This window comes from Flavobacterium piscisymbiosum, from assembly GCF_020905295.1.
Classification (GTDB): Bacteria; Bacteroidota; Bacteroidia; order Flavobacteriales; family Flavobacteriaceae; genus Flavobacterium; species Flavobacterium piscisymbiosum.
Genome location: NZ_JAJJMM010000001.1, coordinates 519,042 through 576,712, shown reverse-complemented (window position 1 = coordinate 576,712; position 57,671 = coordinate 519,042). Strand labels below are relative to the sequence as shown.

The window sequence follows — 57,671 nt, the reverse complement described above, 5'->3', positions numbered from 1 at the left end:
AGTAATCGGATATCAGCCATGATCCGGTGAATACGTTCCCGGGCCTTGTACACACCGCCCGTCAAGCCATGGAAGCTGGGGGTGCCTGAAGTCGGTGACCGCAAGGAGCTGCCTAGGGTAAAACTGGTAACTAGGGCTAAGTCGTAACAAGGTAGCCGTACCGGAAGGTGCGGCTGGAACACCTCCTTTCTAGAGCCTTATGTGTTAGTTGATTTATCAACACGCTGAGGAAAAAAGAAGAAGCTTTATAGGATTATAATTTTAAGACTATTTTACTCTTGCTGTTAGTTCAAATAATAAATTTTAAGTAAAACAGAGTCTCGTAGCTCAGCTGGTTAGAGTACTACACTGATAATGTAGGGGTCGGCAGTTCGAGTCTGCCCGGGACTACTTTTTTAAGGTTTTCAATTAAAAATTGAGAATTAAAAATTAAAAAAGACTGTAAACTTAGAAAAAGGAAATTTTAGAGGTTGAGTAACCGTTTTAAGTACTGTTAACTGAGGACTGTTAACTGACAACTAAAAAATGGGGGATTAGCTCAGCTGGCTAGAGCGCCTGCCTTGCACGCAGGAGGTCAACGGTTCGACTCCGTTATTCTCCACAAAAGTAGTGATCGGTAAAATGGTGGTTGTTGTTCGGTGCAAACTGAATACTAAAAACTGTAAACTGAGCACTGGCTTAAAGTTCATTGACATATTGAGATAAGAAAATAATAAAAAGTAGAAAGCGTTTTTATTAGCAATAATAAAGACAAAAAAAACGGTCATAATTGATTTTATGATTGGTACAATAAGCAAAATAAGGGCGTATGGGGGATGCCTTGGCTCTCAGAGGCGATGAAAGGCGTGATAAGCTGCGAAAAGCTACGGGGACGGGCACACACCGATTGATCCGTAGATACCTGAATGGGGCAACCCACTATGTTGAAGACATAGTACACCGATAGGTGGGCAAACCCGCTGAACTGAAACATCTAAGTAGGCGGAGGAGAAGAAAACAAAAGTGATTCCGTAAGTAGTGGCGAGCGAACGCGGATTAGCCCAAACCAATGTTGTTACGGCAAGATTGGGGTTGTAGGACCACGACATTTTATGTACAAGGAACCGGAAGTTACTGGAAAGTGACACCATAGAGGGTGATAGTCCCGTATGGGTAACGAGTATAATAGATAGTGGTATCCTGAGTAGGGCGGGGCACGTGAAACCCTGTCTGAATTTGGCGGGACCATCCGCTAAGGCTAAATACTCCTGAGAGACCGATAGTGAACCAGTACCGTGAGGGAAAGGTGAAAAGAACCGTGAATAACGGAGTGAAATAGATCCTGAAACCATACGCTTACAAGCGGTCGGAGCCCTTTCGTGGGGTGACGGCGTGCCTTTTGCATAATGAGCCTACGAGTTAACGTTGCTGGCAAGGTTAAGTGGTTAAGCCACGGATCCGTAGCGAAAGCGAGTCTGAATAGGGCGCTTTAGTCAGTAGTGTTAGACGCGAAACCGTGTGATCTACCCATGGGCAGGATGAAGCTGTGGTAACACACAGTGGAGGTCCGAACCGGTTGACGTTGAAAAGTCTTCGGATGACCTGTGGGTAGGGGTGAAAGGCCAATCAAACTCGGAAATAGCTCGTACTCCCCGAAATGCATTTAGGTGCAGCGTTATGCGTAAAGTTATATAGAGGTAGAGCTACTGATTGGATGCGGGGGCTTCACCGCCTACCAATTCCTGACAAACTCCGAATGCTATATAATGTTTCATAACAGTGAGGGCTTGGGTGCTAAGGTCCAAGTCCGAGAGGGAAAGAACCCAGACCATCAGCTAAGGTCCCCAAATATATACTAAGTTGAAAGAACGAGGTTTGTCTGCCCAGACAGCTAGGATGTTGGCTTGGAAGCAGCCATTCATTTAAAGAGTGCGTAACAGCTCACTAGTCGAGCGGACGAGCATGGATAATAATCGGGCATAAGTATATTACCGAAGCTATGGATTTAGAGTTTACTCTAAGTGGTAGGGGAGCATTCTAACAGGGTTGAAGGTGTATCGTAAGGTATGCTGGACTGGTTAGAAAAGAAAATGTAGGCATAAGTAACGATAATGCGGGCGAGAAACCCGCACACCGAAAAACTAAGGTTTCCACAGCTATGCTAATCAGCTGTGGGTTAGTCTGGTCCTAAGGCGAACCCGAAAGGGACAGTCGATGGCTAACGGGTTAATATTCCCGTACTACTAATTACTGTGATGGGGTGACGGAGTGATGAAAGCGCCGCGAACTGACGGAATAGTTCGTTGAAGTACCTACCTATAAGATCTGCAGGCAAATCCACAGATTTTGGGGAAATACGATAGTACTCGGAGTCTTCGGACAAAGAGATAGTGCGCCTAAGGGCTTCCAAGAAAAACCTCTAAACTTCAGGTAATTAGTACCAGTACCGTAAACCGACACAGGTAGTTGAGGAGAGAATCCTAAGGTGCTCGAGAGATTCATGGCTAAGGAATTAGGCAAAATAGACCTGTAACTTCGGGAGAAAGGTCGCCAGCAGCAATGCTGGCCGCAGTGAAGAGGTCCAGGCGACTGTTTATCAAAAACACAGGGCTCTGCAAAATCGTAAGATGAAGTATAGGGCCTGACACCTGCCCGGTGCTGGAAGGTTAAGAGGAGATGTTATCTTCGGAGAAGCATTGAATTGAAGCCCCAGTAAACGGCGGCCGTAACTATAACGGTCCTAAGGTAGCGAAATTCCTTGTCGGGTAAGTTCCGACCTGCACGAATGGTGTAACGATCTGGACACTGTCTCAGCCATGAGCTCGGTGAAATTGTAGTAACGGTGAAGATGCCGTTTACCCGCAGTGGGACGAAAAGACCCTGTGCACCTTTACTATAGCTTAGTATTGACCTTGGATAAATGATGTGTAGGATAGGTTGGAGACTGTGAAGTGGCGTCGCCAGGCGTTGTGGAGTCATTGTTGAAATACAACCCTTTGTTTATCTGAGGCCTAACCCCGTTTTGCGGGGGACATTGCTTGGTGGGTAGTTTGACTGGGGTGGTCGCCTCCAAAAGAGTAACGGAGGCTTCTAAAGGTTCCCTCAGTACGCTTGGTAACCGTGCGTAGAGTGCAATGGCATAAGGGAGCTTGACTGAGAGACATACAGGTCGATCAGGTACGAAAGTAGAGCATAGTGATCCGGTGGTTCCGCATGGAAGGGCCATCGCTCAAAGGATAAAAGGTACGCCGGGGATAACAGGCTGATCTCCCCCAAGAGCTCATATCGACGGGGGGGTTTGGCACCTCGATGTCGGCTCGTCACATCCTGGGGCTGGAGAAGGTCCCAAGGGTTGGGCTGTTCGCCCATTAAAGTGGCACGCGAGCTGGGTTCAGAACGTCGTGAGACAGTTCGGTCTCTATCTACTGTGGGCGTTAGAAATTTGAGTGGATCTGATTCTAGTACGAGAGGACCGAATTGGACAAACCTCTAGTGTATCTGTTGTCCCGCCAGGGGCACCGCAGAGTAGCTACGTTTGGAAGGGATAAGCGCTGAAAGCATATAAGCGCGAAACCCACCACAAGATGAGATTTCTTTTAAGGATCGTGGAAGATGACCACGTTGATAGGCTATAGATGTAAAGGCAGTAATGTCATAGTCGAGTAGTACTAATAATCCGTAAGCTTATGTACACCCTTTTCTCCCGACTCAGGTCGGGAGAAGAAACTTTCTAAAAATAATAAATAAAAATACTTTTCTTTATCTCAGTATGTTAAGATATTACTTCAATTAAAAATTTTGAATTAAAAATTAAAAATTGAAGAACAAATTGCCCAAAGCAATTATAACTTCTTAAGGTGGTTATTGCGGCGGGGCTCACCTCTTCCCATCCCGAACAGAGTAGTTAAGCCCGCCTGCGCAGATGGTACTGCAGTTATGTGGGAGAGTATGTCGTCGCCTTTCTTTTAAAGATCCTCATCATTTATTTGGTGAGGATTTTTTGTTTTATAAAATACTGGAGTCGTCACCTTTCTTTTAAAGATCCTTCGGATCAACACGAAAACCTGTGGAGCAGCAAAAATTAAGCATAAATATTGGTTAGTCTAAAAAGGAAGAATTCTACATTTCTAACGCCTCTGAATTGGGATCTAAATGCTTTTATTTTAGAATTGAAAGATTCTGCCGACGCATTAGTGCTTCTGTTGTCAAAATAATTCAATATCGTTTGATAGTGATTCATAATTGTTCGCGATATTGTACCAAAAGATTTAAATCCAGATTGGTTTACTTTTTCGTGCCATTTGGCTAGTTTGGCAAAGCCTATGATTTTATCTTTTGTATTCTCGAAGATACTTCGAAGTTCTTGAGTGAGACTATATCCCTTTTGAATATCAGGATACAATTCAAATAATAATGCAGCACGTTCTAATTGGTTTTTAGTCCATTTCGATTTGGTTTTATATAAGAAATATCGACTTCTGGCTAGTAACTGTTTAAGGGTGTCTCCGTTAGAGAGTATTTTAGGTTCAAAATTCACATTTGACTTTTTCGCTTTTTCCGTTGCTTCATTTTCCAGATCTATAGCTTTCCATCTGTATTTGATTCTGATTTCCTGCAAGGCTTCAGTAGCCAGCTTGTGAACATGGAACCGGTTAGTAACACGAGTTGCATTAGGGAAGGATTTGCGGGCAATTAATCCCATATTACCAGCCATGTCCAAAGTGATTTCCTTAACCAGGTTTCTTTCTCTGAGAGGTATTTTTCAAGAACTGAAATTACTGTATCAGCTTTAGTTCCTGCAACCATAGCCACTATAGTACCTTTTCTACCTTTACCAGATTTATTAGTCACAATAGTATAGAGTTCCCCATTGGAGAGAGACGTTTCGTCTATTGACAAACGTTTTCCAATGTTCTTAGGAAAAACAAGCCATTTTTTAGCATGTGATTTTTGATCCCAAGCTTTAAAATCACTTAGGAAATCCTTGTATTGAGATTGTAAATTTCTACCTGAAACGCCATAGAAAGAGGCGATGGCATTACAATCATTTGGCTTGGAATCTATTGATTTCTTTTAAAAAAGACGCAAACTCTTGGGTTACACGAGTTCCGTCTGCTACTAAATTCCAATCCCTGAAAACTACTTTTCCAGTATCTTCATTAAGCCATCTTCTGCGAGTAATGTGAAGGTACACCTGATGTCCACGAATAGGGAAATCCTGAACAGTTATCTCTTCAAAAAATCCTTTCGAACTTAATTTTGAGTCTCTGTATTCTTTCGGAATCGAATTGATTTCTTTTAAATACAAATGAAGTATCTCCTCTCCCTTTTCATAAGAGGTAAGCTCAAAATAATCTACTATTATTTCTGGTAACAATAATTTAAGGATATCGATAAAAGAATCTTGCATTTGGATATAATATAAAATTCAAATTTCGAAATTTTAATATTTCCCCACAACAATATGTCTTGATCCAAAACCTGTTTCGTTAGAAACAGGTTTTTTTGTTTTGGATTGGTTCGGGATTTGGTTTAACCGCAAGGAACGCTAAGGTTTTTGGATTTTTGTGGGTGGCTAAGTCCGCAAAGCTGTGCGGTTATGGGATCAGGTGCAAAATAACCCCAGATTCCTCTACAATTCTGTGCTAATGTGCCAGTTTGTCCATAGCAATATGTTCATCATTATTATAAATTCCTTGAAGTTGTTGGTTTAGATTGTAAGTTGTATGAGAATAGAGATCAAATATCATTTGCGTTCTCTTTCGACTTTGAGTCAATTTTTCACGAGATTTATAAAGTAGGTATCTGCTTCTTGTTTATAATTGTTTTACGGAATCTCCGTTTGGGTAAAAGTTGGGGGATGTATGTTTTGTTTTTCTGATTTTGCTTATAAGATCAATTGATTCATGGAATTGGTCATGTCAATTCTTGTTTCTGTGGTATAAATATTTTTTCTTTTATATGCTGTAAGGTTTTAATCGTAGGCGTAGGGTGATTATATATTTTTACTCTATTTGTTGAAATTATTGGCAACGATTATAAATTTCTATAAATAATCTGGGGAATATGTATGGCTAATATGTTCGAATTAAATGTTTGAAATCGAAATTTTTACTGTAGATTATTTCTAAGGGATAGTTTATTCAATAATTTATATAGAATATAGTTTAGAAGGCTAATTTTTGAATTTATATTTTAATTGTAAGGTCTGCGAAGAAGTTTTAAGACTCTTTGAATAGGACGTTCGTAAAGGTTATCTGCTTGCATGTTGGGATTTATAATTTTGAAATTGCTTTTTTTTTTTTTTAAGTAAGTCCTTTTCATCGCGTAAATAAGTATTGAGGATTCTGTAAATCCTCGAAGTTCGCAAAATCCGTAAATGTTTTGTTCTGATTTTTTATGTTAGTCAACTTTTTGTTGTATTGTCAATTTGTTGTTATATATGATAAAGATTTTACTGTTTATGTATTCTCTTGAATTATTTTTAGCATATGTCTTAGATGTTTTTTAATTCAAAGATTAATTACATATAATATCAAGGTTATTCAGGTTTCTTCTTGAGTTTTTAATCTTTAATCTTGATTTGAAAATCATTTTATTTATAGTGCTTAGGGTATTTATAAGATGATATATTTTTAGAGTTACAATAAAATGGACTTTGCTTCTTGCTAACTTTATGAAAAGTCATGTAAACTATCTTAAAACTTAGGATAGTGTCTTATTGTCTTCCTGGCAACCAAATCAAAAAACAGTCTTATTCAAAACAAGTCATTAAATATTCTATAAAACAGCGAAGTCTTTAAAAATGGGCTTTTATTAAATGGTGTTATTGCGAAAAACACATGCCTAATCAGAAAAATCTTAGAAACGATAAAAAAGGTGAATTTCTAAGTTTAGTGTTATCAGAGTGTTAAGGAAAAGTTTCTAAAAACATTGAAATTATATAAAGAAAAAGCTTGTAAATGTAAATAAAGGGTCTATTTTTGCACCCGCAACAGCGACAGACGTTCTTTTAAATACTGACAAGCAAACGAGATCAATGAGAAAATTTATTTTCAAAAAAAGATTGAAAAAAGCTTGTGAGATTTGAAAACGGATGTTACATTTGCACCCCGCAAAACACGGAAAGTTCATTGATAGATTGGTAGGTTTTAGAAGTAAAAAGAAAAGAAATTTTCTTTAGAAAAAACTTCAAAAAACATTTGCCAGTTAGAAATAAGTTTTCTACTTTTGCACCCGCTTTGAGAAACAAGCGCAACAAAATTGAAACACGTTCGTAGACATATTGAATTGACAGCCGCTTTAACAGAGATGTTAAGGCAAAAGAATAAAGAGTAAGATAATCGAGAGATTAGAGAATAACCGATAGAGACTGATTCGAATAACAATACGATCTTGATTTATTAAGATCAACAATATACGATGAAGAGTTTGATCCTGGCTCAGGATGAACGCTAGCGGCAGGCTTAACACATGCAAGTCGAGGGGTATAGGTTTTCGGATCTAGAGACCGGCGCACGGGTGCGTAACGCGTATGCAATCTACCTTTTACAGAGGGATAGCCCAGAGAAATTTGGATTAATACCTCATAGTATAGCAGTTTCGCATGAAACCACTATTAAAGTCACAACGGTAAAAGATGAGCATGCGTCCCATTAGCTAGTTGGTAAGGTAACGGCTTACCAAGGCTACGATGGGTAGGGGTCCTGAGAGGGAGATCCCCCACACTGGTACTGAGACACGGACCAGACTCCTACGGGAGGCAGCAGTGAGGAATATTGGACAATGGGCGCAAGCCTGATCCAGCCATGCCGCGTGCAGGATGACGGTCCTATGGATTGTAAACTGCTTTTATACGAGAAGAAACATCCCGACGTGTCGGGACTTGACGGTATCGTAAGAATAAGGATCGGCTAACTCCGTGCCAGCAGCCGCGGTAATACGGAGGATCCAAGCGTTATCCGGAATCATTGGGTTTAAAGGGTCCGTAGGCGGTTTAATAAGTCAGTGGTGAAAGCCCATCGCTCAACGGTGGAACGGCCATTGATACTGTTAGACTTGAATTATTAGGAAGTAACTAGAATATGTAGTGTAGCGGTGAAATGCTTAGAGATTACATGGAATACCAATTGCGAAGGCAGGTTACTACTAATTGATTGACGCTGATGGACGAAAGCGTGGGTAGCGAACAGGATTAGATACCCTGGTAGTCCACGCCGTAAACGATGGATACTAGCTGTTGGGAGCAATTTCAGTGGCTAAGCGAAAGTGATAAGTATCCCACCTGGGGAGTACGTTCGCAAGAATGAAACTCAAAGGAATTGACGGGGGCCCGCACAAGCGGTGGAGCATGTGGTTTAATTCGATGATACGCGAGGAACCTTACCAAGGCTTAAATGTAGATTGACCGGTTTGGAAACAGATCTTTCGCAAGACAATTTACAAGGTGCTGCATGGTTGTCGTCAGCTCGTGCCGTGAGGTGTCAGGTTAAGTCCTATAACGAGCGCAACCCCTGTTGTTAGTTGCCAGCGAGTCAAGTCGGGAACTCTAACAAGACTGCCAGTGCAAACTGTGAGGAAGGTGGGGATGACGTCAAATCATCACGGCCCTTACGCCTTGGGCTACACACGTGCTACAATGGCCGGTACAGAGAGCAGCCACTGGGCGACCAGGAGCGAATCTATAAAACCGGTCACAGTTCGGATCGGAGTCTGCAACTCGACTCCGTGAAGCTGGAATCGCTAGTAATCGGATATCAGCCATGATCCGGTGAATACGTTCCCGGGCCTTGTACACACCGCCCGTCAAGCCATGGAAGCTGGGGGTGCCTGAAGTCGGTGACCGCAAGGAGCTGCCTAGGGTAAAACTGGTAACTAGGGCTAAGTCGTAACAAGGTAGCCGTACCGGAAGGTGCGGCTGGAACACCTCCTTTCTAGAGCCTTATGTGTTAGTTGATTTATCAACACGCTGAGGAAAAAAGAAGAAGCTTTATAGGATTATAATTTTAAGACTATTTTACTCTTGCTGTTAGTTCAAATAATAAATTTTAAGTAAAACAGAGTCTCGTAGCTCAGCTGGTTAGAGTACTACACTGATAATGTAGGGGTCGGCAGTTCGAGTCTGCCCGGGACTACTTTTTTAAGGTTTTCAATTAAAAATTGAGAATTAAAAATTAAAAAAGACTGTAAACTTAGAAAAAGGAAATTTTAGAGGTTGAGTAACCGTTTTAAGTACTGTTAACTGAGGACTGTTAACTGACAACTAAAAAATGGGGGATTAGCTCAGCTGGCTAGAGCGCCTGCCTTGCACGCAGGAGGTCAACGGTTCGACTCCGTTATTCTCCACAAAAGTAGTGATCGGTAAAATGGTGGTTGTTGTTCGGTGCAAACTGAATACTAAAAACTGTAAACTGAGCACTGGCTTAAAGTTCATTGACATATTGAGATAAGAAAATAATAAAAAGTAGAAAGCGTTTTTATTAGCAATAATAAAGACAAAAAAAACGGTCATAATTGATTTTATGATTGGTACAATAAGCAAAATAAGGGCGTATGGGGGATGCCTTGGCTCTCAGAGGCGATGAAAGGCGTGATAAGCTGCGAAAAGCTACGGGGACGGGCACACACCGATTGATCCGTAGATACCTGAATGGGGCAACCCACTATGTTGAAGACATAGTACACCGATAGGTGGGCAAACCCGCTGAACTGAAACATCTAAGTAGGCGGAGGAGAAGAAAACAAAAGTGATTCCGTAAGTAGTGGCGAGCGAACGCGGATTAGCCCAAACCAATGTTGTTACGGCAAGATTGGGGTTGTAGGACCACGACATTTTATGTACAAGGAACCGGAAGTTACTGGAAAGTGACACCATAGAGGGTGATAGTCCCGTATGGGTAACGAGTATAATAGATAGTGGTATCCTGAGTAGGGCGGGGCACGTGAAACCCTGTCTGAATTTGGCGGGACCATCCGCTAAGGCTAAATACTCCTGAGAGACCGATAGTGAACCAGTACCGTGAGGGAAAGGTGAAAAGAACCGTGAATAACGGAGTGAAATAGATCCTGAAACCATACGCTTACAAGCGGTCGGAGCCCTTTCGTGGGGTGACGGCGTGCCTTTTGCATAATGAGCCTACGAGTTAACGTTGCTGGCAAGGTTAAGTGGTTAAGCCACGGATCCGTAGCGAAAGCGAGTCTGAATAGGGCGCTTTAGTCAGTAGTGTTAGACGCGAAACCGTGTGATCTACCCATGGGCAGGATGAAGCTGTGGTAACACACAGTGGAGGTCCGAACCGGTTGACGTTGAAAAGTCTTCGGATGACCTGTGGGTAGGGGTGAAAGGCCAATCAAACTCGGAAATAGCTCGTACTCCCCGAAATGCATTTAGGTGCAGCGTTATGCGTAAAGTTATATAGAGGTAGAGCTACTGATTGGATGCGGGGGCTTCACCGCCTACCAATTCCTGACAAACTCCGAATGCTATATAATGTTTCATAACAGTGAGGGCTTGGGTGCTAAGGTCCAAGTCCGAGAGGGAAAGAACCCAGACCATCAGCTAAGGTCCCCAAATATATACTAAGTTGAAAGAACGAGGTTTGTCTGCCCAGACAGCTAGGATGTTGGCTTGGAAGCAGCCATTCATTTAAAGAGTGCGTAACAGCTCACTAGTCGAGCGGACGAGCATGGATAATAATCGGGCATAAGTATATTACCGAAGCTATGGATTTAGAGTTTACTCTAAGTGGTAGGGGAGCATTCTAACAGGGTTGAAGGTGTATCGTAAGGTATGCTGGACTGGTTAGAAAAGAAAATGTAGGCATAAGTAACGATAATGCGGGCGAGAAACCCGCACACCGAAAAACTAAGGTTTCCACAGCTATGCTAATCAGCTGTGGGTTAGTCTGGTCCTAAGGCGAACCCGAAAGGGACAGTCGATGGCTAACGGGTTAATATTCCCGTACTACTAATTACTGTGATGGGGTGACGGAGTGATGAAAGCGCCGCGAACTGACGGAATAGTTCGTTGAAGTACCTACCTATAAGATCTGCAGGCAAATCCACAGATTTTGGGGAAATACGATAGTACTCGGAGTCTTCGGACAAAGAGATAGTGCGCCTAAGGGCTTCCAAGAAAAACCTCTAAACTTCAGGTAATTAGTACCAGTACCGTAAACCGACACAGGTAGTTGAGGAGAGAATCCTAAGGTGCTCGAGAGATTCATGGCTAAGGAATTAGGCAAAATAGACCTGTAACTTCGGGAGAAAGGTCGCCAGCAGCAATGCTGGCCGCAGTGAAGAGGTCCAGGCGACTGTTTATCAAAAACACAGGGCTCTGCAAAATCGTAAGATGAAGTATAGGGCCTGACACCTGCCCGGTGCTGGAAGGTTAAGAGGAGATGTTATCTTCGGAGAAGCATTGAATTGAAGCCCCAGTAAACGGCGGCCGTAACTATAACGGTCCTAAGGTAGCGAAATTCCTTGTCGGGTAAGTTCCGACCTGCACGAATGGTGTAACGATCTGGACACTGTCTCAGCCATGAGCTCGGTGAAATTGTAGTAACGGTGAAGATGCCGTTTACCCGCAGTGGGACGAAAAGACCCTGTGCACCTTTACTATAGCTTAGTATTGACCTTGGATAAATGATGTGTAGGATAGGTTGGAGACTGTGAAGTGGCGTCGCCAGGCGTTGTGGAGTCATTGTTGAAATACAACCCTTTGTTTATCTGAGGCCTAACCCCGTTTTGCGGGGGACATTGCTTGGTGGGTAGTTTGACTGGGGTGGTCGCCTCCAAAAGAGTAACGGAGGCTTCTAAAGGTTCCCTCAGTACGCTTGGTAACCGTGCGTAGAGTGCAATGGCATAAGGGAGCTTGACTGAGAGACATACAGGTCGATCAGGTACGAAAGTAGAGCATAGTGATCCGGTGGTTCCGCATGGAAGGGCCATCGCTCAAAGGATAAAAGGTACGCCGGGGATAACAGGCTGATCTCCCCCAAGAGCTCATATCGACGGGGGGGTTTGGCACCTCGATGTCGGCTCGTCACATCCTGGGGCTGGAGAAGGTCCCAAGGGTTGGGCTGTTCGCCCATTAAAGTGGCACGCGAGCTGGGTTCAGAACGTCGTGAGACAGTTCGGTCTCTATCTACTGTGGGCGTTAGAAATTTGAGTGGATCTGATTCTAGTACGAGAGGACCGAATTGGACAAACCTCTAGTGTATCTGTTGTCCCGCCAGGGGCACCGCAGAGTAGCTACGTTTGGAAGGGATAAGCGCTGAAAGCATATAAGCGCGAAACCCACCACAAGATGAGATTTCTTTTAAGGATCGTGGAAGATGACCACGTTGATAGGCTATAGATGTAAAGGCAGTAATGTCATAGTCGAGTAGTACTAATAATCCGTAAGCTTATGTACACCCTTTTCCTCCCGAGCAATCGGGAGGAAGAAACTTTCTAATACTTTTATGTTTCTTTATCTCAGTATGTTAAGATATTACTTCAATTAAAAATTAAAAATTGAAGAACAAATTGCCCAAAGCAATTATAACTTCTTAAGGTGGTTATTGCGGCGGGGCTCACCTCTTCCCATCCCGAACAGAGTAGTTAAGCCCGCCTGCGCAGATGGTACTGCAGTTATGTGGGAGAGTATGTCGTCGCCTTTCTTTTAAAGATCCTCATCATTTATTTGATGAGGATTTTTTGTTTTATAAAATACTGGAGTCGTCACCTTTCTTTTAAAGATCCATTATAGGCTATTTTTATATCAGGATACAATTCAAAGAGCATTTGCGCTCTTTCTTGTTGATTCTGTGTCCATTTTTCACGAGACTTGTATAGCAGATACCTACTTCTTGCCAATAGTTGTTTGACAGAATCTCCGTTAGATAAAAGCTTAGGGATATATACTTTGTTCTCTCTTTTTGCCAGCACTATCAATTGATTATCAGCATCCATAGCTTCCCATCGATATTTGATTCTCATCTCTTGTAAGGCTTCCAGTGCTAACTTTTGAACATGGAACCTATCGGTAACTTGTATGGCTTTGGAGAAGCATCTCTTTGATATCAGTTTCATAGAATTAGCCATATCAAGCGTTATTTCTTGTACAGAAGATCTTTTTTTATAATCTATTTTGCTAATGTGTTCTATGACCTGTTCTGCCTTTGTTCCAGCAATAATAGCCACCAAGGAGCCTTTTTTACCTTTGAATTTCTTGTTGGTCACAATGGTGTAAAGCTCTCCCTGAGACAAAGCTACTTCATCAATTGATAAATGTGTACCCATATTCTCAGGGTAAACAATCCACTGATGAGCATGTTCACGTGGAACCCAAGCAGTGAAGGAACTCAGATGCTTTTTATATTGTCTTTGAAGTTTTTTACCGTTAACGCCGAAGAAGCCTCCAATGGTGTGACAATCAGTAGCACTGTTATCTATTAATTTCTTTTAAAAAAGTCGCAAACTCTTGAGTCATGCGGGTTCCCTTGGCTACTAAATTCCAATCTCTTTTAATAATTTCTCCTGTGTTTTTATTTGTCCAACGACGTCTTTTAATATGCAGATACACATACTTACCTCTCAGGGGAAAGTCCTGAATAGTAATCTCATCTTGAAAACCCTTTGATATCAGTTCAAATAAACTAAATTCTTGTGGAGGATTAATTTTCTCTTCAAAATACAAGTGTAATATCTCTTCCGTATTAGTAGAAGAAACTACTTCAAAATGATCTACTAAAAAATCGGGAAGCATAAATTTTAAAAGTTCAATAGGGGTCATCTTTTATTCTTAAAGTGCAAATTTCTTATTTTATTTTGACATTCCCTCCCCAAGATTTGTTCTTGATCCTTTTTTTGTTTTAGATTGGTTCGGGATTTGGTTTAACCGCAAGGAACGCTAGTTTTTTTTAAGATCATTATAAATCGCTAAGTTCGCAAAGCTGTGCGCTTATATGTTGGGATTTGGAAATTGAAACCTTCTTAAAAGTTCTCATTAATATTTTAGAGATAGTTCAAGGTTTAAGCCTTGATGGTACGTTGTGTCCAATGGTTGAAGCCATTGGCTATGTTTGCAAAAAGTCATAAATTACCTAAGTAAAGTGAATACACGTAATATTTTGGAATTTGGAATTTTAGAATTTGGAATTTCTTTTAAAAATTATACTTCTAATTACCCGTAAACTGCGTTAGGGATGGGAGCGGTATTCTTTTGCGATTCACTAAATTTCTGGCGAAGCCAAGCTAAAATCTCTCTCGCAAAAGATTTAGCGGACAGCCCGATCCGTTGCGGCGGAAAAACGCCCAAATAATTCTATTTTGATATTAGACAGAAGGTTTTATTGTTTGTAAAGGTGCTTTATTTTGCTTTTAGCTTCCGAAACCTATATTATAGTTTTGTTTATTTATGCAAAAGAGACAATGTTTCAAATCTTACTTTTGTAATAATATTTTTTGGGTTGTATTTTCAAATTCATTATTCAATTATATTGGTAAATTTGTTTAGCAATTGTTTGAATTATGACGGAATTATTAAGTGTAATAAATAGCTTTCAGGAATTGGATTTGGAAACTGAAGAAATGGTGAGAAAGTATTTTATCGAAGAAAAGTTTCAAAAAAATGAATTTATAATTACTGAAGGTAAAATATGTTCTAAAATCTATTTCATAAGATCTGGTTTAGTACGGCGATTTTGTGTGGAAGATGGAATAGAAGTTACTAAATGGATTTATACCGATAATCAATTTATTACATCGTTGAGTAGTTTTTTTGAACAGAAACCTTCTTTTGAAAATTTTCAGGCTTCTGAAGTAACAATTTTGTATTCATTGTCATATGAGAATGAACAGACTTTATTAGAATATGATTTATTTTCTAAGTTTTATATTAAATTACTACGACTTTACCTTTCTAAATTAAATGAGTTTCATCATTTCTACACTGTAATGAATGCTCAGGATAAGTATTTGTATTTACTCAACACATTACCTCAAATTATTTTGAAAGCTAAGTTAAAGGATATTGCCTCTTTAATTGGTGTAAGTCCCGAAACTTTAAGCAGAATTAGAGCCCAAATTAATTGACTTTAGATCAATAAATAGCATTTGTTTCTTTTCAATATTTGTATGCTATAAAATACAAGAATTTGAAAAATATTGAGATTGGCCACAAAGCTATAATTGGAAAGAATGTGCACGTTGGAAATTTTGTAACTATTGAAAGTGATGTCGTAATTGGAGATAATACCTGGATTGGTAATAATGTGAATATTTTAAATGGCACTAGGATTGGAGAAAATTGTGAAATACATGCGGGAGCAGTCTTAGGTGGTAATCCACAAGATTTGAAATACAAAGGAGAATATACTTTTCTGGAGGTTGGCAATAATACGATTATTAGAGAATTTGTTACGATCAACAAAGGGACTGCGTCAAAGGGTAAAACTATAATTGGCGACAGTAATTTAATTATGGCAAATACTCATATTGGTCACGATTGTTGTATTGGTAATAATTGTATTATTGGTTTTAATGTTGGTATGGCAGGAGAAGTAATTGTGAGAGATTGGGCAAATATTAGTGGATTAACTGCAATTCATCAATTCTCTGTTATTGGCGAGTATTCTATGATTAGTGGTATGAGTCGTGTTGCTAAAGATGTTCCGCCTTATATTTTGGCATCACGAGAACCTTTGTCTTATTACGGTTTAAATACAATTGGATTAAGAAGAAGAGGTTTTGACACTGAAAAGATAAATGAGTTAAAAGATATTTATCGTATTATTTTTCAACAGAAACATAATACTTCTTTTGCTCTGGAATTAATTGAGCAAAAATTTAAACAAACTATAGAACGCGATATTATTATAACTTTTATTAAACAATCGACTAGAGGACTTGTTAAGGGAATTTGAATATTACGTCCTATTCTAATTTTTTTAATGTATTGATTATTATAAAGATATAAAAAGAATACAATATCAATTGCAGATTTGGCTTTGATTAATAACGTATTTCAGAAATATCCCATTTTACTATCGAGGTATTTTTGTTTGCAATTACACGTATTTTTACTTAATTTTTATTATTGTTCTTCTTTTTTTATTCGTTTATGAAATGTCAATTATTCTCTTTTGTCATTTTGGCTAACGCAAACAGCAAAACGACTACATCTCTGATAAGGCTTCTTTAGACTTTTGTATTATAATTTTAAAACAAAAAAAAATGCAAAAGACAATTTTTATTACAGGAGCTTCATCGGGTTTAGGAAAATCAACAGCAAAATTATTTCAAAGTAAGGGTTGGCGAGTAATTGCGACGATGCGTAATCCTGAAAAGGAAACGGAACTCAATAAATTAAAAGATGTATTTGTATTTCCTTTAGATGTAACCCAACCGGAGCAAATTATTTCGACTATAGAAAAAGTTACCAATTTATATTCCACCATAGATGTTGTAATGAATAATGCAGGATATGGTTTAATAGGTGTGTTGGAATCTTTAAACGATGAGCAAATTCAACGTCAGATAACAACAAATTTGCTTAGCGTTATCAGGGTTTCCAAAGCTTTTACTTCTCACTTTCGTGAAAGAAAAAGCGGTACGTTTATTAACATTACTTCGACTTTTGGATTAATTGGATTTCCAACTTGTTCAATTTACAGCGCTACAAAATTTGCTATTGATGGTTTTTCTGAAAGTATGGCCTATGAACTTGCTCAATTTGGAATACAGGTAAAAATTATTGCTCCCGGAGGAATGCAAACCGATTTTGCTGTACGATCTATGGAGGTAGGTCAGCATGAAGCTTATCAAAAATTAACTTCGGAAGTAAGTAAAGGATACAGTGCCGAAAAAATAAGCAATTATACTAAAGTTGAAGACATTGCTGAAATTGTTTATCAATCGGCAACAGATGGAAAAAATCAATTGAGATATGTTGCAGGTTGTGATGCAAACCAATTATATGATGAGCGATTAAATTTGGGTATTGAAACTCAAGTGCAAAATATTAAAACGATGTTTACTTTTTAAATTTTAGATAAAGAATGAAAAATCAAGCTATAGAACTGACTACCTTTAAATTAAATAATTGTACTACCCTACAATTTATTGCTGCAAATAAACAGATTGATGAATTTTTGAAAAAACAAAAAGGATTTGTTTCCAGAAGTATTTTTGAATTGAAAAAGGATATTGTATATGATCTTTTGGTGTGGGAAAGCGCAGAAGATGGTACAGCGGCAATGCATAAATTGATCACGGAATTAAGTGATTCTATCGTACATGATCTTATTGATCAAAGTACAGTAAGCTGGAATATTGCGCGAATAGAACATTTTGTAAATTTGTGTAATAAGGATTAAAAGTTAAAATTCGATAACGAAATAAGTAATGAAAAATCAGCCTAAAATATTCAGCACCATATCTGAGCTTCATCGCGCAATGGGTCAGCCAAAGCCAATGCATCCGCTTATTAGTATTTTAAATTATGGTGAAGCCATTTTTGATCCCAAGGATTTTGAACAAGGTATTATTTTGGATTTTTATAAGATCTCTTTTAAAACTCATTTTAAAGGGAAACTACGATATGGTCATGGTTTTTATGACTTTGAAGAAGGAGGAATGTCATTCGTTTCACCAGGTCAAGTATTGAAAATGCAAGATGAAGAAGCAGATTATAGCGGAATGTCGTTGAATATTCATCCGGATTTTATTCGTCCGTATTCCTTAAATAGTAATATAAAAAAGTATGGATTTTTTAATTATTCAGCTTCAGAAGCTTTGTATTTATCAGATAATGAAAAAGAAACTATTTTAGGTGTTTTTGCTTCGATTCAGAATGAGCTTAAGGAACGCATAGACAACTTTAGTCAGGATGTAATTATATCTCAAATCGAACTTTTACTCAATTATAGCAATCGCTTCTACAATCGACAATTTATTACACGCAAAGCGGTGAATCATGATGTATTGGCTAAATTAGAAACTGAAATAAATGATTATTTTGATCAGGAAAAAACTTTGATAAATGGCGTGCTGACCGTACAGTTTTTGGCTGATCAACTGAATCTTTCACCAAGATATCTGAGCGATTTGTTACGCAATCTTAGTGGTCAAAACACACAGCAGTTTATTCATGATAAATTGATAGAAAAAGCAAAAGAATATATTGCTAACGGGACTTATTCAGTGGCAGAAATTGGGTATAAATTAGGATTCGAACATCCGCAATCGTTCAATAAATTATTTAAAAAGAAGACCAGCTTAAGTCCTGTCGCATTTAAAGAATCATTCAATAAAAATTAAATTATGGCCTCGCTAAATTTCGAACAACTAAAAGAACGCTCTTTAAAAATAAGACAACGTTATCACGAACTAGAACTGAATCATCATGGAAGTGAATGGACTGTAGAAGAAGATGCATTGGCTTTTTTAACAGATGCCGGCCTGGTAGGACGCCATGTAATGTCGCAGCAGGGAAGATGGCCAAAAGAAAATACAGAGCAAGAACTTAAACACAAAATAGGAGAATCTATCTGGTGGCTTACCATTTTAGCCGAAAGGATGAATATAAATATCGAAGTAGCTACAGAAGAGTTTTTAAGTAAAACCGAAAATTTGTTTGAAAAATAATATTTACGATTTTGGTTTTTTTGCCATATGACAAATTCCTTAATAATAACTTTGATTAACTTACCACTATGAAAGAGTTTATAGAATACATATTGCAATTTGGGAGTTTAAATCAGCAGCAAATTGATTTAATTTCTAAAAAAGCAACTGAATTAGAACTTCGAAAAGATGAATATTTTTCGGAAGCTGGAAAAATTGCACAACAAGTTGGGTTTATTTTAGACGGGATTATACGCGTTTGTTATTATAATAATAAAGGAGAAGAAATTACCAAATACTTTATTGACGAGAATAATTTGGTAGTAGATCTAGAGAGTTTTGACAATGAAATTTGTTCCAATGCGTATGTGCAGGCAATAACCGATTGCAAACTTTTGGTTTTTTCGAAAAAAGACTGGAGAGAACTTTTGGATACTATAGTTGGCTGGGATGCGATAGTGCATAAAATTATTTCGAAAGCATTAAGACAAAAAGTAGAAAGAAGAAGTCCATTGGTTTCAGAAGATGCCACCACTCGCTATTTGATGTTTTTAAAAATTTATCCTAATGTTATCAATCGTATCCCGTTATCTTATGTTGCATCGTATTTGGGGATTACCCAATCTTCATTAAGCCGAATTAGAAAAAACATACGCTAAATCACTTTTTGTCAAATGTCAAATGATTTTGTTTTGAAACGGATGACCTTTACTTCAATAATTTAAAACAAGAAAAAAATGAATTCAGTATTAATTACAGGAGCAAATAGAAGCATTGGTTTAGAACTGGTAAAAGAGTTTTCTAACAAGGGATTATTCGTTTATTTAGGAACTCGTGATCTTGAAAAAGGGCAACTAGTAGTAAAAGAGTTAAACGAAAATGGTTTTCAAAACATCAAAGCGATTCAAATTGATGTTACAAATCCGGATACAATTTTGGCAGCCAAAAATATTGTAGAAAGTGAAAAAGGAAAATTAGATATTCTGATAAACAATGCAGGAATCAGCGGAGAATTTCCGCAAAGTGCTTTAGATACATCGATTAAAGACATTCAAAATGTATTTGATACTAATTTTTTTGGTGTTATCAGCGTTACGCAAGTATTTTTAGAATTGCTTAAAAAATCAAAAAGGCCAAGAATAAGTAATATTACATCGGGACTAGGATCTCTAACTTTACATAGTGATCCTACCTGGAAATATTATAATTTTAAAGCAGCAAGTTATGTTACTTCAAAAGCAGCTTTGAATGCCTATACTATTGCATTGGCATATGAGTTGAGAGAATTGCCTTTTAAAATAAATGCAATTGATCCGGGTTATACAGCTACAGATTTTAATCATCATAGTGGTCCGGGTTCAGTAGAAAGTGCTGCGGCTTTTATTATCAAACATACTTTTACAGATGAAAATGCGCCTACAGGACAATTTTTTAGTAATGATATAGAAGATGAATCAGAGGTTAGCCCTTGGTAAAAAAAATAGAATAACTTTTAAATTTTAAAAACCTCCAAAATCAATGACTTTGGAGGTTTCTGGTTTTTATTTCTTCCTTCTTAAGGAAATAATCGTTTGAAGAATGACAGAAGTCATGACAAAAAATAATCCAAGATAAAATGATTGGCTCACTATCTTGCCTTCATTAAAAAATACAAATGCTAAAATTATGGCATAAATAGGTTCTAAATTAAAAGTAAGATTGGTTGTAAAGGCCGGTATTTTTTTTAGTGCTTCTGCAAATAAAACATACAAACCAACGGTACAAAATAAGGATAACAAAATCAGATAAAAAAAGTCATTTCCGTCTGGAATTAAACTTGTAGAAGGAAAGAAAACCAAATATAAAGGCATCAAAACTCCCAGGAAGATTGTGCCACCAATCATTTGATAATAGTTTATAATTTTACTGTCATAAGTTTTTACCAATCTTTCATTATAAATAGTATAAAGCGCCGCAAACGCTGATGAAATGCAGCCCAGTAAAATTCCGGTATGATATGAACTATCAAAATGGAAAATTAAACTAATGCCAAACAAAGTTATAGCACTAAAAAAGAATTGGGAAAAAACAAGTTTGTTTTTATTGAGCAATGGCTCAAAAATGGCAGTAAAAAAGCTTGTTAAACAATAACAAACTACACCAATTGAAATGTTAGAATACTTGATACTTGCATAAAAAAAGACCCAATGAATGGCAATAAAAATGCCGATTTTAGCAATATTCATTTTTTCCCGAATATTGATTTGAACCACTGTCTTGGTTATCTTAATAAGAAAAAATAAAATAATTGCAGAAAGGAAGGTTCTGTACCAAACCAAAAGTCCTTCGTTAAGAGAAATGAGTTTACCAAAAATACCGGTAAAACCCGAAAGTAGTACAGCTAAGTGTAACTTTAGATATGAATTTTTCATGAAAAGTGTCTGCTCGAAACCGAACAAGATTTAATTAATTACTAGTTAAATATGAAGTATGCAAAAACAGTTGATGTAATATCAACGTACAACTTCATCTCATTTTAGAAAGAAATTAAGCTCTTGGCGGAGGAAGACAACCTTTTCTATTCATTGTTTTTGTTTTTTCAAATGTATAAAAATTTGACTCGTACTTTAAAATTAATTAGATTTTTTTCTGAGTTATAATTATTAACGCAATTATGTTGCATTAAAATTAAAAAGGTTAACTTTGGAAAAGGTTACTAAAAAGCAAAAACAACTCAATAAATAATAATATGGCAGAATTTTGGGAAGATAATTTTGTTGACAAACAAGAAATGTGGGGACTTGAACCATCCAAATCAGCATTATTGATAAAAGATTTTTTTGTCGAAAATTCAATTAAAGATATTCTGATTCCGGGAATTGGCTACGGAAGAAATGCGCAGGTTTTTAGAGAAAATGGAATAACGGTAACAGGAATTGAAATCTCAAAAACCGCTATTGAACTGGCTGTAAAACATTACGGCGCGGATCTGAAAATTTATCACGGATCTGTAACCAATATACCTTTTGATACCAAGCAATATGACGGAATATTTTGCTATGCTTTAATTCATTTATTAGATCATAATGAACGAAAAAAGCTAATTCAGGATTGTTACAATCAATTAGCTGATAATGGTTTTATGGTTTTTACGGTTATTACCAAAGAAGCTCATACTTACGGCAAAGGAAAGTTTATAAGTAAGGATCGATACGAAATATTCGATGGCGTTAAAATGTTTTTCTACGACAAAGAATCAGTTCATGAAGAGTTTGATAAATTTGGATTATTTGAGATTACAGAACTTCAGGAGAATTTTCCATTTTTTATGATTAAATGTAAAAAAAAACAAAATTGAAAGTCTAATATTTCTTTAAGTAAAAAACAAAAACTCCATTAGAAATGGAGTTTTTTGTTATCGAATTATTTTTAGATATGCGCTGTAAACGTCGTCTTTAAGAGAGGTTCGCATATAATATAAGTCTTCGTCTTTGGTGTTTAAATCAAATTTAATCAAACCGGCATCACAATAATAAAACAAAGTATCATCAACGGGAAATTCGATATTTGAAATAGGTAAGGTCGTTAATTTTGTTTCAAATGCTATTTCACCATTGTTGATGTCCAGCTGAAAAAGTTTTCCTTTACGGGTATATCCCCAAATATTATCACTTTCCTCAGTGATGTATTCGATATTATCATCTTTAAAATCCGTTTTCCAAATCTGAGTTCCTGTTTTTGAATCTACTGCATAAACAGAAGACACGGTTGTTCCTTGCGCTGCAAAATATATTTTTTTGTCTTTGCTCAATATTCTTTCCTTGATATTGTATTGATTTTCATCAAACTTAAATTCCCATAAAACATCCGGTTTATCAGGACTTAAGGCAAAAAGCACATTTTTGTCATTTGCTATAAATACATTTTCACCATCGGTTACGGGTTTGCTGTGCATATTTTCTTCAAAGCTTTTTTGGTAAAGAAGTTTTCCTGTATTAGCTTCAAAACTATAGAAATTGGGTCCGCTTTGGGTAAAAACTTTATTGTTGAAAAAAAGAACGGGAATATCATTATTGTCAGAATCCAGTTTGTAGTTCCATAATAAACTTCCATCTTTTATATCAAGAGCATAAATGTTATTATTGGGATTTTGAGCAGTTATAAACAGTTTTCCATCACCTACTATTGGAGCCTGGTCCTTTAATATAATTTGATCTGTAATATTACCTAACCTTGATTTCCAGAAAATAGCACCTGTTTGATTATCAACTGCGAAAATTTCGCCGTTTATAAAGGGAACATATACAACTCCGTTAGATAATGTTGCTTTATTTGCGCACATTTCAGTATGAGAATCTGTAGCTTTTGCGGTCCATCCAATTTGTTCAGATTCTAAATCATATGAAAAAAGAGAACCGTCATAATCATAAATTAGAAGTGATGCTTGATCTAATGCAACTTTTTTAAGCGGATTGATCACTTTATTCGTCACCATTTCGCCAGGAGGTAAAGCTTTATTGTTCGAATTTGTTTTACCGGATTTAGAGACGCTTGGTGCTTGTCCAAACATATTTATAAAAGTAAATACAAATAAAAGAGTTATTAGTTTTTTTTTCATTTTTAAAATTGGGGTTTGATCATTGATTTCTTTTTAGCATTATAAAATTACTGTCTAAAAGTAATTGGTCACATGCAAAATTATTTATAAACGTGAATTTGAATTTCTTTTTCAGATTAAATTTTTCAGATATTTTATTAGTACAGTATCTGACATTATTCAAGAAAATTAGAGAACGAATATAACGCTAATTTTTGTTTTCATTGTAGAAGGTTTGGTTTTTATGATTTCTCTGTTAAAAAGAGGTGCTGATGAATTGTTGTTTGCTATAAAAGTTGTGTTGGTTGTTTCTGTTTCATTTTCAGCAGGGTAATAAAATTGTAGTAATAAATATTTCCTATATTAGCTTTAAGAGAAAAAGTATTAGACCTTTATTAAACTAAGAAATTATGAAAAATAAAATTTATTACATCGGATTATTATTCATTAGTACTATAATAATGTCCTGTTCTTCGGATGATAGTTTGAGCTATAAAAATGATTTCGAAAGTAGCGAGAGTACATGGCTAAATTTTAAACAATCTTCAAACAATTCATATAAATATGTTGTTGTCGGAGGTTCTGTGTTTTCGACTTATGGCTGGCAAACCACAATTACAGTCTCAAATGGGAAAATAGTGTCTAGAAATTTTAAATATTTAGGTGATCCAACCAATATTCCAGCTGAAAAATTAGAATGGACAGAGAATGAAAGTGAAATAAATAGCCACCAAAATTCAGGTGCTGCATTTCCTTTAACATTAGACGAAATCTATGCTAAAGCAAAAGAGCAATGGTTAGTTAAGCGAAAAAATGCAACAAATTATTTTGAAGCAAAAAATGACGGCTTGATATCACATTGCGGTTATGTAGAAAAAGGTTGTATGGACGATTGCTTTGTTGGAATTACCATAAAAAGTATTGGAAGTTTATAATTCAACTGATTAAAGTTTTTATTAATAAAGCAAATGCGTTAGTGTAATAGAGGAGATGTAATGATAAAAATTAGATTTTTAATTTTGCTTTTGGTCGTTTATAGTTGCCAAACTAAAGAAACAAAAAGTACTTCGAAAAAACCGGAATTAGAAAAGTCGAATGTAGATGAAATAGAAATACATAAGAGAAGTTTTTTTGTTGGGGATTTAGATAGTGATAAAATCAACGATACCGCATTTGTAAATTATAAATGGAATGCAAAAACAAATGAAATTGAATGCGGAAAATACAATTGTGATATAGATATTGAGTTTAAAAGAAATATTCCAAAAATAAGTTTTGCTCAAAGTTTAGGGGTTTTTGTCGCGAAAACTCAAGATGTTAATAATGACAATGCAAATGAAATAATAATTTTTTCCCGAACAAATGAAGGCTGGTGGAATAAAATTTCAGTTTGGTCATTTAAAAATAAAACCTGGAATATGATTGCAGAAACTGATGGATTCATATCAGATGACAAAGATTTTGAAAATAGAATAATTAAAGAAAAAGGAAAATATTATCTCATTGGTCAGGATAAATGGAACGAAGATGAGAACGGAAATTTTAAAATAATAAAAGTGAAATTGAGTAATTGATTTAATAAAAACTGCAACTGGAGAATTAATATTTTTTCCAATTTTAAGAGTTCATTTATTGCGGCATTATATTTGTCTGGCGTAAAGAAGTTAACGAACCTTAAGCGAAAAATAATATTTTTAAATCAAATGGAAAATAAAATTACTATACCAAAACCCTGCAATCAAAACTGGAATTCAATGCTGCCAAATAAAGAGGGTAGATTTTGTAATTCTTGTAGTAAAACAGTAATTGATTTTACTAAAATGCAGAATACTGAAATTAAAAAATATTTGATTGAAAATTCCAAAGGAGAAAGTATTTGCGGACATTTTAAGTTTGATCAAGTTAAAGGTGAGAATAATGTCAAATATGATAATTTGAGAAATAGATTTAGTAGAATTAGGATTAAACCAATAAAAAAAATGGCCTTGTTTTCACTAAGTCTTCTTTTTTCTTTAACAAGTTGTATGGGAAAAGCAGCAGTAGAGGGAGAACCAGCAGTGATTGATAATGATACAATTAGTGATAGTGAAATCGTCAATAAAGAAATGGATACATTAAAACAGAATGATTCTATAAAAAGTGAAATTATTCAAAAGGAGAAGAAATAATAACAGCGTATTTCAGATCAACGCTTAAAGACTCAATAATTATTCTTTTACCGCAGAGAACACAAAGACTTTTATCTAAGAATGCTTTAGAAAACACAGAGGTCACAAAGCTAAATCAATACAAAGCTTTGGGAACTTTGCCTTTTATAAAAGCTAAGAGTAAAAAAACTTAGCGTTCTTTGCGGTGATTTTTTTTTTACTCCCCAAAAGTTTTGGGATTAATTCGGATTGAATAACATCTTTAGGAAATAAAAGCATAAAAAAACTCCTTAATTTCTTAAGGAGTTTCTTAGTGGGCGATGAGGGGTTCGAACCCCCGACCCCCTCGGTGTAAACGAGGTGCTCTGAACCAGCTGAGCTAATCGCCCTATTTTAATAGGTTGCTATCGTTTGTGATTGCGAGTGCAAATATAAGGCGCTTTTTCAGTTCTGCAAACAAAACCCGTTAAAAATTTAAAGTTTTTTTAAAGTTTTTTCTATCTCGTTGTAATTGAATTTATTATAAAAGAGGTTTTTTTAGTCTTTTTCTTTCAATTTAAAATTTTGTTAGTTTAATGGCAATTCGGCAACAACAAAAGTACTTCCGCCAACATAGATAAAATCGTTTTCAGTTGCATTTTTCTTCGCAGCAGCGAAAGCTTCGGCTACAGAATCGTATTTCTCTCCTAACAAATCATATTTTTTAGCCCCTACTTTCAAGATTTCAGTGTCTAAACCTCTCGACGAATCAGGTCTGCAGAAATAGTATTGTGCATTTTTAGGAAAAAGAGGCAAAATAGAATCCAGGTCTTTATCATTTACAACGCCAAGAACAATATGAAGCTTCTCAAAAGTTTCTTTCTGGATCTGATTCATCACAACCGCCAATCCATGTTTGTTATGTGCTGTGTCGCAAATAATTTTAGGATTTTCGCCCAATTGCTGCCATCTTCCTTGTAAGCCCGTATTTTTTACCACATTTAGTAAACCAGATTTTAAGCTTTCATTAGAAACCTTAAATTCATTTTGAGAATTCAAAATCGCAATAGTTTGCTGAAGTGTTTTTTTATTATGAAACTGATAATCCCCAATTAAATCCGAAGGAAAAACTTCCTGAATTAAATCAGAAGCAAAATATATCGGCGCTTTGTTTTCTTCGGCTTTAGCCAAAAATACAGGCTGAGTTTCATTCGTATATTCACCAATAACAACAGGAACATTCGGCTTAATAATTCCGGCTTTTTCGCCAGCAATTGCTGCCGGAGTATTTCCTAAAAATTGAGTATGATCTAAATCGATGTTTGTAATAACCGACACCAAAGGCGTTATAATATTAGTAGCGTCCAATCTTCCGCCAAGACCAACTTCAATAATAGCAACATCCGTTTTCTCAGAAGCAAAATAATCAAAAGCCAAACCAACCGACATTTCGAAAAAACTCATATCATTCGCTTCAAAAAAGTCTTTGTGTTTCGCTACAAATTCACAAACAAAATCTTCAGATATTTCTTCACCATTTATTTTAATTCTCTCCCTGAAATCCTTTAAGTGAGGCGAAGTATATAAACCAACTTTATATCCCGCTTCCTGCAAAACCGAAGCCAGCATATGCGAGGTCGATCCCTTGCCGTTTGTTCCCGCAACATGAATGCATTTTAACCTGTTTTGTGGGTTATCAAGATGTTTTGCCAATAGTTTAATATTGGTCAAATCTTCCTTATATGCCGAGGCGCCTTGAAGTTGATACATCGGGAGTTGATTAAACATCCAGTTCGTAGTTTCCTGATAGTTCATGTATTTTGGATAAAATAGTTGTCGATTGAAATAATTTTCGTTTTTTTTAGTTTTATATTACAGCGAAAATTATCTTTATTGCAAATTTCAAATATTTTTTAGAATTAATTATTAAAAACCAGAATTAATATATGTTTAGTTTTATTCAATTACAAACAGACACCATTGCAAACGCCGCATCAAACGTAGTTATCGAAAAAATTGCACCAAATACCGAAATCTCAGTTTTAGGATTTATCTTAAAAGGAGGTTTTTTCCTAATCCCAATTGCCCTATTATTATTCTACACCTTTTACGTTATTATAGAACGTTATCTATATATCAGTAAAGCCTCTAAAATCGATGCACGATTAATGCAGGATGTAGGAGACAAACTAAACGCCGGCAATATCGAATTGGCCAGAACAATTGTAGAAAGAAGCAATACCGCTGCAGGAAATATTCTAAAAGAAGGAGTTCTCGTAATAGGAAGACCAATTGCCGAAATCGAATCAAACATGGACCGTGCTGCCGATATCGAAATTGGCGAAATGGAACGACGTTTAGGTCATCTGGGACTTATCGCCGGTATCGCACCAACGTTAGGATTTATCGGAACAATTTCAGGAGTAATCAAAATCTTCTACAGCATCTCAGTAACAGAAAATATTAGTATCGGAAACATTTCCGGAGGTTTATACGAAAAAATGATCAGTTCCGGTTCAGGACTTATTGTAGGTATTATTGCCTATAGCGCTTACCATTTATTAAACGGAAAAATTGATGATTTTGCTTTAAAAATCCAAAAACAAATATTAGAATTTGTCAATATAATTCAAAGAGCATAAGGTATGTCTATTAAGAGAAAAAGAAGATTTCATGCCGAAGTGGCGACTTCATCATTAAGTGATATTATGTTTTTCCTGCTGTTGTTTTTCCTTATAATCTCAACACTTGCAAACCCTAATGTTATCAAAATGACGTTGCCAAAAGCGAAATCAAATGAAAAAACAAACAAACAGCTGATCAGTTTATCAGTTACCGAAGATAAAAAATTCTACATCGACAAAGAACCCGTAGATTTCGAAAATCTCGAAACCAGTCTAATGTCAAAAATAGGAGCAGACAAAGAACAAACCGTTGTCGTTCGAATTCCGTTCAATCTGCAAGTACAGGATTTAGTAGATGTATTGCAAATAGGAGTGAAGAACAATTTAAAGTTTGTGATTGCAACAAGTCCGAAGTAGATTTAAAAATGAGTAATTCAAAATTAGATAGGCTTCAATTCTTATTAGATAAAAAAAAGTTTGCGGATTCAGAATGGGATAACAGAGGATTAATTCCTTCAGATTCTGATTTATGTGAGTACATGGAATCTAGGTTTAATTCATGTTTAAGTTCTTTAATTATTTTGGTAAAAAGTGATTCTTCTCTTGAAATATTGAACAAAGAATTGAATAAAGGCTTAAAGAGTTTCGAGCGTTTTAAATTTGATACGGAAGAAAGAGAATTTATTTGTGATATCTTTTATGCGATTTCAAAAGAAATTGAGATTGATTTTAAAAATGAATTAAACATTTGGCTTTATGGAAATTTTCTTGCTTATGTTTTTAGAATTTCAAGTTTTTTTAAAGTAAAAGAGAAAATTTTGGAAATATTGTCTCAAAATTGTATTAAGTGTAATTCGAACTTAGAGACTTTTATTTTAGCAAGAGAAAATACGATTTTAGATTCTGATTTTTTAATAGTAAGGTGCAGATCTTGTAGAGAGCTTAATTTGATTGATAATGGACCAAATGTGAGGCAATTAAGATTTGGAGAATATGAATTAGTTGAACAATTGCCTAAAAGTAATTATGATTTGGAGGGAGCTAAGATTAGATTAAAACAATTACAGTTTTTTAGAAAATAATGGTATTAAAAAAGGCTTTCTGAAATATTTCAGAAAGCCTTTTTTATATTTATTAAAATTAGTGTAAATCCGTGCAATTCGTGTTTCTTAATCCAAACTAAAATTATAAATAATCTTACCAACTTGTTTCGCCGCAGCATCAGCATCAGCCTCCCATTTTGTATTCATGGCAGCAATCTTCGCCTGATCAAGTAAACATCTTGCCGTATTTGTAGTACCTTTTATTCCTGGAGTTGCACTAATCGTTTTTCCGTTTTGATCTACCGTGATTTCAACAACAACTCTTCCTTCTTCATTACAAGTATATTTTGGTGCAGGTTTCGACAAGGCCTTTCTGGTTCCTAAAGAGTATCCTGATCCGCCACCAGAACCACCCCCGCTTCCGGCTCCATAACCGCTTCCTGTACCAACTCCATTTCCGGTACCGTTTCCACCGCCAGTTCCGCCACCGGAACCTCCGGCGCCATAATATCCGTTAGAACCTAAACTTCCGTTAGCTTTTCCTTTATTTCCTGCTACTTTATCATCACCATCGCCACCTTTGTTCGATCCTTTTAAAATACTTGACAAAGCATCATTGGTAGAATTAGAAACTTTTGGTTTTTCAGGAACAGGTTTAGCTTCCGGTTTTACAACAGGAGTAGCTTTTTTAGGCTTTTCTTTTGTCGGAATTATTACGTCATTAGCATCGTCTTTTGTGTTTTCCTGTGTAATAATCGCTTCGTCTGGAGTAGCTTTTGCAGGAGCTTGTTTTACGTTGTTTTTTACGTTTAAAACTTCACTCTTATAATTAGCTCCGGATCCTAAATCACTATCCCCAAAATTAACCGTCACGCCGCCACCGCCACCGCCTGAAGCAAGTGCAGCATTGTTCTCCGGATTATAAGGAGGCCAAAAACGAATGAAAAATAAAAGCAACAACAAAACAGCATAAATAGCTGTAGATATTAGTAGCGATTTCTTTTTATCTGAAGAATCCGTAAAAGTCATTTTGATTCTGAGTTTTGTAATAGTATTTAATAAAAACGTTTAAAAGTAGTAAAAATTGTTTAGAATATGCGAGAGAATTTAACTGCAAAGTTCGCAAAGCTGTTTGTTTTAATCTCGCAAAGTCGCAGAGTCGCAAAGAAAAATTTAAAAAGAAAAACTTTGCGACTCTGCGACTTTGCGAGAAATAAATTAGCGTTCCTTGCGTAAAATCCTTGCGAACTTCGCGGTTAGATCTCAAAAAAAACGAGCCAAAGATTATTTGACTCGTTTAGAATGAAAGTATAAAAAATTATACTAATTGTTTCAATGCAATTTCAAAAGCAGTTGCACTAATATTTGTTTTAGATGGATTTAAAGCATGAGCTTTTACAATCGCATTTTTTATAATTTCAGAAGTATCATTAAAAATAGCCTCATCCGTCATTTGTACTTTTTTCTCCATAAAATAAGCAAAAACTCTTGCCATTCCGCAGTTCGAAATAAAATCAGGAATCAAACTTACTTTATGATCCACTTCTTCCATAATAGAACCAAAGAAAATTTCCTTGTCAGCAAAAGGAACATTCGCACCACAAGAAATAACCTCTAATCCGTTTGCGATCAGGCTGTCAATTTGAGTTTGTTGTACCAATCTTGATGCAGCGCAGGGTGTGAAAATTTCAGCACCAATCGTCCATATTTTAGAGTTGATTTCTTCAAACGGAATCATGTTATCAGCTACTAATTTATTACCGTCTTTATTAAGGAATAAAGTTCTAATTTCTTCAAAAGAAAAACCTTCTTCTTTGATTAGTCCACCATCACGGTCAATAATCCCAATCACTTTTGCGCCCATTTCAGCAAGGTAAAAAGCGGCAGCGGAACCTACGTTTCCAAAACCTTGTACAATTGCTTTTTTACCTTTTATGTCTCCGCCATATGTTGCGTAGAAATGACGAACCGCTTCGGCAACGCCATAACCAGTAATCATGTCGGCAACAGTATATTTACGAGTTACATCCGGAGAGAACTTAGGGTTTTCAATCACCTTAATTACACCCTGACGTAATTGACCAATTCTATTAATTTTATCTGCTTCGGTTGGTTTAAAATGTCCGTTAAAAACACCTTCCTGCGGATGCCAAACACCACATTCTTCCGTCATTGGGATTACTTCGTGAATTTCATCCACATTCAAATCTCCACCGGTTCCGTAATAACTTTTTAATAAAGGAGAAACAGCTTTGTACCAACGTTGCAAAACACCTTTTTTACGAGGATCATTCGGGTCAAAATTAATTCCGGATTTTGCGCCTCCAATTGCAGGACCAGAAACCGAAAACTTCACTTCCATTGTTTTGGCCAATGATAAAACTTCATTCATATCCAAGCCTTTTCTCATTCTTGTTCCTCCACCTGCAGCTCCTCCGCGAAGTGAATTAATAACAGTCCAACCTTCAGCTTCAGTTTCAGAATCTTTCCAGTTAAAAACAATTTCAGGCTCTTTATTTTCAAATTGCTGTAATAAATCTTTCATTTTGTTGAGATATGTTTAGTTTGCGTAAAAGTATAAAATAGAATAATGCGAATAATGTATTCTGTTGCAATTTTAACAAACAAAAAAAAGAAAGCCGAAAACAAATTGTTTTCGGCTTTCATATTCTATAAAATTTAGTAGAATTTTTATATTCCTAATAAATGTTTTTTCAGTGTTTCGTCTACCGGTTTATTAGAAAGCCAGATTCCGAACAATGCTTTTTTGAAATCGAATCCGGGAACTTTTCCCTTCAAAACTTCATTTTTATAAACATTGATAGTTTGATCAAGCGGATTGTAACCTAAAACAAAAACATCTTTTTCTTTAATAGCATCGCTGAGCAGTTTTTTAAAATCTTCTATTCTTGGTCGCAATTCTTCAAGATTACTTCCTGCCGATTTTTCGAAACCAGTATTCATTGCTTTCGTTAATTTGTTTGAAGAAACCATTGATGATGTAATTTCAATTCGAATAGCCATCTCAGTATCACTGTCAATAATAAATTGAGGATCCTGACTTAATTGAGATAAATACAATGCCTGAACATAAACTTCGAGCCACATTTTAGATCTTCCTCCGGCTCCGTTAAGTTGCAAAGTTTTGTTTTGAAATTCAATTTTTCTAGGAACCGTAACGCCATTTACTTCTAATTGAGTTTGGGCAGAGACCGTAGAAAATTGTATGCTTAAAAGGAGAGTGAGTAATAGTAAAATCTTTTTCATGTTCTGTCAATTTTATAATTTTTAGGCAAAAATAATGTTAATTTATCAATTAAACGTCGTTTATTCGAGAGTTTTTTTCTTACGGCATTCAAGTTTTTTTATTGTATTTAATTAATAATCAAATTAGTAAGACTTGTTTTACGTAGATTTACGTGTTTTATGACTTGTTTAATCTTTTTGCTCTGGTAAATTAACCAAACATCCTACTGGACCTCGTTTTTAACTGTAATTATATTCTTCAATTTTACAGAAAACGTTGCAAACTTAGCGTCTGTATTGCTAAATTTCATTATTATTACGAAAACGATATCGTAATTGTTGCAAATCTCTTAAATTTATATGCACGCATTGTTAATTCCACATTTAAAAATTATCTTTGAAAGCCTTTTTTAAGGAAATAAAAACAATTCAAAAAACAAAAATAACCATCAGCTAAGCAAAATTTTAAAAATTTGGTTTAGGGGAAATAATAAAACAATATAACTATGGATTTCAATCTGACCGAAGAACATTTAATGATTCAACAAGCTGCCAGAGATTTTGCTCAAAACGAATTGTTACCGGGCGTTATTGAACGTGACGAAAAGCAAATTTTTCCGACTGAGCAAGTAAAAAAAATGGGACAACTAGGATTCATGGGAATGATGGTTGATCCTAAATACGGAGGTAGCGGTCTGGATGCGATTTCATATGTTATTGCTATGGAGGAAATCTCAAAAGTTGATGCATCAGCTTCTGTAGTCATGTCTGTAAACAACTCATTAGTTTGTTGGGGTTTGCAGGAATTTGGAACCGAAGAACAAAAACAAAAATATTTACCGGGTTTAGCCTCTGGTGAAATTCACGGAGCATTTTGTTTAAGTGAGCCGGAAGCGGGTAGTGATGCAACTTCGCAAAAAACTACTGCGGTAGATATGGGAGATCACTATATTGTAAACGGAACAAAAAACTGGATTACAAACGGAAACACAGCATCAGTTTATTTGGTAATTGCTCAAACACATCCTGAATTAAAACACAAAGGAATTAATGCGTTGATCATGACCAAAGATATGCCAGGCTTTTCTATTGGTCCAAAAGAACAAAAGATGGGAATTCGCGGTTCTGATACACACTCTTTAATGTTTAGTGATGTAAAAGTTCCTAAAGAAAACAGAATTGGAGAAGACGGTTTCGGATTCAAATTTGCAATGAAAACCCTTGCTGGCGGACGTATCGGAATTGCGTCTCAGGCGTTAGGAATTGCTTCAGGAGCTTATGAGTTGGCTTTGAAATATTCGAGAGAACGTAAAGCTTTTGGAACTGAAATCTGCAATCACCAAGCCATTGCTTTTAAATTGGCAGATATGGCGGTGAATATAGAAGCAGCACGCCATTTATGTATGAAAGCAGCTTGGGACAAAGACCAACATAAAAACTACGATGTAAGTGGTGCAATGGCAAAATTATTTGCTTCGCAAGTGGCAATGGATACGGCTGTAGAAGCGGTTCAGATTCACGGAGGAAATGGTTACGTAAAAGAATACCATGTAGAGCGTTTTATGCGCGATGCAAAAATTACTCAGATCTATGAAGGAACTTCAGAGATTCAGAAAATTGTAATTTCAAGATCTGTAATTGCAGGATAAACCAAAATTCGTTTTTATATAAAAAAATACCCTTTCAGCTTTTTTAGCATCGAAAGGGTTTTTTTATGGAGATTTTTTTTAATTTTCAGAATATTATACTTTTAAACCAATAACTTAGCTATTCATTCAGTTTTTATTTTATGAAAAAAATATACTTTCTTCTTCCGTTTGTTCTGTTAGCCTGCAAGTCAAATCCCACTGCAGTAAGCGAACAAGTTTCAAAATCGATTTCAAAACCGCTTGAAATTACCTATAAAGTAAATGAAGACGAAGTGTCGGATTTTCTAAAATATCTTTCTTCGGATGAATTAGAAGGTCGTGAAACCGGAACAAAAGGAATCGAAAAAGCAGCAGTATTTTTGGAAGATTTTTTTAAGAAGAATAATGTAAAACCTTATTTTTCTTCTTATCGAGATACCCTGACTAATTTTAAATCACCAGCCTATAATATTGTTGGAGTTCTGGAAGGAACTGATCCTGTTCTTAAAAAAGAATTTGTGGTGTTAAGTGCGCATTATGATCATATTGGTCTGGAGAAAAAGCAGCAGGATGATGTAATTAATAATGGTGCTAACGATGACGCTTCAGGAGTTACAGCTGTTGCAGAAATAGCGAAATATTTTAGTGAAACAAAATCGAATAAACGCAGTATTCTTTTTGTGTTTTTTGCCGGCGAAGAAAAAGGCTTGTTAGGTTCTAAAAGTTTAGTACAGAAACTTCAAAAGCAAAACTTCAATTTATATGCGCAACTCAATATCGAAATGATTGGTGTGCCAATGAAACGCGATTATCTGGCTTACATTACCGGTTTTGATAAATCGAACATGGCAGAAAAGATAAACGAATATACCGGTAAAAAGACCATTGGGTTTTTACCAAAAGAAGCTCATTATGAATTGTTTTACAGATCAGATAATTATTCGTTTTACGAAGTATTTAAGAAACCGTGTCAATCGATAAGTACTTTTGATTTTGAAAACTTTGATTTCTATCATCATGTTTCGGATGAATTTAAAGTAATGGACATTCCGCATATCACTTCTTTTATTCAGGAGTTTTTGCCAGCCGTGACAAAAATTGCTACTACGCCAACAGAAGAAATTACAATGAATAAATAATCGGTCTTTTTGTCTGATTTGCTTATTTTTGCCTTATGAAAAATATTATTGTTACCGGAACCAGTAGAGGAATTGGTTACGAATTAGCGTTACAATTTGCTAATGCAGGAAATCAGGTTTTGGCCATTTCCAGAAAAATACCTCAGACACTTTTAGAACATCAAAACATCACTTGTCTTTCAGTCGATTTGGCTGATGAAGCTGCTTTGCAGGAAGTAGATGGTTTTCTTTCTTCGACCTGGAAAAAAGTAGATGCTGTAGTGCATAATGCAGGCGCTTTATTATTGAAGCCTTTTGCAGAAACCACTCAGGCTGATTTTGAAAGTATTTATAAGGTGAATGTTTTTGCGGTTGCAAATCTTACCAGAATTTGTTTGCCTTATCTTCAAAAAGGAAGTCATGTTGTTACAATTAGCTCAATTGGTGGTGTAAGAGGAAGTCTTAAATTCGCAGGATTGGCTGCTTACAGTTCAAGTAAAGGTGCAGTAATTACGTTAACCGAATTATTAGCTGAAGAATATAAAGAGCAAGGGATTTCATTTAATGTTCTGGCTTTGGGTTCAGTTCAGACAGAAATGCTAAATGAAGCTTTTCCAGGTTATCAGGCGCCAATTTCTGCTGAAGGAATGGCAACTTATATTTATGATTTTACATTAAATGGAAATAAATATTTTAATGGGAAAGTGTTAGAGGTCTCGTCTACGAATCCTTAGTTAGTTATGAATTATAAATTATGAATTATGAGTGAGAGTATTGTGAAAACTAAGAGTTTTGAATTAGCTATTAGAGGAGTTAATTTTTATAAATGGTTAGTTTCGGAAAAGAAGGAATTTATAATGAGTAAACAATTTTTGCGTTCTATTACTTCTGTTGGTGCCAATGTTCGTGAAGCGGTCAACGCACAAAGCAAGGCAGATTTTATTCATAAGTTATCAATTTCTCAAAAAGAATGTGATGAATCTATGTATTGGTTAGAAATTTTAAATGCAACAAACTATGTTTCTGCAATAGAGTTTGAATCGATGCACAATCAATGTGGTGAAGTACTAAAAATCATTAAAAGTATAATAATTACATCAAAGAAAAAACTCATTCAAAACTCATAACTCATACTTCAAAACTCATAATTATTGTGATCGAAACATTAGCCAGATATATCCCGGAACATGCTGTAAAGCCTGTCTTTGATTTGATTGTTGCCAATCAGGTGCATCTTAAAATCGTAAATGAACGCCAAACGCGTCATGGAGATTATAGGAGAGGACCAAGTGGTAAACATGAAATTACGGTAAATGCCAGTTTAAATAAATATCGTTTTTTGATTACGCTGATTCATGAGATTTCGCATTTGGTGGCATTTGAAAGGTTTGGAAGAAATATAAAGCCACATGGAAATGAATGGAAGCTTACCTTTCAGCGTATGATGATTCCGTTTATTCGTCCGGAGATTTTCCCGGGGCAATTATTGCCTTTATTAGCGAGGCATTTTAAGAACCCATCTGCGAGTAGTGATACCGATACTACTTTGTCTCTGGCTTTAAAGCAATACGATGCGCAAAACGATAAAAATTACGTTTTTGAGATTCCGTACGGAAGTGTGTTCAGAATTAAAAATGGTAAAATATTCAAGAAGTTAGCGGTTAGAACCAAACGTTTTGAATGTATTGAGATAAGTTCAGGAAGAACGTATTTGTTTAATCCAAATGCTGAGGTAGAGTTGATAAATTCGAATTAAATTAAATTCCAATCCCGAAGCCTCGGGATAAATTCCAATTCCGCACGAAAATTCAATAAAGAAATTCCAAATTCCAATACTGATACGCAGTTGGAATTTGGAATTTTTTTTATTGGAATTTCTTTTTTATGATTCGAATTTAAAAAAGGTGCTAACCTTTCAAATATGCTTCTCTCACTTTTTTAAACAGGTTCGAAGAGTAAACAAACTTCACAATATCTTTGTTGTCTGTTCTAAAGATTTCTTCTTTGGTTCCCTGCCAGGCTTTTACTCCTTTTTTCAGGAAAACAATATTTTCTCCAATTTCCATCACCGAGTTCATATCGTGCGTATTGATTACGGTTGTGATATTGTATTCTTCGGTAATTTCTTTAATCAAATTATCGATCAAAGTGGAGGTGTTTGGATCTAAACCTGAGTTAGGTTCATCACAAAACAAATATTTCGGATTGTTTACAATCGCACGGGCAATCGCCACACGTTTTTGCATACCTCCGGAAATTTCAGAAGGTAATTTTTTATGCGCGTCAACAAGATTTACTCTTTCTAGCACAAAATCAACACGCTCCTGAATTTTAGCTTTATTATCGTTGGTAAACATTTTTAGAGGGAAAGCAACATTTTCTTCAACAGTCATTGAGTCAAATAAAGCGCTTCCCTGAAAAACCATTCCAATTTCAGTTCTTAATTCTCGTTTTTCGTCCGGGTTTAATTCAGAATAAACTCTTCCGTCAAACTCAATTGTTCCGGAATCCGGAGTGTGAATTCCTAGTAGACTTTTTAATAAAACAGTTTTCCCGGATCCACTTTGGCCAATAATTAAGTTGGTTTTCCCAGTTTCAAAAACAGTTGAAATTCCTTTTAAAACTTTACTGTCGCCAAATGATTTTTCTAAATTTTTTACTTCTATCATTATCCTAATAATAATTGAGTTAATATATAATTAAAAAGAATGATACAAACAGATGTCCATACAAATGAAACCGTACTTGCTTTACCAACTTCTAGTGCGCCACCTTTCATGTAATATCCGTGAAAAGATGGAATTGTAGCCAATAACATTGCGAATATTAAAGTTTTAATAAAGGCATAAGTGATATGAAAAGGAATAAATTCCATTTGGGCACCCTGAATAAAATCTTCACTAGTCGAAAATCCGCCATAAGCACAAGCCAGCCATCCACCAAAAATACCCAGAAACATACTAATCCCGATTACAAAAGGGTACATTAATAAAGCTACTATTTTTGGGAAAACTAAGTAGTTTAATGAATTAACTCCCATAACTTCAAGAGCATCAATTTGTTCTGTAACACGCATTGTACCAATACTGGAAGTAATGTAAGATCCCATTTTTCCGGCCATAATTACCGAAATAAAAGTAGGAGCAAACTCCAATATAACAGATTGACGTGTGGCAAAACCAATTAAATATTTTGGAATTAATGGATTAGTTAAGTTTAACGCAGTTTGAATAGCAACAACTCCTCCAATAAAAAAAGAGATAAAACAAACAATACCAAGAGAGTCGATTATTAAATCGTCGATTTCTTTAAAAATCAATTTTTTCATCACAGACCATTTTGTCTGTTTGTTAAAAATTTCTTTCAGCATTAAAAAATATCTTCCTAGTTGAGATATATAACGAATTAGCATCATAATTTTTGAAATATTGGCTAAGGTAAAAAGAAGTTATGAGTTTTGGGTCATGAGTTAAGCATTTTCGGTTGTTTTCCGAGTTAGATTAACTTTTGTTTCATTTTTTGAAAACGATAATTTCTTATAAATTTAGCTTGTTCTGGTGTAACTAATAATGGTGTTTTGGCTTTTTTTGCTTTCCAGAACCCTCTTATATAGTCTAAAAATAAAAATGGTTTTTTCTTCATCATCGCCAATTTTGCCGATGCAATTGCGGTAATCCAAAAACCATATCCTAAAGTATAAAAAGCTTCGCCTTGTTTATAACGAGCTGTTTTGTTGTAATTTGCACCAGTTGGTTTAAGGTGCTTTACGTGTAAAGATTCATCGGTAACTATTTTCCAATCATAGTATTTACAAAGCAATTCGTCTACCGTATCCCAGCCCATTGCAGGTTTTAATCCTCCAATTTGCTGGTAAGCTGCTGCGCGATATGCTTTCAGTGCGCCACGAATATGATCTTTGTCGGTTAGGTTTTCTAAGATCCAATCTCCATTTTTTTCGATGTAACAAAATCCACCGACCATTCCAATTTTTGGATCAGATTGAAAGTGACGAATGATAGTTTCAAAATAATTTGGAGGAAAAATTAAATCGCCGTCTATTTTTACAATAATATCATAATCAGAATCAAGTGTTTCATAACCTTTCTGAAAAGCCTGAATCACTTTACTTCCGGGCATATGAATAGCATCTGAAGTTTTGTTTACAACAGAAATATACGGATTGTCCTTGGCAAAACTCAAAACAACTTCTTCTGTTTTATCTGTAGAATTGTCATTTACAACCACAATTTTTGAAGGCAAAACGGTTTGCGATAGCAAAGATTGCAAAGTCAGGCCAATAAGATCTTGTTCGTTGTGCGCGGGAATAACGATATAATACTTCATTTTAAATTCCAATTTTTTAAATTCCAAATTCCAACACTTAAAAGTAAAATCCAATCTTTTTTAAATTCCAAATTCCAACTTTTACCGATACGGTTTAAATTGGAATTTGGAATTTATTTTTTGGAATTTGCCGTTAGGCTTTTATTTTCTCTGCCACAACAATATAATATCTGGGAGTGAAATATCTTAATAATGGTCTGAAACCAAACTTTTTTACCGGATGTGTAAATTTTTGGCGATCGGTTATTTTCCAGCCTGTTTTTTCTAAAAGCCAGTCTAATTGCCAATCTTCAAATTCATGGTAATGTCTGTCCCACATATCTGTTTTAGAACGATATGCCGGAGAAAACCATAAACGTAACGGAATTGAAATTAACAATTTGTCACATTTCACATTTTCAAGAATCGTGTACGGATTTAGCAAATGTTCAAAAATTTCGAATGCAGTAAAAACAGTATATTCTTCGGTTTGCAAAGCCGTTTGATCGTTGTCTAAATCTTCGCCTTTGGTGTTTTTTACGGTATAACCATTTTCTTCCATTATTTTAGAAAATGGATTGGGTACACCAAAATCAAAAATGGTTTCTGATGTCTTAACGTGTTTTTGTAAAAACTCTAAAGTAAGTTTGAATCTTTTATTCGGAAACGTTTTTTCGTACATAGTCGTTGCGAGGAACGAAACAATCTCTCGTTCTTGATTTTATAATTAGGTCGCAAATATACTAAAAAGTCCGCATTTTAAGATGCGAACTTTTTTAAGTTTTCAGTCTCAGTTTACAGTCACAGTATTCAGAAGCTGAAAACTGTGACTGCGACTGTAAACTAATTTAATATCGGTAAACAAATGCATTAACATTCATTCCTGCTCCAACTGAAGCAAAAATAACAACGTCGCCTTTGTTGATTTCGTGATTTTCTAATTTTCCCTGAATCAATAAGTCAAATAAAGTTGGTACAGTTGCAACGCTGCTGTTTCCTAAATCATGAATACTCATTGGCATAATATCTTTAGGTGCAGTTTTATCGTATAGTTTGTAGAAACGTGCAATAATTGCTTCATCCATTTTTTCGTTGGCCTGATGAATTAGAATCTTTTTTACTTCATCAATACCGATTCCGCTTTTGTCTAAACAGCTTTTCATGGCACAAGGAACCTGGCTTAATGCAAATTCGTAAATCTTACGACCGTACATTTTGATATATTTAATATCCGGATCTAAATCTGGGTTGTATGATTTTCCGAAGTATAAAAAGTTGGCTTCATCATTGGCAAAAGTGGCACTTTCGTAAGATAGTAAACCTGTTTCGTCATCAGAAGCTTCTAAAATTGAAGCACCTGCACCATCAGAATAAATCATAGAATCACGATCGTGATCGTCTACAACTCTTGATAATGTTTCGGCACCAATTACCAGAACACGCTTTGCCATGCCTGATTTGATGAAAGCATTGGCTTGCAAAACTCCTTCGATCCAGCCCGGACATCCAAAAAGAATATCGTAAGCGACACATTTAGGGTTTTTGATATCCAGTTTGTTTTTTACGCGAGTTGCTAAACTTGGTAAAATATCAGATTGATTTGTTCCGGACTTTACATCTCCAAAATTATGTGCAAATATGATATAATCTAATGTTTCACGATCGATTTTAGCATTTTCAAGTGCTCTTTCGGCAGCAAAAAAGGCTAAATCAGATGAGGTATGTTGATCTTCGGCATAACGACGGTTTTCGATCCCGGTAATACCTTTAAATTTTTTAATTACAACTTCGTTAGGGTAAGCAAAAGGAGTTCCGTCTTCGTTTAGAAATACGTGATCACCAAAGTCAGTATTGCTTACTTCTTTATTTGGAATATAGCTTCCGATGCCTATTATTTTTATTTTCATTATTCAGTAATTATCCGATAAATTTATTGCTAAAGTATAAATAATTTCATGATAACTATCATAAAAAATACTATGCATGCATATAATTATGAAATAATAATTATTTGTGGGATTTATTGTTAATTTTCTAACGAATTTTAAGTTTTATCGAGATTTCAAACGATTGAGATTTGTTTTCAGGTTTATTTTTTTTTAGAAAAAATGTAAAGTTTTTTTGTGTTTTGTTACAAATAAAACCGAAGTTTCAAAAAGTGTTAAAAAATAGAAAGCCTTATGATTTATTTTGAAGTTTTGTAGCCGTTCATGTGGTTTTTGAATGAGGATAGAGGCAATGTCATCAAGTTAAGCTTTTTTAAGATAAAATTAATCTCGCAAAGCTTAAACACAATATTGTCATTTCGACGAAGGAGAAATCTCCGCGAGAAGCTCGACAAAGATTAGGCTTTCGTTGCGGAGTACGTACGAAGATTTCTCCTTCGTCGAAATTGACAATATGTTACGGAAATTTAATTTGTAGTTGCTCGCGTGAGGGATAGGAGGAATCCGCCGCCGCGGACCGGATAGCCCGACAGTATTTAAGAAAAGGCCTCATAAGCGCAAAGTTGATTTGGCCCTTTTTTAAATACTGGCACGCCCAAGTACTATTTTAGATTATAGATTTCTGATTTTAGATTTGTTTCAAGTTTCAAGTTTCACGTTATGCGGGGACTTGAAACCTGAAACAAAATAAAACAAAAAGAAAACCCGACAAGTTAAAAGACCTGTCGGGTTTGAATATATAATTCGAAAACTATTTCTTAGTTTTCCATGTAAGCTTCGATAGGAGCACAGCTGCAAACTAAATTTCTGTCTCCGTATGCGTCATCTACACGACGAACAGATGGCCAGAATTTATTTTCGGCGATGTATTCTAACGGATAAGCTGCTTTTTCTCTGGTATAAGGGAAAGCCCAATTATCTGTAGTTAACATTGCCAATGTGTGCGGTGCATTTTTCAATACATTGTTTTTATCATCGGCAGTTGCAACCTCAATCTCTTTTCTGATTGAAATAAGAGCATCACAAAAACGATCTAACTCTGCTAAATCTTCAGATTCAGTAGGTTCGATCATTAAAGTTCCTGCTACAGGGAAAGAAACCGTAGGAGCGTGGAAACCGTAATCCATCAAACGTTTCGCGATATCACCCACTTCTATTCCGTTTTCTTTGAATGCACGACAATCTAAAATCATTTCGTGAGCCGCTCTTCCACATTCTCCTGTATAAAGAATTGGGTAGTGTCCTTCGAAACGTGCTTTCATATAGTTAGCATTCAAAATAGCATGCTCTGTAGCACTTTTTAATCCTTCGGCACCCATCATTGTGATGTAGCCGTAAGAGATTAAACATACTAAAGCTGATCCGTAAGGTGCAGATGAAATCGCTGTAATAGCTTGTTCACCACCTACTTTTAAGATTGGGTTTGTTGGTAAAAACGGAACCAGTTTTTCGTTTACACAAATTGGTCCAACTCCAGGTCCACCGCCACCGTGAGGAATAGCGAATGTTTTGTGTAAGTTTAAGTGACAAACGTCAGCACCAATTGTAGCAGGATTTGTTAATCCAACTTGCGCGTTCATGTTTGCACCATCCATATATACTAATCCGCCGTTGTCGTGGATTAATTTTGTGATTTCAATAATTGAAGATTCGAAAACTCCGTGAGTAGAAGGGTACGTTACCATTAAACAAGACAAATCATCTTTGTGTTCAATCGCTTTTTCTCTTAAATCTTCTACGTCAATATTTCCTTCCGGAGTAGTTTTAGTAACTATGATTTTCATTCCGGCCATCGCTGCAGAAGCAGGATTTGTTCCGTGTGCTGATGAAGGAATTAAACATACATTACGGTGACTTTCGTTTCTTGACAAATGGTAAGCGCGAATTGCCATTAACCCTGCATATTCTCCCTGAGCTCCTGAGTTTGGCTGTAATGTTGTTCCGGCAAATCCGGTAATTACATTCAATTGCTCTTCTAGTTTTTTAAGCATCGTGATGTAACCTTCTGCTTGTTCTACTGGTGCAAATGGGTGAATGCTGTTCCAGTTTGGCATTGATAGAGGCAACATTTCTGAAGCGGCGTTTAGTTTCATTGTACAAGAACCCAATGAAATCATCGAATGATTCAACGATAAATCTTTACGTTCTAATTTTTTGATGTAACGCATGATCTGACTTTCTGAATGATGATTGTTGAATACATCATGTGTTAAGAAAGAAGATGTTCTTTCTAGAGAAGCCGGTAATTGACTTGCAGCAGTTAATTCAGAAACAGTAAAAGTTTCTTTTCCTAAAGCTTCAGCAAAAATCGATATGATTTGATTGATATCAGCAACTGAAGTTGTTTCGTTGAATGAGATCGAAATGGTATCAGCATCAACATAGTAGAAGTTAACTTCATTTTTCTCAGCAATCGCTTTTACTTTTTGAGCATCTACTTTTACTAAAATAGTATCAAAGTAAGCCGTATTGGTTTGAAAAACGCCTAATTTATTTAAAGCCTCAGCAGCAGTAACTGCCGATGCGTGAACTTTACCAGCAATATATTGTAAACCTTTTGGTCCGTGGTAAACGGCGTACATTCCAGCCATAACCGCTAATAAAACCTGAGCGGTACAAATATTTGAAGTCGCTTTTTCACGTTTAATGTGCTGCTCACGAGTTCCTAACGCCATACGTAAAGCGCGGTTTCCGTTTACATCGATAGAAACTCCGATAATACGACCTGGCATAGATCGTTTGTATTCGTCTTTAGTTGCAAAAAAAGCAGCGTGAGGACCACCATAACCCATTGGTACACCAAAACGTTGTGTAGTTCCAACCACTACTGCAGCTCCCATTTCTCCCGGAGAAGTTAAGGCAGCTAGTGATAAAATATCGGCAGCAAAAGCTACTTTGATTTCATTTTCTTTTGCTTTAGCAACAAAAGCGCTATAATCGTTTACCTGACCGTATTTACCCGGATATTGTAAAATAGCTCCAAAAAACTCATTTGAAAAATCAAATGTTTCGTGATTTCCAACAACTAATTCAATCCCGATAGGAGTTGAACGTGTTTGCAGTATCGATAAAGTTTGAGGTAAAATTTCTTCAGAAACGAAGAATTTGTTTGTATTGTTTTTCTTTTGGTCACGTGTACGAACATCAAATAACAATGCCATAGCTTCGGCAGCAGCAGTTCCTTCGTCTAATAAAGAAGCATTTGCAATTTCCATTCCTGTAAGTTCAATAACTGTAGTCTGGAAATTTAAAATAGCTTCAAGACGACCTTGAGCAATTTCTGCCTGATAAGGTGTGTAAGCGGTATACCATCCCGGATTTTCGAAGATATTTCTTTGAATTGGAGCCGGAACGATAGTTGGATGATAACCCAAACCAATATAAGATTTGAATACTTTATTTTTCTTTCCTAATTCCTGAATGTGATTTGCAAATTCGTACTCCGTCATTGCAGGATCTAATTTCAAAGGTGCTTTTAAACGAATGTCATCCGGAAGGGTTTCGTAAACAAGTTGTTCGATCGATTCAACCCCAATAGTTTGTAACATGTGTTGAAGATCTGTTTCTCTTGGGCCAATGTGTCTTAAAGCAAAAGCATCTGTTTTCATTTGTAGCTATATAATTTTTTAAGGGCAATGCAATTCGCGAGGTATCTTCTTTGACTTAATCAAGTGTAATACAAGGTTTATTACATTTTATAGTAAATGTGTTGTTTTTTTGTCGCGCAAAATTAAGTATTATTAATAATTTAATAGGTATTTTTAACTTCAATTTTTATGAAATTTACAACTAAAGAGTTGATTTGTTAATAATTGATTAGATTTAAAGAATGAAACTACTAAAACAGATATTCGATTTTTACCTCAATAGCAGTATTCATGTGGCTTTATCCTGTTATGCTTTGGTTCGTGTTACGTTTCATGTGTTTCATATTCAGTATGATGAGCCAATGGCTTTGTTCGTTTTTTTTGGAACAATTGTGGGGTATAATTTTGTTAAATATGATGCGTTGGTTCGCGTGAAGAAAAAACCAATCGGAATTCAGTTAAAAATTATCGCTGTTTTAAGTCTCATTTCACTCGTTTTAGTAGGCTATTATTTTTTCCATCTCAAACGAATTACTCAAATTGTTTCGGTTATTATTTTTGCCATCACTGCACTTTATACTTTGCCTTTTTTTCCTAACAGAAAAAATGCCCGAAATTGGGCAGGAGTAAAAATTTATATTGTTGCCCTTTGTTGGGTAGGAGCGACCTTGGTTTTACCTTATATAAATGCTGAAGTTCCGTTTATACCAGATTTTTTCATTAAATGTATTCAGCGTTTTGTCTTGGTTTTTGTCTTGATTCTGGTTTTCGAAATTTTAGATTTGGCCAATGATGATCCGCATCTCAAAACCGTTCCTCAAACAATAGGCGTAAAGAAAACCAAGATTTTAGGATTTTTATTATTGATTCCGTTTTGGATTGTGGGTATTCTGACCTTTACTTTTCATGAACTCATCATAAACCTCATCATGGTTGTAATGCTCATGTTGTTTATTGCTTTTGCAAACCAAAATCGCTCCAAATATTATACTTCTTTTTGGGTAGAAAGTGTACCGATTTTTTGGTGGCTGATGATTGTTTTTCTTTAGAATACGCTAATTTATGGACATGTATCTGCTGGCAATGTCATTAAGTTAAGGGAATCTATAAAATTACTTATCAGTTTAATCAAGAAAGTAATTAGAAAAAATCTGTTTTTATCAGCGTTTTCGCTTTAGCGAATCAGTAAAATCAGCGTCTAATTTTGACGCAGATAAAACAGATTTACTTCGTGAAAACGCGGATAAAAACGGATTTGATTTGGAAATTTTATTTTTTAAAAACTTTACTTAATGGCATGTCCTCAATCCCTCACGCAAACCGTAAAGCGATAAAATTCATTTTCAAAAGAAAGTTAATAGATCAATTTATTTTATTAAAATCTGCAGAATCTGCGTGAGAAAAATTATTTCGTCTTTTGTTCAGCAAGAGCTTTATTCAAATCAGCTTTAGCTTCACTTAGTTTTTTCTTTTTCTTATCGATTTTTTCCTTGCTTTCGTTGTTTTTAATTGCTTCGTTCAAATCGGCAGTTCTTTCGTTTACTTTTTGTTGTTTTTCTTTTACTTTTTTGTCAAGATCTTTGTTTACGGTTTTCGTTGTACAGTTCTTTTTAGTTTGAGCTATAGCATCTTCAACACCTTTTATTTGGTTTTGATTTCCGGCTTTTTTAGCAGCAGCTAATTTTGTGTTCAATTCACATAATTTTCTTTCACAGCCTTTTAGAGTAGTGCAATTACTTTGCGCGAATCCAATAATCGAAAAAGTGAAAAATGCTATCGATAAAATTTTAGTTTTTAGAGTCATAAGTTTATTTTTAATGATTTGCAATTGTTGCAATACATATAAAAGTAAGAAAATTATTTTAAATCAGTTTGTTTCGAAAAAACGTGGGGTCTTATTTTTAAAAGTAAATGCAATGAAAAAGGTAGTTACAATATCATGTTTTAAGATTATTGAATAACGACCTTTTTGTGTTTTTTAAGTAACTACTTTTTAATAAATGTACTATTTGAAACTCCGTTATCTGATTTTATTTTTATAAAATAAGAACCTGAGGGTAAGTTCGAAACATTAATTTGAGAAAGCGCATTGGCATTTGGATAAGATAAAATGATCTGACCAAGCGTGTTATATACATTTAAAGATTTAATCTCCTGATCTTGTTTTTTGCTTATAAATAAGATGTCATGTACTGGATTAGGGTAGATAATAAAATTACTTGTAGTTGAGAAATTGGGATTACTAAGTGTTCCTTCAATTTTTGTAGTAGCTGTATTTGTTACTATTGCAGAATTATAGTCAAAATAAATACTCGAAGAATTACTAAATTCGTCTCCTGCCTTTAAAGTAGATTTTGTTTTAATTTTAAAAGATACATAACCATCATTATTAGCATCGTCAAAAGGAAGATCAATACCTTCAAACAAAAACTCCACTTTATTACCATCAGCAATTTTTGTGGTAAATAAATGACTTCCGGTTTGCGGGATTAATGTAGTTATATCAAACTTATTTGTGTCTATAACATCTCTTACCGTTACATTCTGTGCTTTGTAAGTGCCTGAATTTTCAAAGCGAATTACATAATGCACATAGTCACCAATCTTTGAAGATTGGACTATTGCTCCTTCTAAGCATGTTTTATCATTAGGATCAAAAGAATTTACTACAACATGATCAAAGTTAAAAGTATTGTCTTTAGGAGCCTCATCAGTTGAAGATGACGTAATTTCTGCAGTATATTTTAAAATAGTTCCTCCATTTGCGGGAGGTGTATCTGTTGGTTTATTAACACGAATGTTAAGTAGTATTTCACGAGTTTCAAGTGGAGATAAATTGGTAAAATTCCATTTCAAATTACCAGTAGTTTTGCTGGTTGTGGTTGGAGATGTTAATAGAACATCTAATATGCTATCATCAAAAGTGAAATTTACTGAGCCCGACTGAATCTGATTTCCTTTGTTTTTGTAAAGTATCTTATATTTACTTATAAAGCCCGGTACTGCCGAATTTATTGGTATGAAACTAATTTCTAAATCAGGATGAATACCATTTGGTGTAAAACAGAAATTGGTAATTAAAGGACTAGCCTGAGAAGGAAAATTGGCACTTATACTTTTAGGCTGAATATTAAAATATTCCGGATTTTCTAATTTAGGTGTAATGGTATGTTTTCCAGATGGCAGAGGAATGGAATAATTTCCGGTATTATTGGAAATAAACACTGAATTAACGGAGTTGGCTGCTATATCAAATTTTAAATTAGGAAATACAATATCGTTTACATCACATCCATTATTGGTATAGTCAATTTTGCTTTGACCATTTACAACAAATGCATCTCCTCCAAGTAGTCTTACAGAACCATTGCACCAGGCACCATTATAATTGGTGAACGATCCGGTTACAAGGATTTTTCCGTCAGCTTCAATAAATACAGATTCTACTTTAGCATTAAAACCTGTTCCAATATTAAAACCCGGATCAAGTGTTCCGTCTGCATTTAATCTTAAAAGACCTCTTGTGCTAACATTATCGAAATGATTAAATCGTCCGGCGCATAAAATTTTTCCGTCAGCTTGAATAGCAAAAGAATTTGAAACAGCATTATCAAATTCTCCGGAATTAAATGATGTATCAATGCTTCCGTTACTATGCATTCTTTTAATTCTATTATCATCTGGAACCAATATTTTTCCATCCGGTAATAAAGCAAATTTTGCAAATAAGCTGGGACCAGCTTGAGGATTAAACGAAGTATCTATCGTTCCGTCAGAATTTAGTCGAAATAAGCCGGATACATTGATAAGTATTTTACCATCTGGCTGTACTTCAATTTGTGTTGGTCCGGAGCCAATATTGGTGGTAGTACTAAAAGTACTGTCCAGTTCTCCATTGCTATTTAGGCGAATTACTTTGCTCTTAGTAGGTATTCCTCTAAAAGTATCAAAATAACCTCCTACTAATATTTTACCATCAGGTTGTAATGCTACAGATCGTATTGCAGCATCTCCATCGCTAAAGGTAAAACTTTTACCAATATTAAACGAAGTGTCTAGTGTATAGTCACTATTTAATCTGACTAATCCATCTGCGAGAACATCATTATAGGTATGAAAATCTCCCACTAGTATCATTTTTCCGTCTGGCTGTATAACACCATCCAAACAAGAAGTAGCTTCTGTTGGTCCTGATGAACCTACCGGTTCATTATCAAATGCTCCAAATAAATTGGTATTTATCGCAAGACTTCCGTCATTGTTTATGGTCTTTAAACCTCTGTGGTAAGGTGCTCTTGATTCTCCTATAATATTGAATTTACCATCTGGTCGTTGAAGTATTTTTTCTGCATTAATTGTTGAACTTTTCTCTCGATTTACTAATTTTCCCTTACTGTCTAATTCAAAGAAAGTTTTGATATCATAACTATTATAAACTAAAAGATTGATATAGGAACCATTAATAACATTAGAAGCACAAACTAAAATGTTCCCGTTAGGTCGCAGACTTATTGCGTTTATTCCTGCATTGGTTCCTGTGCCGGTAACAAAAGTATTATCAATAGTTCCGTCACTGTTTAAACGAATCAAATTTCTCGACGGAGCTCCTTTATATGGAGGGAATATTCCTCCAACTAATATTTTATTATCTGGCTGCGCTAAAACAACAGTAACTTTGGCATTAGCACAATACCCAAGATATTCTCCAATAAGTTCCGGACAGGAAAATGATGTGTCAAGCGAACCATCGAGATTTATTCTTACCAAATAGTTAACAGAGACATAAGAGGTGTATTTTGATCCATAAGATCGAAACGATCCTCCCACTAATATTTTTCCATCAGATTGAATATCTACAGAATTTATACCACAGTCAAAATAGTTGAAGCCTGGTTCGTAGCCGGATACGGGATAGCCGGTGGGATTTATTTTAAAAGCCTGCTGACCATCATAATCATAGGCACCTATAACCATTTTGCCATCCTTATCTACTGCAAAAGCAATTGCCGAATTACCATAAGATCTGGAAAAAGAGTCAGGATCGCCATTTGCGGTCAGCCTGCTTATTCTTGATCCTGCTACAGTGTAAATTTTATTATCCGGACCTGTTTTTACTTGCTTAATACCACTATATTTTGCTTCTGTAGATTTAAAAGTAGTATCTAAGCTCCCATCAGCATTAAATCTTAGCAATGAGCGATCTATTTCAGTGCCATTATACGAAGTGAAAGAACCTGCAACCACTATTTTTCCTGTCGATTGTAAAGCAACAGAATAAATTGGCCCTACAAGCTTTTTGCCAATATCAAAAGTACTGTCGTATGATAAATCTGAGTTAAGCCTGATAATACTGCCTGTTTTAATAACGACACTATTCCCTGTGCGATAACCGGTAAATTCACCAACTAATATTACTTTACCATCAGATAGAGTAATGCTTGTTGTTACATTGCCATCTAAAATTAAGTCATGATCATTGTAGTCATAACTTAAATCAATTTCTGCAGGATTTTGTGAATGTAATAAGGAGAATAAGAAAAAAAATAACAGTAAGTAGAGTTTTTTCATGCAAGTCAGGTTTTGGTTTTGGAATTTTTAGTTGCTTGTAAATGTAAGTTTATTTTTCATAAAGGGAAATAATAAATTTATTTTAAATCTGTTTTTCCGAAACTTCTTTCAGTACTTTATTTCGTTCTAAAAGAAATTGAGTCAGATGTTTTTCAAGAAATAAAATATCGAAAAGTTCGCCAAAAATTCCAAATGGAGTTTCATATTGCAATTTGTCTTTCATGATTGTAACGCCGTTTTCTTCTTCAAAAAAATGTTCGTGTCTAAAAGTTTTAAATTTCCCTTCTTCCATTTCATCCACAAAATAATCATAAAAATCCATTGCTGTAATCTTGCTTTTATGGGTGAGATAAAAGCCAAAATGTTTGCCACGCCAAGTTACTGTTTCGTTTAAATTAATCAAACCAAATGTTACGCCGGCAATTGCCTTTTCATTTGTAGGACTTGCAGATTGTTGGTGAATATCTATGTTTCTGGATGCATCGAAAACGGTTTGTTTTGGTGCTTTTATTTTTGTGGTGAGGTGAATTGTGGTCATGGTTGGTGTTGGTATGAGTTGTATTTGTCAAAATTTAAAACTTTGACGAAGATTTTATATTGTTATTTTTTTGGATGATTTAATAAAGCATATATACTCATAGTAGTAAGTCCCTGCGGGACGATGTATTTATGGAAAAATAATGGATTTTATTGAAAACCCCATCTGGGTAATATATAGTAGTAATAAAAATATGTCGCTCCGCCGGAGCTTAAAGGTGGGTCTGATTATTGATTTCTATAAATATGGCGCTCCTCTGGAGCTAATGAAAGAACGTGTAGTATGTTTTCTGCAAATATTTTGCTTCACCTAAGTTTTAAAGAAATCTATTCTGCGTTTTCTTCTTCATCTTTAAAATTCAACTTAAAAAATAATCCGCTAATAATAGATGAAATGGAATAAGATATTGCAATATCCAACCACATGTATCCTTTTATGAGATATGAAGTTATAAAAATACCGCTCACGGCTATTGAAATTAAAATGAATTTTGAAAGTAAAATTGGTAAGTCTTTTTTAGAAAAATAATTGTAAGCGGAGGCATAGATAATATAGGTGGGGATTGAAAAAAGCAAACTAAAAATAAAAGCTAAGGGAAATACTTCTAATAAGCCTACAATTTTATTTGGATGTAAAACTATAATATACATTATTAGTTGACAAATAACTGGACCTAGTAACAATGTGAGGATCCAATGTTTAAATAAAAAAATCCAATCTGTATTTTGTTCTTTCATTTCTTTAATAAATTTGTAAAAGCCTCGTCAATATCTCCAAACTTAAACTTAAACCCATTTTCTAAAAGCTTTTTCGGAATCACATTTCTGCTTTTCAAAACCAATTCAGCTTCTGTTCGAATAAAGAAAGATCCAATTTTTAGTAAAAAAGTATTTACCGGAATTCCGAAAGGAAAACCAACTGCTTTTCTAAGCTTTTGCATAAAATTAGCATTGCGAACTGGCTCAGGAGAAACAACATTAATGACTCCGGTAATTTTTCTTTCGATAATAAAATCAACCGCATTGGCAAAATCTTCTTCATGAATCCAGCTGATGAATTGATTTCCTTTTCCTTGTTTTCCGCCAAAACCCGTTTTTGCCAAAGTTTTAAGCGGAATAAAAGCACCGCCGTTTTTTCCTAAAACAATTGAAGTTCGTAAAGCGGTTTTTAAAGTATTAGGAGTTTCGGTTTTAAAGAATGCTTTTTCCCAGGACAAAGCGACGTTTATAGAAAAATCATTCCCGATTTCTCCATCAATTTCATCCATTTGTTTATCCAAAGAAAATCTATAAATAGTAGAAGTTGAAGAATTTAGCCAGTGTTTTGGTGGGGTTTTACAATTCAGAACCGCTTTGTTTAGAATCTTTGTGCTTTCAATTCTTGATAATAAGATTTCTTTTTTATTCTTTTCAGTATAACGACAATCAACAGATTTTCCTGCCAGATTTATTAAAACCGTTGCATTTTCAAGTTCATTTTCCCAACCAGAAAAAGTTCTGGCATTCCAGTTTACATATTTTATTCCGTCAATTATTTGCGATTTTCCACGGGTCAGAATTACAATTTCTTCAAATTTATTTTTGAAATGATTGACTAAGACTTGTCCTAAAAATCCTGTTCCGGCTGCTATGATAAGTTTGTTCATGGTTTTGTGATTTTTTTTGCCACGAATTCCGCGAATTTGCACTAATTTTTAAAATATTAATTCGTGATAATTCGTGAAATTCGTGGCGACTTTTAATATGAAATTATGCTTTAAAAACCAGTCTTTCTTCTTCCTGCGCTTCTTTGGCTTTTCTTTTTCCTCTAAAGAAAAAATACAAATTAAAGAATAACATTACGCCAAGATAAATAGAAAATCCGCCAATTTTGTAGCTTAATCTTTCAATTAATTCCTGATAACTATTGTTGCTCAATTGCAGTTGCAGAATCATTAAGGCAAAACCAATGTTTAAAAGGTAAAAACCTGTTTCGAAAAGTCTATTCGTAGCTTCGGCAATTTCTTCTCTTCCCTTAAAAATATCCAGCATAAAGATTTTTCCGTTTTTAAAAAGTGTTTTAGAAACGTAATAAGTAAGGAATAAAGCGATTGGTAAATAAATGCCGTAACCAATTAAGATTTTTGTAGTTTCCATGATATTTAATTTAAGGTGTTATTTGATTAATTTATGAATGTACTTGGTTAAAATGATGATATTGAAATAATGTAATATCGAAATGATGAAAATTATAATAGCTGTTTTTACTCCGATCGTTTCAATCAATTGTGCCGAAGATGAAATTTTCTGCCAGGAAATAAGCGTCATAGCACAATACCCAATATTTAAAAGATAATAAGCCATAAGCAAAACCTGATTGATTTTTTGACAGATATCTGCATGATTTGGAATTAATTCTGCAACAAAAATATTTCCGTTTTTGTAGCATATTTTTCCAACTTTCAAAATGATGAAAACCGTAACTCCGAGATATATAAAATATCCAATGATGTTGAGATTCATGATTATAGTAATTTATAATGTCCAATTAAATTATAAAGAAACAATGCTGTATTTACAGTTGCAAACAATACAAACAATGTGTTCATAAAGTAACTTCCAATTTTGAAAATTAGTTTTTGAGGAATTTGATACATCGGATAATAGGCAATTTGAGTTGCTACTTTTCCAACCCAATACATAGCAATTAATCCCGTTAATGCAACAGCCAAAGCTGATTGTTCTTTAAGTTCTGTTGTAAATAGAATCGCGATTAATCCAAAACAAAAATTTAATCCCTGAATGTATCTGCCATAAGTTTTTGCAATTTCCTGATTAAGTGGCTTAAGTTGTTTTACATCGTTGTACCAATCAAAAACATTATGACGAATATAAGGATAGATAAGTGCTGTAAATATTTGGCCTAGTCCGCTTACGATTATTAACCAGTTGGGTATAGTTGTGTTCATGATTTTCGTTTTATAAATTAATAACTATCAATTGTAGCTGTAAGATTCTCCAAAACTTGTATTTCTGGCAATTTGCGTTTGTTTTTTACTTTAATTGCAGATCCTTTTGCAAGGAAAACTGAAGTTGGAAAAGTAGTTTCTAAAAACTCAAAATCACTACCGTAATTTTTCTGAAAATCAATATCTATTTTATGATTTAGAACTTTATATTGTTCCCATCTTGGGTGTTGAACTTCATACTCAAAAGTAGTTTCGCTATCAATTTTGGTATATCCAAAATAATGTTCTGTGATAAATTCAGCTTCAGAATCAATTTTAATTTCTATTGAATTTTTTTCAGTTTCTAATTCAATAGTATTCCACTTTTCGTTACTCTTCCATTGATAAATAAAAGTATTGGTAGTTGTATTCTCAATGATTTGATGTCTCATTTTCTGCGTTTCATAATGTTCCTGATACAAGGTATTGGCAATAAAAGTGATCGCTTTTTTAGGAACAATTTCTTTGATAAAAACAACGCCGCGTTTCCATTCGCCGTTTTCAAAACGTTTTACGTAAAATCTTAAATTGATTTCTTCAAAATTTACATGAAACGGAACTTTAATTCCTAAAACCTTTGTGTTTTTAAACATAAATCCAACCAGACTCACATAACATTTGTTATTCCAAAAATCTATTTCAGTTCCAGCGGGAAGATATTTTTCTAATATTTTAGCATCAACTTCATAATTAAAGAGTGCTAAGTTTTTCCATTCTGCTTTTAAGAAGTTCATTGGTACGCTTTTTTATAAGTTATGATAGAAAAATAGATGGCCAGAATTATTGGTATTATAAATAATAGGAAATAAATAAATTCAAAATGCATTATAAAAGCATTAACGGGCCAAAGCAGGAAAAAGAAAATAACTCCGTTTACATAAGCCTGAAGATTTTTGTCATCTGGTTCATCGATTAGCATTTTTATTCCAAAAATTAATTGAAACAAACCGGTAAGTATGGTGAATAAAAAACCAAAACATGCTAGTTCAGAACTTGTAAACAGCCCTATTGTAATAAGTATTATGGGTGTAGCAACAAAAAAGTAGTTGAGGTAGTTTATAGCTTTCATAGTTATTGATTGTTTTAAACTTTCAGAAAAAAATGAAAGTTTTAATTAAATTTTTTTACTTCATTATTTTTAAAACCAAACGGCCTAACCAATTATCATTAAATTCAGTCATTTTGTCTAACATATTATCTGCTTTTAAAACGAAATCATACAATTTAGAGGTCTGATCTACAAAATGTTTTTCTTCAGCCGAATTGTTGGCATCAATTGTCGAAACTTCTTTTAAAATTTTAAGCGCAGGTTTAATTTCTCTTTTGCTTCTTTCTCTGGCAATTTTTACAGCCAATTCGTCAAGATCTTTTTCGGCGGTAAAAAACTCTCTTCTTTCTCCGGTTTTGTATTCTTTATAAACAATTCCCCAATCCATCAAAGCTTTTAGGTTCATACTGGTATTGCCGCGGGAAATTTGCAATTCGTCCATAATGTCTTCCATAGAAACAGGTTCGTTCGAGACCATTAATAAAGCATGGATTTGTGCCATGGTTTTATTAATTCCCCACTGAGAACCTAATGCTCCCCAGGTTTGTACAAACTTATTTTTTGCTTCTTTGAATTCCATAGATCAAATGTAAGTAAAAGTTTTTAAACTTTCAAAAATAAATGAAAGTTTAATTTAAAAAAGTTGTTTTATTTTTTCAAATCAGCAGGAATAGGTGTTTTTACGTGCGAAATTTTTCTGTGTCATTCATTATCTCATTCATAACCAATAATTTCCACTCTATATCATTTTATTAATTATGCCTGTTTATTTGATATAGTTTTGAAATAGAAATCATCCCAAATCTATTATTCAAGATGTTTTTTAAACACTAAATAATACGATTAACAGATTAAATAGGTGGAGCAGAAACCACTAAAAAAAACGAGGCGTTCCCGAAAAGCCTTATGAGTAGGAAACCTAAATCAAAAAGTTATGTCAGATTTATTAGCAGGTGCTTATTTAGCACAAGGCACAATTGGAAATGTTGGAACACCAGGTGCTCCAATTGCAAAATTTAGTTTAGTAGTTGTACCATCACAACATACTGTTACAGGTACAGTTGTAATTACTCAGGCAATACAAGGTCCGGATAGTCATATTGTTGTTAACGTAAAAGGAAAAATATATGCCGCAGGAATAGGTAAAGTTACACAAGTTGTTAGTCTTCAGGGACAATATATACACTCTGTTCCTCCACCGGCAATTGGTTCATTTTTAGCCAATTTTGATGCTCATTTAGCAATCGATAATGCTTGGAACGGAACTGGAGGTTTTTCATATTATAAACATAATATTGAAAATGTACCGGTAGCGGCAGCAAAAAACTTAAAAGAAGAATTGGTTTAAAAATTAATTTCTCCCCAAAAACAAATTCAACAGGATAGCAAAAATTTCCTGACTCGATAAGAGTTTTGATTTAAAGATCGCCTGATTAAGGCGATCTTTTTTATTGAATTTCCCCTGTTTATCTAATCAATTTAAACCTATAAGAAAATGAAAAAAAAATACGTTATCATTAGTTTACTGCTTATCATAATAATAGCAGTTGGTTTGTGGTTGTTTCTTTTTAATAAAAATAACGGAATATATCAAGATGGAGCTTCTTATGCAAATGCATCAGCAGATTCCTGTAACTGTGAGACAAGTTGGTTTCCGCATGAGCAAACTCCAGCTCCAAAAGAAGGTGACGGAAGTCCGTTTGATAATGAAAATACAACAAATTGTGATTTTCATCAATGGTCGTGGCAAAAGTTTTTGTGGGTAACAAAGCCATTGTCAGGCGGAAATCTGTTTTTCTTGGATTCTCTCGATTTGGTTACTCCGCAAATGGAACCTGTTGCGCCACAATTGGGGCTTAAACTTACGTTGAGTTCTATTAACCAGGCTGGTTTTAGTGCTGTTTTACGTTCTAATCCTAAATATAATAATGCTGCAGCTGCAGATACAGTGTATTATTCCATTCACGTTAATGCATTGCTAAAAGACAAAGCTGTTTTAATGGCTTCTTTAATCAATAGCGGAAAATTACCGGTTTCTAATTTAGAGACATTTCCTGTTGGAGCTTTAGAATTAAAAGTTTCCTGGATTAATATAAACGCAATTGCCAAAGCGCAGCAACAGAATTATTTTACCATTAAGGCAGCTGTTCAAAATAGTAAAGGACAATATGTCGAAAAAACTATGGCATTGCTGGGAATGCACGTGGTAGGAGTTGTAAAAAATCATCCCGAATTTATCTGGGCAACTTTTGAGCATAAGGATATGGCGCCAGTTTACGATAAGAAAACCAATTCGGTAACGGCGGCAAATGAAATGTTATTTTACGAAAAAGGAACAAGTAGTGGTATAAGTGGTATCAAATGGATTAGAAATGCAACTTCGCCAGTTGTCGAGAATAAAGCCTTTATTCTGTATGAATATGGAGTTCCAAAGAATTTAAATACGGGAGACTTTATGGCAACAAGTCAGGCAGAACCTGCTAATTTTAATAATATTGAGGATATCAATAAATGTGTAGCGTCTAATTTGAAAGATGTTTTTAAAAACTATTTTTACAATGGTTCTGTCTGGTTAAATTTTGATGGGGTTTCTTCTGAAGGTCAGAAAAAAGCAATTGTAACAAGAGATATTGCAAGTGCACTTCCGGATTCGTTAGCCAGAGGTTCTGTTAATTTGGCAAACATTACTATGGAAACCTACACCCAGACTTTTCAAAAGGATTTGC

General features: G+C 35.0%; 51 protein-coding genes, 5 tRNA genes and 6 rRNA genes (2 of these 62 cut by a window edge). 33 read left to right on the top strand and 29 right to left on the bottom strand.

Features of this window, described 5'->3' with window-relative positions; translation table 11 throughout:
• The 5 genes from LNP81_RS02765 to rrf (LNP81_RS02745) all read left to right on the top strand — a co-directional run.
• Window positions 1–189: ribosomal RNA gene (locus LNP81_RS02765) — 16S ribosomal RNA — on the top strand (it extends 1,325 nt beyond the left edge of the window).
• A gap of 127 nt (window positions 190–316) precedes the next feature.
• Window positions 317–390 (top strand) — tRNA-Ile (locus LNP81_RS02760).
• Window positions 391–527: 137 nt separating this feature from the next.
• Window positions 528–601: transfer RNA gene (locus tag LNP81_RS02755), tRNA-Ala, on the top strand.
• A 186-nt stretch (window positions 602–787) separates the two neighbouring features.
• Window positions 788–3,671 (top strand): 23S ribosomal RNA (locus LNP81_RS02750).
• Between the two features lie 161 nt (window positions 3,672–3,832).
• Window positions 3,833–3,942, top strand: a 5S ribosomal RNA gene (gene rrf, locus LNP81_RS02745).
• The 16S, 23S and 5S rRNA genes sit together here with 2 tRNA genes alongside, the layout of an rRNA operon.
• Window positions 3,943–4,060: 118 nt before the next feature.
• On the opposite strand, the gene LNP81_RS02740 is transcribed toward rrf (LNP81_RS02745), so the two are convergent.
• The 3 genes from LNP81_RS02740 to LNP81_RS02735 form a co-directional block, all read right to left on the bottom strand.
• Window positions 4,061–4,693, bottom strand: a complete 633-nt coding sequence (locus tag LNP81_RS02740; RefSeq protein ID WP_428979514.1) for an ISAon1 family transposase — start codon at window positions 4,691–4,693, stop codon at window positions 4,061–4,063.
• Window positions 4,672–4,830: a hypothetical protein gene (locus LNP81_RS27500; RefSeq protein ID WP_428979513.1), complete on the bottom strand. Its 159-nt coding sequence runs from the start codon at window positions 4,828–4,830 to the stop codon at window positions 4,672–4,674. Before LNP81_RS27500 ends, LNP81_RS02740 begins: the two co-directional genes overlap by 22 nt.
• A 193-nt stretch (window positions 4,831–5,023) precedes the next feature.
• Window positions 5,024–5,389, bottom strand: coding sequence for an ISAon1 family transposase N-terminal region protein (locus LNP81_RS02735; RefSeq protein ID WP_230033250.1), 366 nt, complete (start codon window positions 5,387–5,389; stop codon window positions 5,024–5,026).
• A gap of 2,009 nt (window positions 5,390–7,398) precedes the next feature.
• Here LNP81_RS02735 and LNP81_RS02730 point away from each other — a divergent pair.
• The 5 genes from LNP81_RS02730 (at window position 7,399) to rrf (LNP81_RS02710) (ending at window position 12,641) form a co-directional block, all read left to right on the top strand.
• A 16S ribosomal RNA gene (locus LNP81_RS02730) occupies window positions 7,399–8,912 on the top strand.
• A 127-nt stretch (window positions 8,913–9,039) separates the two neighbouring features.
• Window positions 9,040–9,113: transfer RNA gene (locus LNP81_RS02725), tRNA-Ile, on the top strand.
• 137 nt (window positions 9,114–9,250) lie between these two features.
• A tRNA-Ala gene (locus LNP81_RS02720) sits at window positions 9,251–9,324 on the top strand.
• A 186-nt stretch (window positions 9,325–9,510) separates the two neighbouring features.
• Window positions 9,511–12,394 (top strand): 23S ribosomal RNA (locus tag LNP81_RS02715).
• A 137-nt stretch (window positions 12,395–12,531) separates the two neighbouring features.
• A 5S ribosomal RNA gene (gene rrf / locus LNP81_RS02710) occupies window positions 12,532–12,641 on the top strand.
• A 61-nt stretch (window positions 12,642–12,702) separates the two neighbouring features.
• Here the strand turns inward: rrf (LNP81_RS02710) and LNP81_RS02705 are convergent.
• Entirely contained in the window at window positions 12,703–13,386 is a 684-nt protein-coding gene (locus tag LNP81_RS02705; RefSeq protein WP_428979544.1) for an ISAon1 family transposase, read from the bottom strand.
• Between the two features lie 22 nt (window positions 13,387–13,408).
• The gene (locus tag LNP81_RS02700; RefSeq protein ID WP_230033248.1) at window positions 13,409–13,756 is read right to left on the bottom strand and encodes an ISAon1 family transposase N-terminal region protein; all 348 of its coding nucleotides are present in this window, start codon (window positions 13,754–13,756) and stop codon (window positions 13,409–13,411) included.
• A 737-nt stretch (window positions 13,757–14,493) separates the two neighbouring features.
• Here LNP81_RS02700 and LNP81_RS02695 point away from each other — a divergent pair.
• The 8 genes from LNP81_RS02695 (at window position 14,494) to LNP81_RS02660 (ending at window position 20,063) form a co-directional block, all read left to right on the top strand.
• Window positions 14,494–15,057 (top strand): Crp/Fnr family transcriptional regulator, encoded by a 564-nt coding sequence (locus tag LNP81_RS02695; protein ID WP_230033247.1) that lies wholly within the window; start codon window positions 14,494–14,496, stop codon window positions 15,055–15,057.
• 62 nt (window positions 15,058–15,119) lie between these two features.
• Complete coding sequence (gene lpxA / locus LNP81_RS02690; protein WP_230033246.1) at window positions 15,120–15,887, top strand: acyl-ACP--UDP-N-acetylglucosamine O-acyltransferase; 768 nt, start codon at window positions 15,120–15,122, stop codon at window positions 15,885–15,887.
• A gap of 310 nt (window positions 15,888–16,197) precedes the next feature.
• Window positions 16,198–17,007 carry an SDR family oxidoreductase gene (locus tag LNP81_RS02685; RefSeq protein ID WP_230033244.1) on the top strand — a complete coding sequence of 270 codons (810 nt, stop codon included), beginning with the start codon at window positions 16,198–16,200 and terminating at the stop codon, window positions 17,005–17,007.
• A 14-nt stretch (window positions 17,008–17,021) separates the two neighbouring features.
• A complete protein-coding gene (locus LNP81_RS02680) occupies window positions 17,022–17,339 on the top strand; it encodes a hypothetical protein (RefSeq protein ID WP_230033242.1) in 318 nt (105 codons plus the stop codon).
• 28 nt (window positions 17,340–17,367) lie between these two features.
• Window positions 17,368–18,282: a helix-turn-helix domain-containing protein gene (locus LNP81_RS02675; protein WP_230033240.1), complete on the top strand. Its 915-nt coding sequence runs from the start codon at window positions 17,368–17,370 to the stop codon at window positions 18,280–18,282.
• A gap of 3 nt (window positions 18,283–18,285) precedes the next feature.
• Window positions 18,286–18,609 carry a nucleoside triphosphate pyrophosphohydrolase family protein gene (locus tag LNP81_RS02670; RefSeq protein WP_230033238.1) on the top strand — a complete coding sequence of 108 codons (324 nt, stop codon included), beginning with the start codon at window positions 18,286–18,288 and terminating at the stop codon, window positions 18,607–18,609.
• A gap of 68 nt (window positions 18,610–18,677) precedes the next feature.
• Window positions 18,678–19,247, top strand: coding sequence for a Crp/Fnr family transcriptional regulator (locus LNP81_RS02665; protein ID WP_230033236.1), 570 nt, complete (start codon window positions 18,678–18,680; stop codon window positions 19,245–19,247).
• 78 nt (window positions 19,248–19,325) lie between these two features.
• Window positions 19,326–20,063 (top strand): SDR family NAD(P)-dependent oxidoreductase, encoded by a 738-nt coding sequence (locus LNP81_RS02660; protein WP_230033234.1) that lies wholly within the window; start codon window positions 19,326–19,328, stop codon window positions 20,061–20,063.
• A 66-nt stretch (window positions 20,064–20,129) separates the two neighbouring features.
• Here the strand turns inward: LNP81_RS02660 and LNP81_RS02655 are convergent, their stop codons facing one another.
• Window positions 20,130–20,999 (bottom strand): DMT family transporter, encoded by an 870-nt coding sequence (locus tag LNP81_RS02655; protein WP_230033233.1) that lies wholly within the window; start codon window positions 20,997–20,999, stop codon window positions 20,130–20,132.
• Between the two features lie 317 nt (window positions 21,000–21,316).
• Here LNP81_RS02655 and LNP81_RS02650 point away from each other — a divergent pair, with 317 nt between their 5' ends.
• The gene (locus LNP81_RS02650) at window positions 21,317–21,925 is read left to right on the top strand and encodes a class I SAM-dependent methyltransferase (RefSeq protein WP_230033231.1); all 609 of its coding nucleotides are present in this window, start codon (window positions 21,317–21,319) and stop codon (window positions 21,923–21,925) included.
• Window positions 21,926–21,982: 57 nt separating this feature from the next.
• Here LNP81_RS02650 and LNP81_RS02645 read toward each other — a convergent pair whose 3' ends face one another.
• On the bottom strand, window positions 21,983–23,185 hold the full coding sequence (locus LNP81_RS02645; protein WP_230033229.1) for an outer membrane protein assembly factor BamB family protein: 1,203 nt from the start codon (window positions 23,183–23,185) through the stop codon (window positions 21,983–21,985).
• 389 nt (window positions 23,186–23,574) lie between these two features.
• On the opposite strand from LNP81_RS02645, the gene LNP81_RS02640 reads away from it, so the two are divergent.
• The 3 genes from LNP81_RS02640 (at window position 23,575) to LNP81_RS02630 (ending at window position 25,332) form a co-directional block, all read left to right on the top strand.
• Window positions 23,575–24,099, top strand: a complete 525-nt coding sequence (locus LNP81_RS02640) for a hypothetical protein (protein ID WP_230033227.1) — start codon at window positions 23,575–23,577, stop codon at window positions 24,097–24,099.
• Between the two features lie 60 nt (window positions 24,100–24,159).
• Complete coding sequence (locus tag LNP81_RS02635; RefSeq protein WP_230033225.1) at window positions 24,160–24,738, top strand: hypothetical protein; 579 nt, start codon at window positions 24,160–24,162, stop codon at window positions 24,736–24,738.
• 129 nt (window positions 24,739–24,867) lie between these two features.
• Window positions 24,868–25,332, top strand: a complete 465-nt coding sequence (locus LNP81_RS02630) for a hypothetical protein (RefSeq protein ID WP_230033223.1) — start codon at window positions 24,868–24,870, stop codon at window positions 25,330–25,332.
• Window positions 25,333–25,625: 293 nt separating this feature from the next.
• Here the strand turns inward: LNP81_RS02630 and LNP81_RS02625 are convergent.
• A tRNA-Val gene (locus tag LNP81_RS02625) sits at window positions 25,626–25,700 on the bottom strand.
• 178 nt (window positions 25,701–25,878) lie between these two features.
• Window positions 25,879–27,105, bottom strand: a complete 1,227-nt coding sequence (locus LNP81_RS02620; protein ID WP_230033221.1) for a bifunctional folylpolyglutamate synthase/dihydrofolate synthase — start codon at window positions 27,103–27,105, stop codon at window positions 25,879–25,881.
• 131 nt (window positions 27,106–27,236) lie between these two features.
• Between LNP81_RS02620 and LNP81_RS02615 the strand changes: the two genes are divergently transcribed.
• Genes LNP81_RS02615 through LNP81_RS02605 form a run of 3 tightly spaced genes read left to right on the top strand, consistent with a single transcriptional unit; the run spans window position 27,237 to window position 28,996 of the window.
• Complete coding sequence (locus tag LNP81_RS02615; RefSeq protein WP_121322285.1) at window positions 27,237–27,932, top strand: MotA/TolQ/ExbB proton channel family protein; 696 nt, start codon at window positions 27,237–27,239, stop codon at window positions 27,930–27,932.
• 3 nt (window positions 27,933–27,935) lie between these two features.
• A complete protein-coding gene (locus LNP81_RS02610) occupies window positions 27,936–28,331 on the top strand; it encodes an ExbD/TolR family protein (RefSeq protein WP_026983008.1) in 396 nt (131 codons plus the stop codon).
• Between the two features lie 8 nt (window positions 28,332–28,339).
• Window positions 28,340–28,996: a DUF4844 domain-containing protein gene (locus tag LNP81_RS02605; protein ID WP_230033219.1), complete on the top strand. Its 657-nt coding sequence runs from the start codon at window positions 28,340–28,342 to the stop codon at window positions 28,994–28,996.
• 87 nt (window positions 28,997–29,083) lie between these two features.
• On the opposite strand, the gene LNP81_RS02600 is transcribed toward LNP81_RS02605, so the two are convergent.
• From LNP81_RS02600 to LNP81_RS02590, 3 genes are all read right to left on the bottom strand, one after another.
• The gene (locus LNP81_RS02600) at window positions 29,084–29,986 is read right to left on the bottom strand and encodes an energy transducer TonB (protein ID WP_230033217.1); all 903 of its coding nucleotides are present in this window, start codon (window positions 29,984–29,986) and stop codon (window positions 29,084–29,086) included.
• Between the two features lie 289 nt (window positions 29,987–30,275).
• Window positions 30,276–31,502, bottom strand: coding sequence for a Glu/Leu/Phe/Val dehydrogenase dimerization domain-containing protein (locus tag LNP81_RS02595; RefSeq protein WP_194617106.1), 1,227 nt, complete (start codon window positions 31,500–31,502; stop codon window positions 30,276–30,278).
• 146 nt (window positions 31,503–31,648) lie between these two features.
• Window positions 31,649–32,224: a chalcone isomerase family protein gene (locus LNP81_RS02590; protein ID WP_230033215.1), complete on the bottom strand. Its 576-nt coding sequence runs from the start codon at window positions 32,222–32,224 to the stop codon at window positions 31,649–31,651.
• Between the two features lie 485 nt (window positions 32,225–32,709).
• Between LNP81_RS02590 and LNP81_RS02585 the strand changes: the two genes are divergently transcribed.
• The 5 genes from LNP81_RS02585 to LNP81_RS02565 all read left to right on the top strand — a co-directional run bounded on the left by LNP81_RS02585 (window position 32,710) and on the right by LNP81_RS02565 (window position 36,705).
• Window positions 32,710–33,852, top strand: a complete 1,143-nt coding sequence (locus tag LNP81_RS02585) for an acyl-CoA dehydrogenase (RefSeq protein WP_230033213.1) — start codon at window positions 32,710–32,712, stop codon at window positions 33,850–33,852.
• Between the two features lie 140 nt (window positions 33,853–33,992).
• Window positions 33,993–34,970 (top strand): M20/M25/M40 family metallo-hydrolase, encoded by a 978-nt coding sequence (locus LNP81_RS02580; protein WP_230033211.1) that lies wholly within the window; start codon window positions 33,993–33,995, stop codon window positions 34,968–34,970.
• Between the two features lie 35 nt (window positions 34,971–35,005).
• The gene (locus LNP81_RS02575) at window positions 35,006–35,683 is read left to right on the top strand and encodes an SDR family NAD(P)-dependent oxidoreductase (protein WP_230033209.1); all 678 of its coding nucleotides are present in this window, start codon (window positions 35,006–35,008) and stop codon (window positions 35,681–35,683) included.
• Between the two features lie 27 nt (window positions 35,684–35,710).
• The gene (locus tag LNP81_RS02570; RefSeq protein ID WP_230033207.1) at window positions 35,711–36,076 is read left to right on the top strand and encodes a four helix bundle protein; all 366 of its coding nucleotides are present in this window, start codon (window positions 35,711–35,713) and stop codon (window positions 36,074–36,076) included.
• A 26-nt stretch (window positions 36,077–36,102) separates the two neighbouring features.
• Entirely contained in the window at window positions 36,103–36,705 is a 603-nt protein-coding gene (locus LNP81_RS02565; RefSeq protein WP_230033205.1) for a SprT-like domain-containing protein, read from the top strand.
• Between the two features lie 151 nt (window positions 36,706–36,856).
• Here LNP81_RS02565 and LNP81_RS02560 read toward each other — a convergent pair whose 3' ends face one another.
• From LNP81_RS02560 to gcvP, 6 genes are all read right to left on the bottom strand, one after another.
• Window positions 36,857–37,618 carry an ABC transporter ATP-binding protein gene (locus LNP81_RS02560; protein WP_072960471.1) on the bottom strand — a complete coding sequence of 254 codons (762 nt, stop codon included), beginning with the start codon at window positions 37,616–37,618 and terminating at the stop codon, window positions 36,857–36,859.
• Entirely contained in the window at window positions 37,618–38,364 is a 747-nt protein-coding gene (locus LNP81_RS02555) for an MlaE family ABC transporter permease (RefSeq protein WP_072960475.1), read from the bottom strand. The genes LNP81_RS02560 and LNP81_RS02555 overlap by 1 nt, the downstream gene beginning before the upstream one ends.
• Window positions 38,365–38,444: 80 nt before the next feature.
• A complete protein-coding gene (locus LNP81_RS02550) occupies window positions 38,445–39,293 on the bottom strand; it encodes a glycosyltransferase family 2 protein (protein WP_230033203.1) in 849 nt (282 codons plus the stop codon).
• Between the two features lie 133 nt (window positions 39,294–39,426).
• A complete protein-coding gene (locus tag LNP81_RS02545) occupies window positions 39,427–39,954 on the bottom strand; it encodes a methyltransferase (RefSeq protein ID WP_230033201.1) in 528 nt (175 codons plus the stop codon).
• A gap of 166 nt (window positions 39,955–40,120) precedes the next feature.
• Window positions 40,121–41,179: a 3-oxoacyl-ACP synthase III family protein gene (locus LNP81_RS02540; protein ID WP_230033198.1), complete on the bottom strand. Its 1,059-nt coding sequence runs from the start codon at window positions 41,177–41,179 to the stop codon at window positions 40,121–40,123.
• A gap of 797 nt (window positions 41,180–41,976) precedes the next feature.
• Complete coding sequence (gene gcvP / locus LNP81_RS02535; RefSeq protein WP_230033196.1) at window positions 41,977–44,826, bottom strand: aminomethyl-transferring glycine dehydrogenase; 2,850 nt, start codon at window positions 44,824–44,826, stop codon at window positions 41,977–41,979.
• 221 nt (window positions 44,827–45,047) lie between these two features.
• Here gcvP and LNP81_RS02530 point away from each other — a divergent pair, with 221 nt between their 5' ends.
• Entirely contained in the window at window positions 45,048–45,854 is an 807-nt protein-coding gene (locus LNP81_RS02530) for a UbiA prenyltransferase family protein (RefSeq protein ID WP_230033194.1), read from the top strand.
• A gap of 356 nt (window positions 45,855–46,210) precedes the next feature.
• Here the strand turns inward: LNP81_RS02530 and LNP81_RS02525 are convergent, their stop codons facing one another.
• The 11 genes from LNP81_RS02525 to LNP81_RS02475 all read right to left on the bottom strand — a co-directional run bounded on the left by LNP81_RS02525 (window position 46,211) and on the right by LNP81_RS02475 (window position 55,525).
• Window positions 46,211–46,609, bottom strand: a complete 399-nt coding sequence (locus LNP81_RS02525) for a DUF1090 family protein (protein WP_230033192.1) — start codon at window positions 46,607–46,609, stop codon at window positions 46,211–46,213.
• 182 nt (window positions 46,610–46,791) lie between these two features.
• Window positions 46,792–50,373 (bottom strand): DUF7619 domain-containing protein, encoded by a 3,582-nt coding sequence (locus LNP81_RS02520; protein ID WP_230033191.1) that lies wholly within the window; start codon window positions 50,371–50,373, stop codon window positions 46,792–46,794.
• An 82-nt stretch (window positions 50,374–50,455) separates the two neighbouring features.
• Complete coding sequence (locus LNP81_RS02515) at window positions 50,456–50,911, bottom strand: SRPBCC family protein (RefSeq protein ID WP_230033190.1); 456 nt, start codon at window positions 50,909–50,911, stop codon at window positions 50,456–50,458.
• Window positions 50,912–51,237: 326 nt separating this feature from the next.
• Window positions 51,238–51,648, bottom strand: coding sequence for a hypothetical protein (locus tag LNP81_RS02510; RefSeq protein ID WP_230033189.1), 411 nt, complete (start codon window positions 51,646–51,648; stop codon window positions 51,238–51,240).
• Window positions 51,645–52,556, bottom strand: a complete 912-nt coding sequence (locus tag LNP81_RS02505) for a TIGR01777 family oxidoreductase (protein WP_230033185.1) — start codon at window positions 52,554–52,556, stop codon at window positions 51,645–51,647. Before LNP81_RS02505 ends, LNP81_RS02510 begins: the two co-directional genes overlap by 4 nt.
• Window positions 52,557–52,659: 103 nt before the next feature.
• Entirely contained in the window at window positions 52,660–53,046 is a 387-nt protein-coding gene (locus LNP81_RS02500) for a hypothetical protein (RefSeq protein ID WP_230033184.1), read from the bottom strand.
• Window positions 53,047–53,064: 18 nt separating this feature from the next.
• Entirely contained in the window at window positions 53,065–53,412 is a 348-nt protein-coding gene (locus LNP81_RS02495; RefSeq protein WP_230033183.1) for a hypothetical protein, read from the bottom strand.
• A 2-nt stretch (window positions 53,413–53,414) separates the two neighbouring features.
• Window positions 53,415–53,858, bottom strand: a complete 444-nt coding sequence (locus LNP81_RS02490; protein ID WP_230033182.1) for a hypothetical protein — start codon at window positions 53,856–53,858, stop codon at window positions 53,415–53,417.
• Between the two features lie 17 nt (window positions 53,859–53,875).
• The gene (locus tag LNP81_RS02485; RefSeq protein ID WP_230033181.1) at window positions 53,876–54,631 is read right to left on the bottom strand and encodes a YqjF family protein; all 756 of its coding nucleotides are present in this window, start codon (window positions 54,629–54,631) and stop codon (window positions 53,876–53,878) included.
• Window positions 54,628–54,966 carry a hypothetical protein gene (locus tag LNP81_RS02480; RefSeq protein WP_230033180.1) on the bottom strand — a complete coding sequence of 113 codons (339 nt, stop codon included), beginning with the start codon at window positions 54,964–54,966 and terminating at the stop codon, window positions 54,628–54,630. The genes LNP81_RS02485 and LNP81_RS02480 overlap by 4 nt, the downstream gene beginning before the upstream one ends.
• A gap of 55 nt (window positions 54,967–55,021) precedes the next feature.
• Complete coding sequence (locus LNP81_RS02475) at window positions 55,022–55,525, bottom strand: GbsR/MarR family transcriptional regulator (protein ID WP_230033178.1); 504 nt, start codon at window positions 55,523–55,525, stop codon at window positions 55,022–55,024.
• Window positions 55,526–55,879: 354 nt separating this feature from the next.
• On the opposite strand from LNP81_RS02475, the gene LNP81_RS02470 reads away from it, so the two are divergent.
• Together LNP81_RS02470 and LNP81_RS02465 are read left to right on the top strand one after the other, a co-directional pair.
• On the top strand, window positions 55,880–56,293 hold the full coding sequence (locus tag LNP81_RS02470; protein ID WP_230033176.1) for a DUF1842 domain-containing protein: 414 nt from the start codon (window positions 55,880–55,882) through the stop codon (window positions 56,291–56,293).
• Between the two features lie 147 nt (window positions 56,294–56,440).
• A protein-coding gene (locus LNP81_RS02465; RefSeq protein WP_230033174.1) for a hypothetical protein crosses the window boundary here: on the top strand, window positions 56,441–57,671 show its 5' portion. Its footprint extends 254 nt past the window's final position; the window shows 1,231 of its 1,485 coding nt (coding positions 1–1,231); the start codon lies at window positions 56,441–56,443; its stop codon lies beyond the right edge, outside the window.

Bases quoted from the DNA above. Each gene is read 5' to 3' on its own strand.
- LNP81_RS02740 (WP_428979514.1), bottom strand. From the start codon at position 4,693: ATGGCTGGTAATATGGGATTAATTGCCCGCAAATCCTTCCCTAATGCA.
- LNP81_RS02735 (WP_230033250.1), bottom strand. From the start codon at position 5,389: ATGCAAGATTCTTTTATCGATATCCTTAAATTATTGTTACCAGAAATA.
- LNP81_RS02700 (WP_230033248.1), bottom strand. From the start codon at position 13,756: ATGACCCCTATTGAACTTTTAAAATTTATGCTTCCCGATTTTTTAGTA.
- LNP81_RS02695 (WP_230033247.1), top strand. From the start codon at position 14,494: ATGACGGAATTATTAAGTGTAATAAATAGCTTTCAGGAATTGGATTTG.
- LNP81_RS02685 (WP_230033244.1), top strand. From the start codon at position 16,198: ATGCAAAAGACAATTTTTATTACAGGAGCTTCATCGGGTTTAGGAAAA.
- LNP81_RS02680 (WP_230033242.1), top strand. From the start codon at position 17,022: ATGAAAAATCAAGCTATAGAACTGACTACCTTTAAATTAAATAATTGT.
- LNP81_RS02675 (WP_230033240.1), top strand. From the start codon at position 17,368: ATGAAAAATCAGCCTAAAATATTCAGCACCATATCTGAGCTTCATCGC.
- LNP81_RS02670 (WP_230033238.1), top strand. From the start codon at position 18,286: ATGGCCTCGCTAAATTTCGAACAACTAAAAGAACGCTCTTTAAAAATA.
- LNP81_RS02665 (WP_230033236.1), top strand. From the start codon at position 18,678: ATGAAAGAGTTTATAGAATACATATTGCAATTTGGGAGTTTAAATCAG.
- LNP81_RS02660 (WP_230033234.1), top strand. From the start codon at position 19,326: ATGAATTCAGTATTAATTACAGGAGCAAATAGAAGCATTGGTTTAGAA.
- LNP81_RS02655 (WP_230033233.1), bottom strand. From the start codon at position 20,999: ATGAAAAATTCATATCTAAAGTTACACTTAGCTGTACTACTTTCGGGT.
- LNP81_RS02650 (WP_230033231.1), top strand. From the start codon at position 21,317: ATGGCAGAATTTTGGGAAGATAATTTTGTTGACAAACAAGAAATGTGG.
- LNP81_RS02645 (WP_230033229.1), bottom strand. From the start codon at position 23,185: ATGAAAAAAAAACTAATAACTCTTTTATTTGTATTTACTTTTATAAAT.
- LNP81_RS02640 (WP_230033227.1), top strand. From the start codon at position 23,575: ATGAAAAATAAAATTTATTACATCGGATTATTATTCATTAGTACTATA.
- LNP81_RS02635 (WP_230033225.1), top strand. From the start codon at position 24,160: ATGATAAAAATTAGATTTTTAATTTTGCTTTTGGTCGTTTATAGTTGC.
- LNP81_RS02630 (WP_230033223.1), top strand. From the start codon at position 24,868: ATGGAAAATAAAATTACTATACCAAAACCCTGCAATCAAAACTGGAAT.
- LNP81_RS02620 (WP_230033221.1), bottom strand. From the start codon at position 27,105: ATGAACTATCAGGAAACTACGAACTGGATGTTTAATCAACTCCCGATG.
- LNP81_RS02615 (WP_121322285.1), top strand. From the start codon at position 27,237: ATGTTTAGTTTTATTCAATTACAAACAGACACCATTGCAAACGCCGCA.
- LNP81_RS02610 (WP_026983008.1), top strand. From the start codon at position 27,936: ATGTCTATTAAGAGAAAAAGAAGATTTCATGCCGAAGTGGCGACTTCA.
- LNP81_RS02605 (WP_230033219.1), top strand. From the start codon at position 28,340: ATGAGTAATTCAAAATTAGATAGGCTTCAATTCTTATTAGATAAAAAA.
- LNP81_RS02600 (WP_230033217.1), bottom strand. From the start codon at position 29,986: ATGACTTTTACGGATTCTTCAGATAAAAAGAAATCGCTACTAATATCT.
- LNP81_RS02595 (WP_194617106.1), bottom strand. From the start codon at position 31,502: ATGAAAGATTTATTACAGCAATTTGAAAATAAAGAGCCTGAAATTGTT.
- LNP81_RS02590 (WP_230033215.1), bottom strand. From the start codon at position 32,224: ATGAAAAAGATTTTACTATTACTCACTCTCCTTTTAAGCATACAATTT.
- LNP81_RS02585 (WP_230033213.1), top strand. From the start codon at position 32,710: ATGGATTTCAATCTGACCGAAGAACATTTAATGATTCAACAAGCTGCC.
- LNP81_RS02580 (WP_230033211.1), top strand. From the start codon at position 33,993: ATGAAAAAAATATACTTTCTTCTTCCGTTTGTTCTGTTAGCCTGCAAG.
- LNP81_RS02575 (WP_230033209.1), top strand. From the start codon at position 35,006: ATGAAAAATATTATTGTTACCGGAACCAGTAGAGGAATTGGTTACGAA.
- LNP81_RS02570 (WP_230033207.1), top strand. From the start codon at position 35,711: ATGAGTGAGAGTATTGTGAAAACTAAGAGTTTTGAATTAGCTATTAGA.
- LNP81_RS02560 (WP_072960471.1), bottom strand. From the start codon at position 37,618: ATGATAGAAGTAAAAAATTTAGAAAAATCATTTGGCGACAGTAAAGTT.
- LNP81_RS02555 (WP_072960475.1), bottom strand. From the start codon at position 38,364: ATGATGCTAATTCGTTATATATCTCAACTAGGAAGATATTTTTTAATG.
- LNP81_RS02550 (WP_230033203.1), bottom strand. From the start codon at position 39,293: ATGAAGTATTATATCGTTATTCCCGCGCACAACGAACAAGATCTTATT.
- LNP81_RS02545 (WP_230033201.1), bottom strand. From the start codon at position 39,954: ATGTACGAAAAAACGTTTCCGAATAAAAGATTCAAACTTACTTTAGAG.
- LNP81_RS02540 (WP_230033198.1), bottom strand. From the start codon at position 41,179: ATGAAAATAAAAATAATAGGCATCGGAAGCTATATTCCAAATAAAGAA.
- gcvP (WP_230033196.1), bottom strand. From the start codon at position 44,826: ATGAAAACAGATGCTTTTGCTTTAAGACACATTGGCCCAAGAGAAACA.
- LNP81_RS02530 (WP_230033194.1), top strand. From the start codon at position 45,048: ATGAAACTACTAAAACAGATATTCGATTTTTACCTCAATAGCAGTATT.
- LNP81_RS02525 (WP_230033192.1), bottom strand. From the start codon at position 46,609: ATGACTCTAAAAACTAAAATTTTATCGATAGCATTTTTCACTTTTTCG.
- LNP81_RS02520 (WP_230033191.1), bottom strand. From the start codon at position 50,373: ATGAAAAAACTCTACTTACTGTTATTTTTTTTCTTATTCTCCTTATTA.
- LNP81_RS02515 (WP_230033190.1), bottom strand. From the start codon at position 50,911: ATGACCACAATTCACCTCACCACAAAAATAAAAGCACCAAAACAAACC.
- LNP81_RS02510 (WP_230033189.1), bottom strand. From the start codon at position 51,648: ATGAAAGAACAAAATACAGATTGGATTTTTTTATTTAAACATTGGATC.
- LNP81_RS02505 (WP_230033185.1), bottom strand. From the start codon at position 52,556: ATGAACAAACTTATCATAGCAGCCGGAACAGGATTTTTAGGACAAGTC.
- LNP81_RS02500 (WP_230033184.1), bottom strand. From the start codon at position 53,046: ATGGAAACTACAAAAATCTTAATTGGTTACGGCATTTATTTACCAATC.
- LNP81_RS02495 (WP_230033183.1), bottom strand. From the start codon at position 53,412: ATGAATCTCAACATCATTGGATATTTTATATATCTCGGAGTTACGGTT.
- LNP81_RS02490 (WP_230033182.1), bottom strand. From the start codon at position 53,858: ATGAACACAACTATACCCAACTGGTTAATAATCGTAAGCGGACTAGGC.
- LNP81_RS02485 (WP_230033181.1), bottom strand. From the start codon at position 54,631: ATGAACTTCTTAAAAGCAGAATGGAAAAACTTAGCACTCTTTAATTAT.
- LNP81_RS02480 (WP_230033180.1), bottom strand. From the start codon at position 54,966: ATGAAAGCTATAAACTACCTCAACTACTTTTTTGTTGCTACACCCATA.
- LNP81_RS02475 (WP_230033178.1), bottom strand. From the start codon at position 55,525: ATGGAATTCAAAGAAGCAAAAAATAAGTTTGTACAAACCTGGGGAGCA.
- LNP81_RS02470 (WP_230033176.1), top strand. From the start codon at position 55,880: ATGTCAGATTTATTAGCAGGTGCTTATTTAGCACAAGGCACAATTGGA.